57 protein-coding genes and 1 pseudogene (1 of these 58 cut by a window edge) are annotated in these 55,140 nt (G+C 62.0%); 27 read left to right on the plus strand and 31 right to left on the minus strand.

The features are described 5' to 3' along the window. Together HMPREF3009_RS10690 and HMPREF3009_RS10695 are read left to right on the plus strand one after the other, a co-directional pair. Positions 1–257: pseudogene (locus HMPREF3009_RS10690) on the plus strand (hypothetical protein); the annotation flags it as partial. Between the two features lie 6 nt (positions 258–263). Continuing rightward, positions 264–809, plus strand: a complete 546-nt coding sequence (locus tag HMPREF3009_RS10695; RefSeq protein ID WP_070681860.1) for a gamma carbonic anhydrase family protein — start codon at positions 264–266, stop codon at positions 807–809. Positions 810–918: 109 nt separating this feature from the next. Here HMPREF3009_RS10695 and HMPREF3009_RS10700 read toward each other — a convergent pair whose 3' ends face one another. Further along, positions 919–1,575: a sulfite exporter TauE/SafE family protein gene (locus tag HMPREF3009_RS10700; protein WP_046646929.1), complete on the minus strand. Its 657-nt coding sequence runs from the start codon at positions 1,573–1,575 to the stop codon at positions 919–921. Between the two features lie 180 nt (positions 1,576–1,755). Between HMPREF3009_RS10700 and HMPREF3009_RS10705 the strand changes: the two genes are divergently transcribed. From HMPREF3009_RS10705 to HMPREF3009_RS10725, 5 genes are all read left to right on the plus strand, one after another. Next, complete coding sequence (locus tag HMPREF3009_RS10705; RefSeq protein WP_070681863.1) at positions 1,756–4,152, plus strand: MMPL family transporter; 2,397 nt, start codon at positions 1,756–1,758, stop codon at positions 4,150–4,152. Next, positions 4,145–4,741, plus strand: a complete 597-nt coding sequence (locus tag HMPREF3009_RS10710) for a TetR/AcrR family transcriptional regulator (RefSeq protein ID WP_070681866.1) — start codon at positions 4,145–4,147, stop codon at positions 4,739–4,741. The genes HMPREF3009_RS10705 and HMPREF3009_RS10710 overlap by 8 nt, the downstream gene beginning before the upstream one ends. A 167-nt stretch (positions 4,742–4,908) precedes the next feature. After that, on the plus strand, positions 4,909–6,129 hold the full coding sequence (locus tag HMPREF3009_RS10715; protein ID WP_070681869.1) for an NAD-dependent epimerase/dehydratase family protein: 1,221 nt from the start codon (positions 4,909–4,911) through the stop codon (positions 6,127–6,129). Positions 6,130–6,135: 6 nt separating this feature from the next. After that, on the plus strand, positions 6,136–7,284 hold the full coding sequence (locus tag HMPREF3009_RS10720) for a glycosyltransferase family 4 protein (protein ID WP_070546183.1): 1,149 nt from the start codon (positions 6,136–6,138) through the stop codon (positions 7,282–7,284). Between the two features lie 12 nt (positions 7,285–7,296). Beyond that, the gene (locus HMPREF3009_RS10725; RefSeq protein ID WP_070681872.1) at positions 7,297–8,457 is read left to right on the plus strand and encodes a DUF6882 domain-containing protein; all 1,161 of its coding nucleotides are present in this window, start codon (positions 7,297–7,299) and stop codon (positions 8,455–8,457) included. Positions 8,458–8,496: 39 nt separating this feature from the next. On the opposite strand, the gene HMPREF3009_RS10730 is transcribed toward HMPREF3009_RS10725, so the two are convergent. Further along, positions 8,497–9,531 (minus strand): enoyl-CoA hydratase/isomerase family protein, encoded by a 1,035-nt coding sequence (locus HMPREF3009_RS10730; protein WP_070510383.1) that lies wholly within the window; start codon positions 9,529–9,531, stop codon positions 8,497–8,499. A 97-nt stretch (positions 9,532–9,628) separates the two neighbouring features. On the opposite strand from HMPREF3009_RS10730, the gene HMPREF3009_RS10735 reads away from it, so the two are divergent. Together HMPREF3009_RS10735 and HMPREF3009_RS10740 are read left to right on the plus strand one after the other, a co-directional pair. Then, positions 9,629–10,426 carry an HAD-IIB family hydrolase gene (locus tag HMPREF3009_RS10735; protein ID WP_232761096.1) on the plus strand — a complete coding sequence of 266 codons (798 nt, stop codon included), beginning with the start codon at positions 9,629–9,631 and terminating at the stop codon, positions 10,424–10,426. 194 nt (positions 10,427–10,620) lie between these two features. Beyond that, positions 10,621–12,876, plus strand: coding sequence for an acyltransferase family protein (locus HMPREF3009_RS10740; RefSeq protein WP_232761098.1), 2,256 nt, complete (start codon positions 10,621–10,623; stop codon positions 12,874–12,876). Positions 12,877–13,136: 260 nt separating this feature from the next. Here the strand turns inward: HMPREF3009_RS10740 and HMPREF3009_RS10745 are convergent, their stop codons facing one another. Next, complete coding sequence (locus tag HMPREF3009_RS10745; protein ID WP_070510385.1) at positions 13,137–13,457, minus strand: putative quinol monooxygenase; 321 nt, start codon at positions 13,455–13,457, stop codon at positions 13,137–13,139. A 107-nt stretch (positions 13,458–13,564) separates the two neighbouring features. Then, positions 13,565–14,155, minus strand: coding sequence for a hypothetical protein (locus tag HMPREF3009_RS10750; protein WP_070510387.1), 591 nt, complete (start codon positions 14,153–14,155; stop codon positions 13,565–13,567). A gap of 170 nt (positions 14,156–14,325) precedes the next feature. On the opposite strand from HMPREF3009_RS10750, the gene HMPREF3009_RS10755 reads away from it, so the two are divergent. Beyond that, positions 14,326–15,240 carry an AEC family transporter gene (locus HMPREF3009_RS10755; protein WP_046646938.1) on the plus strand — a complete coding sequence of 305 codons (915 nt, stop codon included), beginning with the start codon at positions 14,326–14,328 and terminating at the stop codon, positions 15,238–15,240. An 8-nt stretch (positions 15,241–15,248) separates the two neighbouring features. Here HMPREF3009_RS10755 and HMPREF3009_RS10760 read toward each other — a convergent pair whose 3' ends face one another. Further along, a complete protein-coding gene (locus HMPREF3009_RS10760; protein WP_070510389.1) occupies positions 15,249–17,084 on the minus strand; it encodes an ABC-F family ATP-binding cassette domain-containing protein in 1,836 nt (611 codons plus the stop codon). Positions 17,085–17,175: 91 nt separating this feature from the next. On the opposite strand from HMPREF3009_RS10760, the gene HMPREF3009_RS10765 reads away from it, so the two are divergent. Further along, positions 17,176–18,486, plus strand: coding sequence for an NHL repeat-containing protein (locus HMPREF3009_RS10765; protein ID WP_070510391.1), 1,311 nt, complete (start codon positions 17,176–17,178; stop codon positions 18,484–18,486). A 24-nt stretch (positions 18,487–18,510) separates the two neighbouring features. Here the strand turns inward: HMPREF3009_RS10765 and HMPREF3009_RS10770 are convergent, their stop codons facing one another. The 4 genes from HMPREF3009_RS10770 to HMPREF3009_RS10785 all read right to left on the minus strand — a co-directional run bounded on the left by HMPREF3009_RS10770 (position 18,511) and on the right by HMPREF3009_RS10785 (position 22,540). After that, positions 18,511–19,449 carry a 4-(cytidine 5'-diphospho)-2-C-methyl-D-erythritol kinase gene (locus HMPREF3009_RS10770; RefSeq protein WP_046646939.1) on the minus strand — a complete coding sequence of 313 codons (939 nt, stop codon included), beginning with the start codon at positions 19,447–19,449 and terminating at the stop codon, positions 18,511–18,513. Further along, entirely contained in the window at positions 19,446–20,288 is an 843-nt protein-coding gene (gene rsmA / locus HMPREF3009_RS10775) for a 16S rRNA (adenine(1518)-N(6)/adenine(1519)-N(6))-dimethyltransferase RsmA (protein ID WP_070681875.1), read from the minus strand. The genes HMPREF3009_RS10770 and rsmA overlap by 4 nt, the downstream gene beginning before the upstream one ends. Positions 20,289–20,321: 33 nt before the next feature. Then, positions 20,322–21,470 carry a resuscitation-promoting factor gene (locus tag HMPREF3009_RS10780; RefSeq protein WP_070681877.1) on the minus strand — a complete coding sequence of 383 codons (1,149 nt, stop codon included), beginning with the start codon at positions 21,468–21,470 and terminating at the stop codon, positions 20,322–20,324. Positions 21,471–21,715: 245 nt separating this feature from the next. Continuing rightward, a complete protein-coding gene (locus HMPREF3009_RS10785) occupies positions 21,716–22,540 on the minus strand; it encodes a TatD family hydrolase (RefSeq protein ID WP_070681880.1) in 825 nt (274 codons plus the stop codon). Positions 22,541–22,564: 24 nt separating this feature from the next. Here HMPREF3009_RS10785 and HMPREF3009_RS10790 point away from each other — a divergent pair, with 24 nt between their 5' ends. Further along, the gene (locus HMPREF3009_RS10790) at positions 22,565–23,059 is read left to right on the plus strand and encodes a GNAT family N-acetyltransferase (RefSeq protein WP_083312742.1); all 495 of its coding nucleotides are present in this window, start codon (positions 22,565–22,567) and stop codon (positions 23,057–23,059) included. Between the two features lie 8 nt (positions 23,060–23,067). Continuing rightward, on the plus strand, positions 23,068–23,571 hold the full coding sequence (locus HMPREF3009_RS10795) for a GNAT family N-acetyltransferase (protein ID WP_046646944.1): 504 nt from the start codon (positions 23,068–23,070) through the stop codon (positions 23,569–23,571). A 182-nt stretch (positions 23,572–23,753) separates the two neighbouring features. Here the strand turns inward: HMPREF3009_RS10795 and HMPREF3009_RS10800 are convergent, their stop codons facing one another. The 5 genes from HMPREF3009_RS10800 to rsmI all read right to left on the minus strand — a co-directional run bounded on the left by HMPREF3009_RS10800 (position 23,754) and on the right by rsmI (position 30,224). After that, on the minus strand, positions 23,754–24,062 hold the full coding sequence (locus tag HMPREF3009_RS10800) for a HigA family addiction module antitoxin (RefSeq protein ID WP_080975045.1): 309 nt from the start codon (positions 24,060–24,062) through the stop codon (positions 23,754–23,756). 60 nt (positions 24,063–24,122) lie between these two features. Next, entirely contained in the window at positions 24,123–25,316 is a 1,194-nt protein-coding gene (locus tag HMPREF3009_RS10805) for an MFS transporter (RefSeq protein ID WP_049154223.1), read from the minus strand. Between the two features lie 4 nt (positions 25,317–25,320). Further along, the gene (gene metG / locus HMPREF3009_RS10810) at positions 25,321–27,153 is read right to left on the minus strand and encodes a methionine--tRNA ligase (protein WP_049154222.1); all 1,833 of its coding nucleotides are present in this window, start codon (positions 27,151–27,153) and stop codon (positions 25,321–25,323) included. 75 nt (positions 27,154–27,228) lie between these two features. Next, positions 27,229–29,070, minus strand: coding sequence for a BCCT family transporter (locus tag HMPREF3009_RS10815; protein WP_070681886.1), 1,842 nt, complete (start codon positions 29,068–29,070; stop codon positions 27,229–27,231). Between the two features lie 305 nt (positions 29,071–29,375). Further along, positions 29,376–30,224, minus strand: coding sequence for a 16S rRNA (cytidine(1402)-2'-O)-methyltransferase (gene rsmI / locus HMPREF3009_RS10820; protein WP_049154218.1), 849 nt, complete (start codon positions 30,222–30,224; stop codon positions 29,376–29,378). Between the two features lie 106 nt (positions 30,225–30,330). On the opposite strand from rsmI, the gene HMPREF3009_RS10825 reads away from it, so the two are divergent. Then, complete coding sequence (locus HMPREF3009_RS10825; protein ID WP_232761113.1) at positions 30,331–31,875, plus strand: dolichyl-phosphate-mannose--protein mannosyltransferase; 1,545 nt, start codon at positions 30,331–30,333, stop codon at positions 31,873–31,875. Between the two features lie 79 nt (positions 31,876–31,954). Here the strand turns inward: HMPREF3009_RS10825 and HMPREF3009_RS10830 are convergent, their stop codons facing one another. Continuing rightward, positions 31,955–32,644 carry a zf-HC2 domain-containing protein gene (locus HMPREF3009_RS10830; RefSeq protein WP_046646951.1) on the minus strand — a complete coding sequence of 230 codons (690 nt, stop codon included), beginning with the start codon at positions 32,642–32,644 and terminating at the stop codon, positions 31,955–31,957. Continuing rightward, the gene (locus HMPREF3009_RS10835) at positions 32,631–33,044 is read right to left on the minus strand and encodes a DoxX family protein (protein ID WP_046646952.1); all 414 of its coding nucleotides are present in this window, start codon (positions 33,042–33,044) and stop codon (positions 32,631–32,633) included. The genes HMPREF3009_RS10830 and HMPREF3009_RS10835 overlap by 14 nt, the downstream gene beginning before the upstream one ends. Positions 33,045–33,063: 19 nt before the next feature. Between HMPREF3009_RS10835 and HMPREF3009_RS10840 the strand changes: the two genes are divergently transcribed. Further along, positions 33,064–33,642, plus strand: a complete 579-nt coding sequence (locus HMPREF3009_RS10840; protein WP_343205878.1) for a methylated-DNA--[protein]-cysteine S-methyltransferase — start codon at positions 33,064–33,066, stop codon at positions 33,640–33,642. A 44-nt stretch (positions 33,643–33,686) separates the two neighbouring features. After that, a complete protein-coding gene (locus HMPREF3009_RS10845) occupies positions 33,687–34,304 on the plus strand; it encodes a DNA-3-methyladenine glycosylase I (protein WP_080975044.1) in 618 nt (205 codons plus the stop codon). 12 nt (positions 34,305–34,316) lie between these two features. Here the strand turns inward: HMPREF3009_RS10845 and glpR are convergent, their stop codons facing one another. The 4 genes from glpR to HMPREF3009_RS10865 form a co-directional block, all read right to left on the minus strand. Beyond that, entirely contained in the window at positions 34,317–35,567 is a 1,251-nt protein-coding gene (gene glpR, locus HMPREF3009_RS10850; protein WP_070681889.1) for a divisome protein SepX/GlpR, read from the minus strand. 193 nt (positions 35,568–35,760) lie between these two features. Beyond that, positions 35,761–36,477: a GNAT family N-acetyltransferase gene (locus HMPREF3009_RS10855; protein ID WP_083295504.1), complete on the minus strand. Its 717-nt coding sequence runs from the start codon at positions 36,475–36,477 to the stop codon at positions 35,761–35,763. A gap of 17 nt (positions 36,478–36,494) precedes the next feature. Further along, positions 36,495–37,787 (minus strand): molybdotransferase-like divisome protein Glp, encoded by a 1,293-nt coding sequence (gene glp, locus HMPREF3009_RS10860; protein WP_070510397.1) that lies wholly within the window; start codon positions 37,785–37,787, stop codon positions 36,495–36,497. A gap of 88 nt (positions 37,788–37,875) precedes the next feature. Beyond that, positions 37,876–38,805, minus strand: coding sequence for a UTP--glucose-1-phosphate uridylyltransferase (locus HMPREF3009_RS10865; protein ID WP_046646956.1), 930 nt, complete (start codon positions 38,803–38,805; stop codon positions 37,876–37,878). Between the two features lie 70 nt (positions 38,806–38,875). On the opposite strand from HMPREF3009_RS10865, the gene HMPREF3009_RS10870 reads away from it, so the two are divergent. From HMPREF3009_RS10870 to mscL, 3 genes are all read left to right on the plus strand, one after another. Continuing rightward, complete coding sequence (locus HMPREF3009_RS10870) at positions 38,876–39,442, plus strand: 5-formyltetrahydrofolate cyclo-ligase (RefSeq protein WP_070545579.1); 567 nt, start codon at positions 38,876–38,878, stop codon at positions 39,440–39,442. A gap of 68 nt (positions 39,443–39,510) precedes the next feature. Further along, positions 39,511–40,155, plus strand: a complete 645-nt coding sequence (locus tag HMPREF3009_RS10875; protein ID WP_070510403.1) for an SAF domain-containing protein — start codon at positions 39,511–39,513, stop codon at positions 40,153–40,155. Between the two features lie 372 nt (positions 40,156–40,527). Then, positions 40,528–40,956 (plus strand): large conductance mechanosensitive channel protein MscL, encoded by a 429-nt coding sequence (gene mscL / locus HMPREF3009_RS10880; RefSeq protein ID WP_070681892.1) that lies wholly within the window; start codon positions 40,528–40,530, stop codon positions 40,954–40,956. Between the two features lie 91 nt (positions 40,957–41,047). On the opposite strand, the gene HMPREF3009_RS10885 is transcribed toward mscL, so the two are convergent. The 7 genes from HMPREF3009_RS10885 to HMPREF3009_RS10915 all read right to left on the minus strand — a co-directional run bounded on the left by HMPREF3009_RS10885 (position 41,048) and on the right by HMPREF3009_RS10915 (position 46,698). After that, the gene (locus HMPREF3009_RS10885) at positions 41,048–41,314 is read right to left on the minus strand and encodes a hypothetical protein (protein ID WP_070681895.1); all 267 of its coding nucleotides are present in this window, start codon (positions 41,312–41,314) and stop codon (positions 41,048–41,050) included. Then, on the minus strand, positions 41,314–41,907 hold the full coding sequence (locus HMPREF3009_RS10890; protein WP_046646961.1) for a MogA/MoaB family molybdenum cofactor biosynthesis protein: 594 nt from the start codon (positions 41,905–41,907) through the stop codon (positions 41,314–41,316). The genes HMPREF3009_RS10885 and HMPREF3009_RS10890 overlap by 1 nt, the downstream gene beginning before the upstream one ends. Positions 41,908–42,017: 110 nt before the next feature. Next, positions 42,018–43,556 carry a S1C family serine protease gene (locus HMPREF3009_RS10895; protein WP_369816121.1) on the minus strand — a complete coding sequence of 513 codons (1,539 nt, stop codon included), beginning with the start codon at positions 43,554–43,556 and terminating at the stop codon, positions 42,018–42,020. Between the two features lie 111 nt (positions 43,557–43,667). After that, complete coding sequence (locus tag HMPREF3009_RS10900; RefSeq protein WP_070510410.1) at positions 43,668–45,278, minus strand: HAMP domain-containing sensor histidine kinase; 1,611 nt, start codon at positions 45,276–45,278, stop codon at positions 43,668–43,670. Continuing rightward, entirely contained in the window at positions 45,275–45,973 is a 699-nt protein-coding gene (locus tag HMPREF3009_RS10905; RefSeq protein ID WP_070681898.1) for a response regulator transcription factor, read from the minus strand. The genes HMPREF3009_RS10900 and HMPREF3009_RS10905 overlap by 4 nt, the downstream gene beginning before the upstream one ends. 266 nt (positions 45,974–46,239) lie before the next feature. Then, positions 46,240–46,413 (minus strand): 50S ribosomal protein L32, encoded by a 174-nt coding sequence (gene rpmF, locus HMPREF3009_RS10910; RefSeq protein WP_010187615.1) that lies wholly within the window; start codon positions 46,411–46,413, stop codon positions 46,240–46,242. Positions 46,414–46,428: 15 nt separating this feature from the next. Beyond that, positions 46,429–46,698, minus strand: coding sequence for a type B 50S ribosomal protein L31 (locus tag HMPREF3009_RS10915; protein WP_005530151.1), 270 nt, complete (start codon positions 46,696–46,698; stop codon positions 46,429–46,431). Between the two features lie 499 nt (positions 46,699–47,197). Between HMPREF3009_RS10915 and rpmB the strand changes: the two genes are divergently transcribed. From rpmB to HMPREF3009_RS10945, 6 genes are all read left to right on the plus strand, one after another. Beyond that, positions 47,198–47,434 (plus strand): 50S ribosomal protein L28, encoded by a 237-nt coding sequence (gene rpmB, locus HMPREF3009_RS10920; protein WP_010187623.1) that lies wholly within the window; start codon positions 47,198–47,200, stop codon positions 47,432–47,434. Positions 47,435–47,436: 2 nt separating this feature from the next. Beyond that, positions 47,437–47,601: a 50S ribosomal protein L33 gene (gene rpmG, locus HMPREF3009_RS10925; protein ID WP_010187624.1), complete on the plus strand. Its 165-nt coding sequence runs from the start codon at positions 47,437–47,439 to the stop codon at positions 47,599–47,601. A 3-nt stretch (positions 47,602–47,604) separates the two neighbouring features. After that, positions 47,605–47,910, plus strand: coding sequence for a 30S ribosomal protein S14 (rpsN, locus tag HMPREF3009_RS10930; RefSeq protein ID WP_070681901.1), 306 nt, complete (start codon positions 47,605–47,607; stop codon positions 47,908–47,910). 15 nt (positions 47,911–47,925) lie between these two features. Then, positions 47,926–48,180: a 30S ribosomal protein S18 gene (gene rpsR / locus HMPREF3009_RS10935; protein ID WP_010187626.1), complete on the plus strand. Its 255-nt coding sequence runs from the start codon at positions 47,926–47,928 to the stop codon at positions 48,178–48,180. A gap of 218 nt (positions 48,181–48,398) precedes the next feature. Further along, positions 48,399–49,181 (plus strand): hypothetical protein, encoded by a 783-nt coding sequence (locus HMPREF3009_RS10940; RefSeq protein WP_070510412.1) that lies wholly within the window; start codon positions 48,399–48,401, stop codon positions 49,179–49,181. A 100-nt stretch (positions 49,182–49,281) separates the two neighbouring features. Then, positions 49,282–49,998 (plus strand): TetR/AcrR family transcriptional regulator, encoded by a 717-nt coding sequence (locus HMPREF3009_RS10945; RefSeq protein ID WP_070510413.1) that lies wholly within the window; start codon positions 49,282–49,284, stop codon positions 49,996–49,998. On the opposite strand, the gene HMPREF3009_RS10950 is transcribed toward HMPREF3009_RS10945, so the two are convergent. Both HMPREF3009_RS10950 and HMPREF3009_RS10955 read right to left on the minus strand, forming a co-directional pair. After that, entirely contained in the window at positions 49,995–50,675 is a 681-nt protein-coding gene (locus HMPREF3009_RS10950; protein ID WP_046646970.1) for a hypothetical protein, read from the minus strand. The genes HMPREF3009_RS10945 and HMPREF3009_RS10950 overlap by 4 nt on opposite strands. Before the next feature lie 137 nt (positions 50,676–50,812). Then, positions 50,813–52,060 (minus strand): serine/threonine protein kinase, encoded by a 1,248-nt coding sequence (locus tag HMPREF3009_RS10955; protein WP_070681904.1) that lies wholly within the window; start codon positions 52,058–52,060, stop codon positions 50,813–50,815. A 144-nt stretch (positions 52,061–52,204) separates the two neighbouring features. Between HMPREF3009_RS10955 and HMPREF3009_RS10960 the strand changes: the two genes are divergently transcribed. Continuing rightward, positions 52,205–52,852, plus strand: a complete 648-nt coding sequence (locus HMPREF3009_RS10960) for a hypothetical protein (RefSeq protein WP_049154189.1) — start codon at positions 52,205–52,207, stop codon at positions 52,850–52,852. A gap of 6 nt (positions 52,853–52,858) precedes the next feature. Here HMPREF3009_RS10960 and HMPREF3009_RS10965 read toward each other — a convergent pair whose 3' ends face one another. Together HMPREF3009_RS10965 and HMPREF3009_RS10970 are read right to left on the minus strand one after the other, a co-directional pair. Continuing rightward, on the minus strand, positions 52,859–53,725 hold the full coding sequence (locus HMPREF3009_RS10965) for a hypothetical protein (protein ID WP_070681906.1): 867 nt from the start codon (positions 53,723–53,725) through the stop codon (positions 52,859–52,861). Positions 53,726–53,739: 14 nt separating this feature from the next. Further along, entirely contained in the window at positions 53,740–54,621 is an 882-nt protein-coding gene (locus HMPREF3009_RS10970) for a hypothetical protein (protein ID WP_046646974.1), read from the minus strand. A 225-nt stretch (positions 54,622–54,846) separates the two neighbouring features. On the opposite strand from HMPREF3009_RS10970, the gene HMPREF3009_RS10975 reads away from it, so the two are divergent. Beyond that, positions 54,847–55,140, plus strand: partial view of a hypothetical protein gene (locus HMPREF3009_RS10975; protein WP_070681909.1) — the 5' portion only. It continues 525 nt past the right edge of the window; 294 of the gene's 819 nt are visible here — the first part of the coding sequence; it begins with the start codon at positions 54,847–54,849; its stop codon lies beyond the right edge, outside the window.

Raw genomic sequence — 55,140 nt, forward strand, 5'->3', positions numbered from 1 at the left:
CCCCAGCCGGTGCGCAGGTGCTCAGCGAGGTGGCACGCTCCGGCGAGCCCGCGCAATTACGCGGCTCTCAGACCACGGTGCATCTCTCCCCCACGACTAAGGAGCAGCGTCCCGTCCACGACCCCAAGAAGGGATGGGCCATCCCGTTGTCGCCCGCAGAAAGAGAAACGCTGTCCCAACTCAACGCCGAGCCCGGCGATTATGAAATATCCGAGTCACTCGCTGTGTCCGTCGAACCCACCCCTGAAGAAAGCTAGTCCGCCATGCTCATCCTCCCCTTCCAAGGGCACACGCCCCGCATCCACCGCAGCGCCTGGATAGCACCGAATGCCACCATCATCGGTGACGTCACCATCGGGCCAGATTCTTCCGTGTTCTATGGCAGCGTGCTGCGCGGGGATGTTGGTGCCATTCGCCTTGGCGCCCGCGTCAATATCCAAGACAACTGCGTCATCCACGTCGAAGCCACTGCGCCGTGTGTACTGGAGGATGACGTCACCGTGGGCCACATGGCCATGCTCCACGGCACGCGGGTGGGCGCGGGCACGCTGGTTGGAATGAAGTCTTCTTTGCTTTCCGGCTCCACCGTGGGCACAGGCTCTCTCATCGCCGCCGGCGCGGTGGTGCTCGAGGGCCAAAACATTCCCGCCGGTGCCTTGGCCGCCGGGGTGCCCGCCAAGGTGCGCCGTGCGTTGAGCCCTGAGGAATCCGCCGCCTTCATCCCGCACGCCGCGCGCTACGTCGACATTGCTAAGAATCAGGCGCCGCATGGCGACGCCCTCCCCCTCGACGAAGTCCTCTACGACTAGCACCGCAACTGCCGTTGTTGACAAAACTCCCGAGTCCGCCGCAAAAACTGACCAGAACTTTGGCAACTAGGGCAGTTCACTTTTGAACTCTTGCCCACCAGCCGGCTCGTTATAGAAGAGCAACGAGACCCATCACCACCAGGAAGGCGGCCACTCCGTAGCCGCTCCATAGTGCCACTGCTGCAGAGTTTTCCCGCGCCCACGCGAAGGCGCGACCAGCCCAGGAGTCTGGCTTCGCCCGCACAAGCGCGATGAAAAGCCCGCACACCGTGGGCAGCGAGAGCGCGAAGGTGGCATAGAAGAAAAGGCCTCCGTATTTAACGGTGTTGCTGAAATCCCCGGCAGCAAGGTGCATCAGCCCATAGAAAAAGGGTACGGAGGTCAAGGACTGGATAACACCCATGGCATAGCCCACCGCGACAGTCTTGGCCGAGGGCGTGCGCAGTGGGCCGAGGAGTTTCTGCACCATGTCATTGGGTTCGCCCTTGGAGCGCCAGGCCAGAAGGCCCAGCCCCAGGCCGATGACCACCAGACCCCAACCAAGCAGCGGTGATTCCAGCGCGGCGGCCACCTTGTCCTGGATACCGACGAAGACGAACATCACCACAGCAGCGGCGGTGAGCACGCCGAACCAGTCACCGACGATGACGAGGGCCGCGATCTTGCGGTAGCTGCCCCGCGGAAGCATGATGCCGATGGCCACCAAGATTCCGATCAATAAGGCGTTGACGGAATCGGCAAAGGCATTGAGCACGGCTTCAAGCATGCGCGCCAGTGTACAGGGCGCCCTTCCAGAACTTATCCAAAGCACCGCGTGGACACGCGCCTAGCACGGCCTCATCGAGGGCCACCCATGCCGTTTGCACACATAGCGCAACTTTGCATACACTGTGCAATGTTTCATTGCAGTTGAAATTTTCACTACCACTTAAACCAAGGAACACGTATGTCTAAATTCCTTTACCGCTTAGGCAGTTGGTCCTACCGCACGGTATGGCCTTTCCTCGCCTTCTGGCTGGTACTCCTCATCGCCTTCGGCGGACTCGTTGCAGGCTTTGCCAAGTCCCCTAACCCGAACTTCGCCATGCCCGACATGGACTCCACCGTCACTCAAGAAGAGATGATGGAGCGCTTCGGCACCGAAACCGACGCTATGAGTGAGCCCGTCGGCGACGTCATCATCCAGGCCCCCGAAGGCAAGACCTTGGAAGACCCAGAGGTCGCGGGGGACGTCGACAAGCTGCTGGCTGAGCTTAAAGGCACCGATGTCCTCAAGGACACTGACTCGCTCGTCAGCCCAGTCATGGCAGCTGCCGGAATGCAGCAGCAGATGAGCGAGAAGATGGCCGCCCAAGGCATGCCGCAGGAACAGATCGATAAGAACCTGCAGCAGCTTTCCCCGCTGAGCGAAGACAAGCGCACCGGCACCGTGTCCATCACGTTTGATTCCGACAACGTCATGGACATCCCTGCCGAGGACCTCACCAAGGTCACCGACGTGCTCAATGACTATGACGGCGACGCCAGCGATCTCACCGTCAAGTATTCCGGCAATGCCTTCAACGGCGCGGCCGAGGGCATGAATGGCTCTGCGGAGCTCATCGGCATCATCGTTGCCGCAGTAGTCTTGCTCATCACCTTCGGTTCTTTCGTTGCCGCCGGTATGCCGCTGATTTCTGCGGTCATTGGCGTGGGCATCGGCATCCTCGGTGTTCAGTTGTGCACCCTGTTCACTGACACCATCTCCGACATGACCCCCACCCTGGCGTCCATGATCGGCTTGGCCGTTGGTATTGACTACGCCCTGTTCATTGTGAACCGCTTCCGCAACGAGCTCATCACATCCTCCGGCCTCAATGATTTGAGCCCCAAGGAGCTGGCACAGGAGCTCAAGAAGATGGACAGGGCTACCCGTGCACACGCCATGGGCATGGCTTTGGGCACTGCCGGTTCCTCCGTGGTGTTCGCCGGAGTTACCGTGGTCATTGCTCTGGCTGCGCTCACCATCATCGGTATCCCGTTCCTCTCCACCATGGCGCTGGCCGCAGCCGCCACCGTCATCATCGCAGTATGTGTGGCACTGACCTTCATCCCGGGCCTACTGGGATTGCTCGGTACCAAGGTCTTCGCCTGGCGCGTTCCGGGCCCCAAGGTTCCGGACCCGGAAGATGAAAAGCCCACCATGGGCCTGCTGTGGGTCCGCCGCATCCGCGCGCACCCGTGGCTGCACCTCATTGCCGGCGTTGTTCTCTTGGGCATCCTGGCCGTCCCAGCCGCGAACCTGCGCCTGGCCATGCCAACCGACGGCACCGCCAAGCTGGGCACCCCACAGCGCGATGCCTACGAGATGACCGAAGAAGCCTTCGGCCCGGGCCGCAACGCCCCGATGATCGCTTTCGTCGACGTCGCCAACGTGGCCGAGCAGGACCGCATGCCGGCCTTCCAGGAGCTGCTGACCAAGATTCAGAGCACTGACGGCGTGGAAAACGCACAGATTGTGCAGACCACGGAGAACGGCGATGCCGCTCAAGTCATGATCACCCCGACCACCGGTGCGACCGATCCGGAGACAACCGAGACGCTGAATCACCTTCGGGACTATCAGAAGGAGTTTGAGGATTCCACCGGCGGCAGCTACGGCATCACGGGCATTACGCCGATCTTCGATGACATTTCACAGAAGCTCAGCGATGTCCTGGTCCCCTACATCGCCATCGTCTTGGGCCTCGCCTTCCTCGTTCTCATGCTGGTCTTCCGCTCCCTGTGGGTCCCGCTCATCGCAGCCGCCGGTTTCGCCCTGTCCATGGGCGCAGCCTTCGGTGTGACGGTAGCGATTTTCCAGGAGGGCATGTTCGGCATCATCGACGACCCGCAGCCGCTCCTGTCCTTCCTGCCCATCATGCTCATCGGCCTCACCTTCGGCCTCGCTATGGACTACCAGGTCTTCCTCGTGACCCGAATGCGCGAGGGCTATGCGCACGGCAAGACGGCGGGCAATGCTACATCGAACGGCTTCAAGCACGGCGCCCGCGTGGTGACCGCCGCGGCCCTCATCATGATCTCGGTGTTCGCCGCATTCATCCTCATGGATGAACCTTTCATTAAGACGATGGGCTTTGCCCTCGCCGTGGGTGTGCTCTTCGATGCCTTCGTCGTCCGCATGCTCATCATCCCGGCCACCATGTTCATCCTGGATTCCCGCGCGTGGTATTACCCGAAGTGGTTGGATAAGATCACCCCGAACCTCGATATCGAGGGCGAGGCATTGTCTTCGAACCGCGAGGCGCTCGTGGCTTATCAACAGGACAAGGTGAAGGGCAAGGAGAAGGTACAGAATGGCTAGCCTGCGGGAGACTAAGAAGGAAGCGACGCGTCGCGCGCTTGCCGACGCCTCCGCAAGCCTCGCCCTGGCACAGGGCAGTGATGCGGTAACGGTGAGTGCCATCGCCGACGCCGCTGGGGTCTCCGCCCGCACCTTCCATAACTATTTCAGCTCAACAGCGGACGCCCTGCTCTACTTCACAGCAGAGGTGCTCGAGGAGTTCACCACCCAGGTCCCCTCTCTTCACCCAGATGCGAAGGATATTACAGAGCTCTTCGAAAAGGTCGTCCTCGATTCTCTGGTCAACGACCACACAGAGCTGCATTCGCTGCCTCCCCTCTTCCGCATAGGTGAAACCCTAGAAAACCTCAGCACCTCAACCGAAGAAAAGGAGAAGTATGTGAACGTGGCGCGCGGTGTCCTCATGGCGTTTCACGAGCGCTTCCCGCAACGGGATACTTTCCACACGGCGGTTCTCCTGCAAGCCAGCGCCGGTGCAGCATTGGTGGCGCTGAAGGAGTGCTCGCGGCCATTTCTCACCCAGGGCGAATACGCTCCCGAGGAATTGGTCCACCGGGCCTTCAGCGCTTTGCGCCATGCCTCGGCTTAACGGTGCAGCCTGAGGAAACATTCACTCACTGTTTACCGTTAAGGGCCCTCATGTGAAGGCCGTAAACGGTAAGGTATTGAAAAGTGCTTGCCGCCGCGACGGGTTTCTCCCCCATCGCGGCGGCGCCATAGCTCATGCCCCCGACAGTGAAAATGGAGAGATAAGTAATGAAGGTAGCGATTCTCGGCGGAGACGGCTTCTGCGGTTGGCCCGCTTCCCTTTATCTCTCCGACCAAGGCCACGAGGTCATCATCGTGGATAACCTCTCCCGGCGCGCCATCGATGAGGAGTTGGGCGCGGAATCCTTAACACCCATCGCCTCCATTGAGGATCGCCTGGCCGCGTGGACCGAGGTTTCCGGCAAGACCATCGGCTTCCGTAACCTCGACGTGGCCCAGGACTACGACGGCTTGCTGGAGTTCCTGAATACCGAACACCCGGATGCGGTGGTGCACTTCGCTGAGCAGCGCGCCGCCCCCTATTCCATGAAGAATTCGCGCACCAAACGCTACACGGTGGATAACAACATCAACGCCACCCACAACTTGCTCGCCGCCATCGTGGAATCTGAGCAAGATATCCACGTCGCCCACTTGGGCACCATGGGTGTCTACGGCTACGGCACCGCCGGTATGAAGATTCCGGAGGGCTACCTGGATGTGCAGGTGGATGCGGGCGAGAATGGCGTCGTCAAGCAGCAAATCCTCTACCCCTCCAACCCGGGCTCGGTCTACCACATGACGAAGGTCCTGGACCAGCACCTGTTTGCCTACTACACCAAGAATGATGAGCTGCGCATCACCGACCTACACCAGGGCATCATCTGGGGCACGCACACTGAGCAGACCCAGAAGGACGAGCGCCTCATTAACCGCTTTGATTATGACGGTGACTACGGAACGGTGCTCAACCGCTTCCTCATTCAGGCCGGCATTGGTTATCCGCTGACCGTCCACGGCACCGGCGGACAGACCCGCGCCTTTATTCACATTCGTGACATGGTGCGCTGCATCGAGCTAGCCCTGCAGAATCCGCCGGCACGCGGGGAGCGCGTCAAGATCATCAACCAGATGACCGAAACCCACCGCGTGCGTGACCTGGCAGAACTACTGGCGAAGATCTCTGGTGCGGAAGTGGCTTATGTGCCGAACCCGCGCAAGGAATCCGCAGAGAATGAACTCCACGTCACCAACGACACGTTCCTCGAGCTCGGCCTGGAGCCGACCACTTTGTCGGAGGGGTTGCTCCACGAGGTGGAGGAAGTCGCGCGTAAGTACGCCGACCGTGTTGACCGCTCCAAGATTCCAGCCCAGTCGCTGTGGACGCGCCAGCAGCACGCTGGTGTTCCCGAAGCCTTGGCCAACGGCGCGGACGCTGCGGAGGCTTAAACCTTCGTGCGCATCGCTATCGTTACCGAGGTCTTCCTGCCCAAGATCGACGGCGTGGTCACCCGCCTGACGCGCACGCTGGACCAGCTGGCCGCGATGGGCCATGAGGTGCGGATTTTTGCCACAGGCAAGGCCCCTGACACCTATGCCGGCTTCGAGGTCACCCGCATCCCCAGTTTGTCGCTGTGGGTCTACCCGGAGATTAAATTCGGTTTGCCCTCGTGGAAATTCTTCAAGGAAATCCGGGATTTCGATCCCGATGTCATCCACGCGGTCAATCCCATTTGGACCGCGGCCCTCGGCGTCTTTGCCGCGCAGCGCGATGCCGTACCGCTGGTAGCCAGCTTCCACACCAATGTCCCCGAGTACGTTGAAGCGCTGGGGATTGGGTGGACTAGGCCGCTGACCGAAGCCGCGCTGAAGTATCTGCACAACCAGGCTGCGGTGAACCTGTGCACCTCCGGCCCCATGGTGGATAAGGCTCGGATGATGGGGATCCGCAACGTGCAGCTGTGGCCCAAGGCTGTTGATACGCAGACCTATCACCCCAGTCGCGCCACGGAACAGATGCGCGAGCGCCTGACCGACGGTAACCCGGATTCCCCGTTGGTGACCTATATCGGCCGCGTCTCCAAGGAGAAGGACTTGGAACGCCTCGATCACGTGATGGAACTGGTGAGGGCACAGCTTAGCGACGCCCGCCTGGCCATCGTCGGCGATGGCCCCGCCTTGGAGGAGCTCAAGTCCAACTTCGATCCTGCGCACACCGTATTCACGGGCTACCTCTCCGGCGAGGAGCTCGCCGCCGCCTTCGCCGTGGGGGATGTCTTCCTCTTCCCCTCCGCCACAGAGACCTTGGGACTCGTGGCTCTCGAGTCCTTCGCCTCTGGGGTTCCGGTCATCGGCACGAATGCCGGCGGCATCCCCTTCGTTATCGAAGAAGGCGTCACAGGACATCTCATCGAGCCCGACGCTGACGACACCGCGTGGGCCAGCGCCGCTCTCGGCCTCCTGCGTGATTCCTCCCGCCGGGCGCAGATGGGACAGGCCGCCCGCCGCGAAGCTGAAAAACATTCCTGGGTAGAATCCACCCAAGCCCTCCTTCAGGCCTACGAGGAGGCCATCGAGCACCCCTTCCGCAGGAATACAAACTAGTCAAGGAGACCCATGGATTCAGCCCAGAACCTGTACTCCGCTGGCGCCTTTATCCAAGCCGGCATCGACGCCACGTTTGCCTCACGCCTAGGCGTCGTTCGCGACGTCGAGGTGAATTTCATTCCCACCGATTCCGTATCAGCAGCCTCGGAGGAAGGGCAGCCAGACCTGGATCAGCGCGCCGTCGTGCGTTTTAGCACTGATTCCGGGGTCTATGATTTCGATGGACTGCGTCTTGCCACCATCCACAACGGGGAGCTTCGCTGGGCCACCGGCATGGCAGAGCACGCACCGCAGCCGGAATTCCACGGGCCACAACCTGACTCTGCCCTGCTGCGCGGCTTGGCACGACGGCTGGTGGGCGACCGGCCTGTTGTCCGCGTCCCACAGGGCGATGGCGAAGCATTGGTCGCCGTCGATTTCGCGGAGATTAACCCGGATCCTCGGGTGAGCATCCTGGCCGGAATTGAGCACTCAGGGGACGTCGCCGGTGGGGTCGACGAGCGCCTAGCCACCGCCGAGTTGTCCTCCTACCTGGGCATTCTGCAGAGCCACGCGGAAAATCTCGCGCTTTTCCACGGCTCCCGGATCGTAGGTCTCCCCCAGGCCCCGGGCCGCGTTGGGCTCAGCGCGCGCGAGGTGTTGGCCGACGCCCACTTCCTCGCCACCGAGCACAACTTCTTCTTGGAGGCCCGCTTCCCCAACCTGTGGGCGGACCTTGATCCTGTTACGTCGCGGACCGTGGTGAACTCCGATTACGGCTCGCTCACGGTGCCCGCGCACCTCATCGCGACGATCGACGCCTCCACGAACGCCTTCACCTGGGCCTGGGCAGATGAGCTGTCCAGCTCCATGTCCGCCCAAGCAGCGGCGAACCTGCGCCGCTTCGGATATGACCAGGCTATCCCCGAGTTGATTCGGGCCCGCGTGTCCATCACTGAGGCACGCTCTGCACGCTTGCCACAGCTGGCCATGCCAGTTCTGGGCCTGTGGACCTTGCTGCCAGTGCAGCTTCCCGACGGCCGCCAAGGCCTCGCGCTGTCCGATGCCCCCGCGTTCCACCTCCCCGCACCGACTCCGGCGGCCACGCAAGCCACCCTCAACGTTGCGGTGCCGGCAGGCGTGGACGAGCAGCGGGCGCGCGCTGCCTACCACCGGGCGCGCCCCCTATAAGTGCTCGGACAGCGCTGAGTGCGTGAGCGGCTGGGAGCGTTAGGAGTTCAGCACGGCGCGGAACTCCTCGACGTCAACCTCCTCTGTGGTGGCCGGGTTAAACGCTGCGTCCTGGGTCTTGTCCACTAGTACCGCGCGCACGCCCTCAGAAAAGTCGGGACGGCGGTACATGTGCATGCCCAGCTTGAGTTCCAAAAGGAGGGCCTCGCGAATGTCGTCGACACCGGCCTCTGCCTCATAAAGCTCGTTAGCCGCGATAATGGCAGCTGGGCACGCCCCTGCCATAAGGCGGCGGACCTCACCGGCAATGAGCGGGCGCTTGTCCAGCTCCGCGGAGATTTCCTCCCACGTTGGCAGGGCAAACGTCTCCTCCAGGTCCTTGGCCACCTGCTCCAGCGGGGCGGGCTCTTCGGGTGCGGGCAGGGCGAGGTCCTCCAGCGCGGCATCAATACCGCGCTCAATGGCGGCCTCAATCAGCTCGTGTGCATCCTTGACAACGTGGGTTGCCACGCCAGTCCACAACATGTCTGCGGCATACATGCGGTATCCACTAAGACCCCAGAACTTGGCCAAGCCCGGTGAGGCGATACCGCGGGTGCCCACCATGCGCTGGGCCGCATAGGCCACACCGACGTCGGTGACATAGCCGATGTTCATCTCCGGCATCGAGGCGAAGGCCTTTTCCGTCACCACGCGGTGCGAGCCGTGCAGGGAAATGCCCAATCCACCGCCCATGACAACACCGTCGATGACGGCGATATAGGGCTTCGGGAACTCTGCGATATCACCGTTAGTGAGGTACTCGCTGGCGAAGAAGGCATCGACCTCCTCCAGCTTGCCTTCCGCGATTCCCTCCCGCGCGTGACGCACATCGCCGCCCGCGCAAAATGCCTTAGGGCTATTGGAGTAAATCAGGACCTGCTCAATCTCATCGTCCTGCGCCCACGTTTCGAGGGAGCGGCGGATGATATCGATCATGTCCGGGGTCAACGAGTTCAGGGCCTTCGGCCGATTGAGTTCGAGGACTCCGGTATGGTTGCGGACGGAAACGAGTACTGGATCAGTCGTAGTCATGCGCACCAGTGTTCCATATCACACATGTTTCAGCCACCTGTTTTTGAGGCTGGTTTTAACATCGACCCCTGCTTCTAAACCCAACCTTCAGATTGGTGTGAATTTCTTGCTCCCACAGCTTGTTGCTCTTGACATGGACGGCACCCTCCTCGATGCCCACGGTCAGCTGCCCGCAGACTTTTCAGAGCTTGAGGAGCTCGCCACTGCCCGCGGCTGCGAGCTGGTTCCGGCCTCGGGACGCCAGCTGGCCACCCTACAAGACATGTTCCCAAAGGGTGGCACATTCATTGCCGAGAACGGCTCGGTGATTTTGCGCGGCAGCGAGATCATCGCCACCTTCCCGCTGCAGGAAGAAACCGTGCGCGCGGCGCGCGAGGCCGCAGCCTCCATCAGCGAGGCACACACCGTCGTTCTCTGTTCTCCGGAGACCGCCTACGTGGCGCGGGATGTCACGCAGGCAGCACGCGCGGAGATTTCCAAGTATTACAAGGCGGTCACGTGGGTCGACGACTTGGACGACGTCCCCAATAGCGACATCATCAAGATCGCCATCTTCTGCGAATCCGGTTCCGAGGCTCACCTCTACGAGCCGATTCGTCGCGCCGTACCGGAGGACAACGTGGCGGTATCGGGCAAGGTCTGGCTCGATGTCATGGCCCGCGGCGTGGATAAAGGCGCAGCCTTGCTCAAGCTCGCTGAACTTGCCAACGTTCCAATCACCGCCACCGTGGCCTTCGGTGACTACCTCAATGACCTCGAAATGCTGCGTGCCGCTGGGACGGCTATCGCCATGGACAACGCGCATCCGAAGCTGAAGGAAATAGCGGATATTATCGCGCCTGCCAATACCGACAATGGTGTGAGCACGGTGCTGCGCCAGCTTCTGCGCACCTAACACGCTCCCAGGAAACCTTCCCGATTCTCTGCCACCACCCGAGTAGGATTACCCCGGTTCCCTAGACCCCCGATCCCTTACGTGTGGAGTGTTCAGTGAAGAAGTTCCTGCGATCCCCTGGGCCCCGTGTCCCTCGTCGGGCCACGGACACCTCCCTTGAGCTGGACCCGGGGTCCCTCCCCAAGGCATCCGCTGTGCGCAAGGCCAAGCTGCACAAAGCCCGCGAGGCCGCCGAGGAAACCCCCTCGCCGCGCCGCCGCCCGCTCCCGCGCGCTACGCGGCCACAGCGTATTCAATCTACCCGGCCGCAGTGCGACGAACAGCCCCGTCCGGCTCAGCCTGTCGAGCGGATCGCCAAGGCCGCTTCGCAGCCCCCAGCTCAGCCCACACCCGCCGAGAGTTCCCCCGAACCACGGCCTGAGAATGAGATATCGCGCGCCTTGGCGCGGCGCTCGCAGCCCGTCGGCACACCGACGAGCAAGCAGCTCAAAACACCACGCCCCTCCCGGGAACAGCGCCAAGCCGCGCGACAGGACAACACGAAGGGCGCTGACACTCCAGCGGTGCCAAAGGAATCTGCCACCGTCACGCGCCAGCGTCGCGCGCGCCTGCGCCCGGTACCGGGCTTGGATGGGCTGCGCGGTCTCGCGGTCTTGGCGGTCGTGCTCTACCACTTCTTCGGGGATCTGCTCCCCGGCGGATACCTCGGCGTGGATATGTTCTTTGTCCTCTCCGGCTTCCTCATTACCTCGCTGCTCGTGCGCGAATTCGCCGTGAGCGGGCGCATCAGCCTCACCGACTTCTGGGTCCGGCGCTTCCGGCGCATCCTTCCCGCAGCGCTCGTGGTTTTATGCCTGTGCACGGCCCTCGTCGCGATGATTGGCGGGGACCTCGCCGTGGGGATCCGGGAACAATTCTTGGGTACCTTTTTCTTCGTCAACAACTGGACCCAAATCGCCACCAGCCAGACCTATTTTGCGCCCAATGAGGTGCAAGTCTTCGCCCACTACTGGTCCCTAGCCGTTGAGGAGCAGTTCTACCTCCTATGGCCCCTGCTCATGTTTGGCGCTTTTGCTCTGTCGCGGCGCCAGCCCAAGCGCCTGCCCATCGCGCTTTCTCTTGTCCTCGCCGCCGCCTCCGCTGCCGCGATGGCGCTGCTGTTCACTCCGGGCGAAGACCCCACCCGTGTCTACTACGGCACCGATACCCATGCCTTCGGCCTCCTCATCGGTGCGCTGTTATCCCTTCTACTCACCTCGACGTCTAAGGAGGCGGAGGCGGACTCGTGGGCGTCGACAAGCATGGGTGCTCTCGCCGGCACCGTCGGAGCCCTCGCCCTGGTTGGTTACCTGGCGCAGCTGGTGTGGATGGGCGCGGACCTTGAGTTCACCTACCGCGGCGGCCTGGTCCTCACCAGCCTCCTCGGCGCGGCAATGATCTGGGGCGTGGTGCGTGAGACCGGACCGCTCACATGGCTCTTCCGCACCCGGGTGATGCGGTGGCTGGGCCAGCGCTCCTTCTCGCTCTACCTGTGGCATTGGCCGGTAGTGATGATCCTCCGCGAGCTGTCTGATGCCCCGGCGTGGCTGCTGGGACTACTCGCGCTTCCCGTGTCCTTCCTGTTGGCTGAAGTGACGTATCAGTTCGTGGAAAACCCCTTCCGCCGCGCCGGATATGTCGCCACGTGGCGCACCTATTGGGCTTCGCGCCCCACGGTGGCCGAGATGAAAGACGGTTTCGGCAAGGCCATGTGGCCCGCCGTGCCCGCCATGGTGCTCCTCTCGGCGCTGGGCGTGGCCTATGGGCTGGTCACGTCACAGGACCAGACCGAGCTGGAACGAGAATTGGAGCGCATGTCCCATGCCAATGAGCAGGCAGCGGCATCGGCCCCGGCAACACCAACAGAGACCAAGAAGCCGAAGGAGAAGCGCGCACTGCCTGCGGGCACGGCGATCAACGCGGTGGGCGATTCGGTCATGCTTGCTGCTTCCGAAGCCCTCAACGAGCGCTTCCCCGGAATCCTCATCGATGCGGAGGTTTCCCGCCACTATGCCGAGGCGATTGCAGAAATCCGGCAGCTGAAGGACTCTGAACAGCTACGCTCCACCGTCTTTGTGGGGCTGGGCACGAACGGGCCGGCTGCGGACGGCGAGATGGATGAGCTCCTCACCATCCTCGGTTCCGATCGCACGGTTATCCTCGTCGTGCCCTACGGCGAGCGCGACTGGATGGGTCAGGCGCGCGCAGAGATTATCGAGGCCGCAAAGGAGCACGACAACGTCTACGTGGCCGACTGGTGCGGCATGGCCCAAGAGAACCCGGCGTTGCTCTACGACGACGGCGTGCACCCACAGGCCGAGGGCGCAGCGCTGTATGTGCAGGCGCTTTCCGACGCCCTCGAGCAGTACGCCAACGGGGACAAGTCCAGCACCACGGCCTGCTCGCTCTAGCCTTCGGCCGCTCTCGAGTCAGCTGCTCTCCAATCAGGGCAGTGCGCTAGCAGCATTGTCCCAGCAGCACTGCCAAAGTTGACAAAGTTCTGGCCAGATCCTGCGGCGGGAGCACATGTTTTGGCAACTCGGGCAGTTGACGTGATTCGCCTCTAGGTCTGAGCACATAGAAAACGGCCGGGGATGTGCCTCCCCGGCCGTTCTCGCTTCGCCGTTACTTGTGTGCTTCCTTCTTACTGGAAGCCAAGCTGCTCACTCTCCTATACGGAGAATTCAGCCATCTTATCCCAATTGGTCTTTCCATCGATGTGAGTGTTGATGATGTCCGGCGTCTCCACCAGGTACTTCGGGAGCTCCTCGCAGGAGCGCTTGAAGTGCTCGGTGTTGACGTGGTCAACGTCGGTGCCGTCCTTGTAGGACTCGAGGAGCAGGAAGCGCTGCTTGTCTTCCGGATCGCGGAACCACTTGAAATCGATACAGCCGGGCTCAGCCTGGCAGGCCTTGGTGTACCAGTCGATCTCGTCGAGGAAGGTCTCGGCATACTCGGGCTTGACGTGGAACTGTACGTTGATCAAAATCATGGGCCCCACTGTAACCTTCTCCACGAAAACGTGCAGAAGGCCCCGCCAATGGCTGAACTGAGCTAGCCCAATTCCAGCAGGGCCTTAAAAAGAGCCTCTCGGGAGGATTATTTGTTGAAGAAGTACTCCGCCACATAGACGTAGGTTCCGTCAAAAGCTTGGGCGACGCCGAAGCCGGTGCCATCCGTCTTGGTCACGGGCACGTCGCGGTTGAGCCAGTCCACGCGCTCCTTGGCCTCAGATTCGGTGAGCTTGTAAATGTTGCCGCTGCCCTCCTCCAGGTGGGTCAGCCCATCGCCTGCATTGTCGTGGAAGGTGACCTTGCCAGCTGCTGCCTGGTTTGCCCACTCCTGCGCGATGTTCTTGGCGTTGGCATCCTCGTGGTGGCCCTGCTTGAGCAGGTGGGCGTGGGTAGCACCAACGAGTTCGCCGGCGACGGCCGGGGTCGGCTTCTTAATGAAGCCCGGCAACTGGACGTTAAACTGCTTCGCCAGGTCATAGGCCTGCGCAGGCAGCTCGATCTCTAAAGAGTTGACCTGCTCAACGGCCTGGGAAGACAGCTGGTTTACGTCCTGCAGCTGTGCGGAAGAGGAGTTAACCGGGGCGGCCTGGGCAGCGGACACCGACAGAGCAGTGGTGAGGGTAGCTGCCACGGCGGCGGTGGCGGACATGCGGGAAACACGACGGAAAGAATTCATGCCTTCCACCGTGCCACAAAAATGCTTCGGCGGAAAAAGACTTCCCGCTCATGTGGGATTTTCGATACCACTTTGTTATCACTTGCCGGTGGCTGCATGCCGGCATGGAAGAATAGCCAAGGCTGGCTTTAGTATGGATTTTTTAACGAGTATCCGAAAGGTGATCACTGTTGCTGGACGTCTTAACCGGTTTCGCCATCATTTTTGTGGTTATCGGCGTGGGCTTCATCATGGCTCGGCGCGGCGTTATCGGCGAAGGTGAGGCGCGCCTGCAGTTCAATCGCACGGCGTTCTGGGCGGCGACCCCAGCGCTGATCTTTTCCAGCGTGGCCACCTCTGACACCTCGGCCTTTGCCTCGCCGGTTGTCGCCGTCATCGCGATAGCTTCGGTCGCCACGATGGCCTTGTATTGGGTGCTGAGCGCGTTATTCTTCCGGCGTAGCGGAGCGGAAACCATGGCCGGCGCGGCCGCGGCCAGTTACTACAACTCGGTCAACATCGGGCTGCCCATCGCCACCTATGTCATCGGTGATGCCACCTTTGTGGTGCCAGCGCTCGTGCTGCAAATGGCAGTCCTCTCGCCCTTCATCATTGCCGGCCTCAACGCCCAGGGAACAAGCCTGCGTTCGATTTTAAGTTCCGTGGTCTCAGGGTTGACAGCCCCAGTGGTCATCGCGGCGATCGCCGGCTTCATCGTGTCCGCCGCAGGCTGGCACGTCCCCGACGTCATTATGGCTCCGCTCGAGATCCTTGGTGGTGCCTCCATCCCGATGATCCTGATGAGCTTTGGCGCCTCACTCACCGGCGACGGGCTGTTAGCCGTTGACCGCCTGCCGACGATTACCGCCACGGTTCTCAAGCTCATTGCTATGCCGGCGATTGCGCTGGCGGCCGGCTTGGCGTTGGGGCTGAGCGGCAACGAGCTCTACACAGCGCTGATCTTGGCCGCGCTTCCGACCGCACAGAACGTCTACAACTATGCCGCGACCTACCAGTCGGGAGAAACGGTGGCGCGCGATACGGTCTTCCTCACCACCTTCCTCTCGCTGCCGGCGATGCTGGGCATCGCGGCTCTCTTCGGGTAGGGCTGGGCCTACCCCTCGAGCTTCTCCCCCAACTCCAGCCATTCCATTTCTAGCTCTTCGCGCTCAGAGGCAATGGCCTTGAGCTCGGAGTCGAGCTTCGCTAGCTCACCGCTGTCCCCCTCACCTGAGGACATCTTCTCTGCAGCCACCGCCATCTTTTCGTTCAGCTTCGCCGTCTTATCGTCGAGCTTGCCCATCTTGCGCTCCAGCGCATTCATCTTCTTGGTCAGCTCGCGCTCTTCCTGGGAGCTCAACCGCTTGGCCGGGGCGGCATCCGCGCTCTGCTCGTCAGAGTTCTTGGAGGCTTCTCCTAAATCAAGGACGCCGCGGGCGGTGGCGGCCTCCATCTCCTGACGGCGGCGCAGGTATTCCTCGATTCCGCCCGGCAGGTTGGTGAGCTTGCCATCCCCAAACAGCGCATAGGTGTTATCCGCGATGCGCTCGATGAGGTAGCGGTCGTGCGAGATGACCACCAAGGTGCCCGGCCACGAGTCCAGAAGAGACTCCAGCTCCTGGAGAGTATCGATGTCGAGGTCGTTCGTGGGCTCGTCGAGAAGCAGCACGTTTGGCTCCGCCATAAGCACGCGGGTCAGCTGCAGACGGCGGCGCTCACCGCCGGAGAGGTCGCCGACCGGCGTGCGCTGGCGCTTGGCGGAAAAACCCAGGCGCTCCGCGAGCTGGGACGCGGACAGTTCCTTCTTGCCTAGGTGAACGTAGGTGGCGACGTCTTCGACGGCGTCGAGAAGCCGGCGCTCCGGATCCAGATCATCGAGCTCCTGGCGCAGCCAGCCCAGGCGCACCGTCTTGCCCTCGATGCGCTTGCCAGCGGCAAGCTCGACTTCACCAGCAAGGGCGCGCAGCAGCGTGGTCTTGCCCGAACCGTTAACACCAACGAGGCCGATGCGCTCGCCCGGCGCCAAGCGCCAGGTGAGGTGATCCACGAGCGTGCGACCGTCCGGGGTTGTGACCTTTGCGTCCTCGAGCTCAATGACGACTCGTCCCTGGCGCTGCTTGGAAAAGGCCATGAGCTCGACCTTGTCGCGCGGTGCGGGGACGTCGGCGATGAGTGCCTCGGCTGCCTCGATGCGATAGCGCGGCTTCGAGGTACGCGCCGGCGCTCCGCGACGCAGCCACGCCAGCTCCTTGCGGGCCAAGTTCTGCCGGCGCTGCTCAATAGCATCGGCTTGGCGGGCGCGCTCGGCGCGGGCAAAGGTCCAGTCGTTATAGCCACCCTCGTAGGCATCGACGACACCGTCGTGCACCTCCCAGGTAGTGGTGGCCACGGTGTCGAGGAACCAGCGGTCGTGCGTGACGACGACGACCGCTAGCTTGCGCGAAAGCAGGTGGCTGGCCAGCCATTGCACACCTTCGACGTCGAGGTGGTTGGTCGGCTCATCGAGCACCACGATGTCGAGGTCTTGAACGAGTGCGGCAGCCAGGTTGACGCGGCGGCGCTCACCACCGGAGAGCGAGCCCACAGGGGTGTCTAGCCCTAGGTCAACAATGCCGAGGCCGCCGAGGACATCGCGCACCTTCGCGTTGGATGCCCACTCGAAAGTCTCCAAGCCCAACGGCTCAATGATGGCTTGGGCGATGGTGAGCGATTCTTCTAATTCAAAGCGCTGGGTCACCACCGCCATGCGCAATTCCGAGTTGTGGGACACGCGGCCCGAGTCTGGGGATTCGATACCGGTGAGAACTTCCAGCAGCGTCGTTTTGCCGCCGCCGTTGACGCCGACGATGCCGATGCGATCACCGGTTTGCACGCCGAGGGAGACCCCGTCCAGCAGGGTCTTAAGCCCAAAGGACTTGGTTACGTTTTCAAGGTTAATGAGGTTCGCCATATCGAGTGTTCATCTTAGTGCCTCGGCGCGGTTACCCCCGCACCATTACCTTTATTGCTATTGATTTTCACTTCCAATACTCTGGCACACTATGAAAAAAGAACGTCTCGCCCTGTGCGCCGCACTTTCCGCCACGATCCTCACCATGTCCGCTTGCTCCTCCCCTGACAGCGAGGAATCCACGTCGCCCTCCAGCGCTGAAGCCTCCCACGCGCATGCCGAGCACGACGATGACCATGATGGGGAGCACAGCCATGACGGCTTCGAAGCCGCGGAAGGTGAGACTGAGGTAGCTGAGCTGCCAAACCGTATCCTTCTTTCCCACAAAAACGGCCTCACCACGCTCGACGGCGAAACCGGTGAGGTCATCGAAAGCGAAGATCTGAAAGCATTCCTCCGTCTAAGCGATGCCGGCGATAACCGCCACATCATGGTGACCAAGGGCGATAGCTTCCTCACCTTCGACACGGGGCGCATCACCAAGCCCCACGGCGACCACAAGCACTACTACGCGGCGCAGCCGCAGCTTCTCAGCGCAGCCATCGACGCACCGCACGCCGGTCACGTGGTTCACCACGACGGCTTTACCGCGCTCTTCTCCGACGGCGATGGTGTGGCACGGATTTACAAGACCGAGGACATCGGCAAGGAAGACGCCAAGCCCGTCAACACCGTCGAGACAGGCGCTGCGCACCACGGTGTGGCCGTCCCGCTGAAAGACGGCTCCGTGGTCACCACGAAGGGCACGGAAGACGAGCGCCACACCATCCAGCACCTCGACAAGTCCGGCAAGGTCCTTGCGGAAACCACTGAGTGTCCTGGCGTCCACGGCGAAGCTGCCGCCGGCAACGGTTCCCTTTTCTTCGGCTGCGAGGATGGGCCCGTCGTCTTCGACGGCACCGAATTCCACAAGATCGACGTCTCCGCTTACGCGGGCAAGGACGGATACCAGCGCTCCGGCAATTCTGCGGGTTCGGAGGAATCCAACATCATCTTGGCAGACAACAAGACCGACAAGGATGTCGACTTCGAGCGTCCCACCTCAGTGACCCTCATCAATACGGAGGACTACTCTGCCAAGAAGGTTGAACTGGGCGAATCCTATTGGTTCCGCTCGTTGGCCCGCGGTCCCCTGGGCGAGGCCTTAGTCCTCACGACCGACGGCAAGCTCAACGTCATCGACCCGGATTCCGGCGAGGTAACAAAGAAGATTGACGCTATCTCCCCGTGGAAGGAAAACGAGGAGTGGCAGCAGCCGGGTCCGATCCTCAAGGCGGCAAACGGCTATGCCTACGTAACGGATGCGAACAAGCAAGAACTGGTGGTCCTTGACCTCCTCGGTGACCAGGAGCCGCAGCGCTACAAGCTCGACTTCAAGCCCGTGGAGATGGCCGTCCTCTAAGGACCGCTACCTACAGCGCTGGCGCTAGACCAGCGTTGCTCCGGTTGCGGGGCCTGCGGTCACCAGGCCACGGGTTCCGCGGTTATCGGCGCAGACCTGGGCCACCACTTCCTGTGCGGTCTCCTCGTCCTCGCAGAGGAAGGCACAGGTAGGCCCAGACCCGGAAACGATGCCCTTGAGGGCGCCGGCGGCCTCACCGGTGTCGAGAATCTTGCGTAAGTCCGGACGCAAAGAGAGTGCTGCCGGCTGGAGGTCATTGTGCATCACCGCGGCAAGCTCGTGGGGGTTGCCGCCGACGAGGGCTTGGCCCACGGCTTCCGTGTCCAAGTGCGGTGTGCTTCCACGGCCGGCAGCGCGCAGCTCATCCAGCTTGCGGAAGACAGTGGGTGTGGACAAACCCTCCGCATTGGTGATGATTGCCCAGATATAGCGCCCGCGCGAGAGCATCGGGGTCAAGAGTTCGCCGCGCCCGCGCCCCAAGGCGGTGCCGCCCATGAGGGTAAAAGGCACGTCGGAGCCCAGTTCCGCGGCGAGTTCGTAGAGCTTCTCCATGCTGAGGGCTTCACGGCCGAATTCGGTGCTCAAAGCTTGGTTGGCCAAAAGCAAGGCGGCCGCGGCATCAGCGGAGCCACCGGCCATGCCCCCGGCGGCGGGGATGTTCTTTTCCATCGTGAGCGTGCCGGCAGCTGGCAACATGAGGTTGTGAGCCACCAGCTCTACCGCGCGCCACGCCAGATTCTCGGTTGACGCCGGCACACCCTTCGCGTGGTTGCCGGTGACCACCACGCTGCTTTCCTCGCCCCAGCGGTAGCTAATGCGGTCATGCACGTCGAGGGACTGGAAGACCGTAGCCAGCTCATGGAAACCATCCGCGCGTGCCTCCCCCACCCCCAGGTGCAGGTTGACCTTGGCGTGGGCGCGCGCCTGCCAGATCTGCGGGGAGTCGTCTCCTGTCCTACTCATGAGGCTTCCGCCAATCGGACGAAGTCCTCCACGCCCAGCTTCTCACCGCGCAGGCGCGGATCGATATCCGCCGCGCGCAGCGCTTCCTCGGCTGCTGCGGCGGAACCATAGAAACCTGCCAGGGCGGCGCGAAGTGTCTTGCGGCGTTGGGCAAAGGCGGCGTCGATCAGCGCGAACAGACGCGGGCGCAGTGACTCGTCGAAGGGGCGGGCGCAGTCGATGCGCACCAACCCTGACTCAATCTTAGGTGCCGGCCAAAACACGTTCTTGCCAATCGTGCCGGCCTGGCGAACCGGTCCATAGAAGGATGCTTTCACGCTGGGGATGCCATAGACCTTGCTGCCCGGCGCGGCGGCGAGGCGCTCAGCTACTTCCAGCTGCACCATGACCAGGACGCGGCGAATGGATGGGTAGACCTCCAGCAGGTGGAGCAGCACCGGCACCGCCACGTTGTAGGGCAAGTTGGCTACCAAGGCGGTCGGCCCCCCCAACTCACCAGCCTCAACGGTGAGTGCGTCCTTCTCCACCACGGTGAGGCGATCCGCAAAGTTGGCTGCCCGCGCCGCCACGGTATCTGGGAGCTTGCCTGCCAGCCGCGGGTCAATCTCCACGGCCGTCACGTGCTCGACTTCGCCCAGTAGTCCCAAGGTCAGCGAACCCAAACCAGGTCCAACTTCCACCACGCGGTCCTCCGGTTGCAGGTCCGCGGCAGCCACGATGCGCCGGATGGTGTTGGGATCATGCAGAAAGTTCTGGCCCAGCTTCTTTGTCGGCGTCACGTCGAGCTCAGCGGCGAGCTCGCGGATCTCCACCGGGCCCAGCAGGTGGGGTTGTGTCATGTCATCCAGACTAATACGCAGGGCGCTGAAGCTTTAGCGCAGGCCGAGCTTCGAGGTGCAGGCGGGCCATGCGCCCCAGCCCTGTGCGGCCTGAACCTTCTGGGCCACCGCAATCTGCTGCTCGCGGGAGGCCTGCCAGGCCTGCGGGGCGTACTCGGTGCCGCCAAAGGCAGCCCAGGTCGACGGGGTGAACTGCAGGCCGCCGGAGAAACCGTTACCGGTGTTGATGGACCAGTTACCGGTGGCCTCACACTGTGCCAAGGCATCCCATACGGAGCCCTCAGCAACGGCCGGTGCGGTGGACTTCGGCTTGGTACCGCGCGCGATGACTGCGGCGACGGCCTCGGTGCGCACGTCTTCCTTGATGATGTCGTTGGACTCTTCTGCACCGTTGACCTTCACAATCTTGCGGGTCACGGTGCGCGAACCTGGGGTGCCCTCCTCGCGGACTTCCTCAGTGCCTTCTTCCAGCTCCGGGTCATCAACGTAGGTAGCTGGTGCGTCGAAGTCCTCCGTCTTCTCCTCTTCGGAGATGTCCACGCGGTCCACGGTGATGGCCGTGCCGGCCTTGACGGGAGTGTCGAGGTCCGGCGACACACGGTCATCCTTGCCCACGGTGATACCGCGGGCTTCCAGTACGTCCTCCACGGTCTTAGCCGCAACGCTGGCGTAGGACACAGAGCCACCGTCAGAGAGCTTAATGATCTTCGGGGATACCACCTCAAGGTTCATTCCCTCAGTCAGAACCTCATCATCCTCGACGGTCTTGGAACCGGAGGTGATAGCAGCGCCCGGGACGATGCCGTCGAGTCCGCCCAGCAGGTCAGACACAGTGAGGTCAGTGGAGGACATCTTCGTCTCCACGCCATCGATGGTCACCGCAACCGGCTTGGCGGTGCGAACGGTAATCGAGTCACCATCGGAGACCTGCTCAGACAGCGCCGGGTAGACAACGTCCTCCCCGCCAACGCTCACACCTGCAGCCTCGAGAGCCGCGTTAACATCGCCGGCGAAGGTAGCCAGCTGGGTGGTCTCACCGTTGATGTCGAGCGTGATGTCCTTCTGAGAACCGACGGCAACGACACCACCCACAGCCAACGTGCCGAGCACACCGCCGGTGGCCATGCGCAGCGGCAGGGAGCGGGAGTTGTTGATTCGCTTGATCTGCTTCTTCGGGGACATAAACCTTTACTCGTCTCTGCGTTGCTTCGTGCCCAGAGAGGCCTTTGCACTCTCCTCAGCACCTGACGTGGCGTGCAAGTGCACGCCAGCCGGCAACATCAAGGCCGGACTAACTTTGGATAACGATACGGTAACAGAGCGTAACGATCGAGACGTTCTCCCACGCCGCCACCACTGGCAACACACTCGTCACACCAAACACGCGCGCCACCGTTGAGCAGCACCTTTGCTTTGAGTGAAGATCATCACACTCCGAAGACCTTGGCGAAGGTTTCGGCCACCTCTGCGGCCAAGTCCTCCACTTCTTGGCCGCGCGCCTGCGCCACGCAGCGGTACGTATGACCAATCAACGAAGGTTCATTACGCGCACCACGGAAGGGCTCCGGGGTCATGTACGGCGCGTCCGTTTCAATGAGCAGCTGCCCGGCTGGCGCGAGCGCTGCGGCTTGACGCATCTCCTCGTTGCGCTTGAACGTCACGTTGCCAGCGAAGGACAAAACGTAGCCACGCTCCAGAGCCTCCTTGGCCACATCAAGTGGCGAGGAGAAACAGTGCAGCATGACTTTCGGCGCCTCAGCGCACTCCCCCAGCACGCGCATAAGCTCCTCATCGGCCTCGCGGTTGTGGATCATCAGCGTCTTACCCACCTTCGCCGCCAACTCGGCGTGCCAGCGCAGCGCTTCCTCCTGAACCTCAAGGGGTGCGGTGCGCTCCGGCTCGTGGTGAATCCAGTAGGTATCCAGTCCTGTTTCCCCGATGGCCACGCAGCTCGGGTCCGCAGCCATCTCGCTCAAGCGCGCACGGGCGGCCTCGTCGAGTTCATGCGCCTTGGTGGGATGAATAGCGCAGGCCGCGTACACGTTGTCGAATTCCTGCGCCGCGGCCAAAGCCTTCTCCGCCTCCGCTAGGCCATCGCCCACGGTGACGATGCGCTCAACACCTGCGGCACGGGCACGCTCAACGAGGTCGGCGTCAGCGTCGCGGCAAGAGGCGAGGTGCGTGTGGGCGTCGATAAGCTGGCTCAAACCTTCGGCGGGAACGGGCATGGGGCGTGGCTTCTTCTTAGACATGGCTGCGAGTGTAGTCTTGCGCGCATGATAATCCGTGAAGCGACGGACGCCGACGTCCCCGCAATGACCGCCACCTTGAACTGGGCCATCCGGGAGACCCACTTCATCTTTCGCAGCGAACCCGCCACAGTGGAAGAGCGCACCGAGTATCTCCACCAGCTGCGCCGCGAAGACTGTCCTTGTTTCGTGGCTTTCGATGACGATGGCGCGTACTTAGGCTGGGCACTCTACCGCCCCTACCACGATCCTAAGGTGTGGCTGGGCTGCTACGAGACGACGATCTACGTTGATCCCACCGCCCACGGCCGCGGGGTAGGCACGCGCTTGCTCGATGCAGTCGTTCAGCATGCCCGCGAGGCGGAGCAGGTCCATACGCTGCTGGCACTCATCGTGGCGGACAACGTCGCATCCATCAAGTTGCATGAGAAGTTCGGCTTTGCCACTGTAGGAACGTTAAAAGAAGTCAGCCGCAAAGCTGGGCGCTGGATAGACCTCACCCACTTGCAACTCATGGTTTAAGGAACATCATGCACGTACGTCCCGCAGAGCTTGCCGACGCCCCCGCAATCGCCGCCATCTATAATGCCGCCTCCGCCGCGAAGCCGGCCACCAACCTAGTCACGTGGCAGGAGTCCGTCGAGGACCGCGAAAAGTGGCTCGCACAGATGGAGGAGGAAGGTTTTCCCGTCTATGTGGCGGTGGACGATGACGAAATCATTGGCTGGGCCGCCTACTTCCAGTTTGTCACCCCAGCTATCTACTACGGCACGGCGGAGGATTCCATCTATATTGCGGAGTCCGCACGGGGCAAGGGCGTGGGCAGCGAGCTCATGGACACGCTCATGGACCACGCGAAGGAAAATGACTACGTGGAGACGATGATTACCTACATCGTGGACACCAACGAGTCCTCCATTGCCCTGCACAAGAAGTTCGGGTTCGTGGAAACCGGCCGCATGCCCAATATCCACACCAAGGACGGCGTGCGCCTCGGGCTGGTGCACCTGCAGCGCGACTTCGACCGCTCCTAAAGCGGTTTGATGGCCACTAACTCAGGGAGGCGCGTGCCAGCCGCCCCACCACCAGTGACGGCACTGCCATTGTTGCCAAAGATCTGGCCAGATCCCGCGGCGAGGCGAGAAACTTTGGCAACAACGGCGACTTCGGCTTGAGCAACTCACCCTGCGCTACGCGGTCACAGACGGCAAACGCGTTAAGCCGGCGCTGCCTGAAGCGGCACAATATCGTCCAGCTCGGCAAGAATTTTGTCCTCTGCGACATCCAAGTCGTAATGGGTCTGCAACCCCAGCCAGAACTGTGGGGACATTCCAAAAAACTTGGCAAGGCGAAGAGCCGTATCGGCGGTAATAGCCCGCTTTCCGTGGACGATTTCGTTAATACGTCGAGGCGGGACCCCTATCGAAACAGCGAGCTTGTGCTGGGTAATCCCCATTTCCTTAAGAAAATCTTCCATCAGGATTTCACCTGGGTGCACTGGGGGGAGCTTTTTAGTGGTAGTCAACGATCTCAACCTCCTCTGGCCCTAAAGTGGTCTACCCAGAAGTATACCGTTGGGGACCTGCTAGGCAGCGAGCTCGTCATCAATGTAGACCCGCCTGGTCGCGCGCAAACCCGCCATCAGCATGCAAAGGCTGAGCACCATCAGCGCAATCAGGACGGCCGTCCAGTTACCGGTAGCGCCGCGCACAACGCCCACGAAAAGCGGCAACAGCCCCGCCAAGATGTAGCCGCCCGGCTGCACAAAACCGGAGAGTCGTGCGGTCGTCAGCGCACTCCGAGTGCGGGCGGTGAGCAATGCCAGAGCCAGTGGGAAGCACATACCGCCGATCCCCATCATGCAGGCCCAGGCGAGCGGGGCGACGTCGGCAGCCACAAGGACCCCACCCCACCCAGCACAGGTGCACAGCGCCAGCACAATCGGTACGGGTGTTAGGCGGTCCAGGCGAGAAATTAGCCAGGGCATGATCACGCCGCCGGCGATGTTAAAGACACCGATGACAGCAAGTGCCACACTGGCGGTATCCTCACTCACGCCCTTCTCTACCAGCATGCGCGGCAGCCAACCCATTTGGACATAGGCCATGGAGGACTGCAGCCCGAAGAAAAAGAGCATGGCCACCGCCGTGGGCGAAGTGTACATGGGCTTTGGCGCGCCGGCACCGTCGATCGCCCCGTGGGCGACGTCCTTGCCAGCCTGCGGCAGAACCACTATCCACGCCACCAGCTGCGCGATGGCGGGCAGGCACCAGATCCACAGCGCACCTTGCCACGTGCTTTGCATCACCGCGGACAGCGGGCCAAGGGCGCTGGATACGCCCAGCATCGTGGTGTAGGTGGTCATCAACGCCACCAGCGTGCGGCCCGAACCATGTTGCTTGATCCACGCGGGAAGCAGAACGTTGGCTAGAGCGATGCCGCCGACAACGCCCAGGGTCAACGCAATAAACAGCGGGAAGCTGCTCACCCACGGACGCAGCGCCAGGCCCACCACTAGGGCCAGCGTGCCGCCGGCCAAGGTACGGCTGAGCCCGCCCCGCCGAGCAATGGGCACGGCGGCCAAACCCATGGCCGCGAAGCACAGCCCCGGAAGTGCGGTAAGCAAACCCGCCTGGCCGGAGCTGATTTCAAAGAAATCTTGGATTTGCCCCAGCACCGGCGCCACCGACGCGATGCCCGTCCGTAGGTTCAGCGCGGTCAGGCAGACAACAACAAAGAGTAGGACGGGCGCCAGGGAGCGCCGAAACGCCGAGCCCACGCCTTTACTTCTGAACCGGGGCCCACTCCGGGCCGGTCTCACCAAGCTCCGGGTCGAGCTTAGCCACCAGCGGCTTCGGCTTCTGCAGCGTTGTACCCGGCGTAATGTCGACACGCTTCCACGCAGCCTGCTGCGCCGCGTAGTCACCGGTGATGATCGGGTACGGGTGATTCTCCGGCGGGAGGTCTACGCCAACGAGTTCGACCGGCATATCATCCACCACGTCTTCAATGCGCGGCTGTGCGGCCCAGACGCCCTCACGTCCCAGGGTCTCGTGCACCTTCTGTGCGGTGAAGGGCAAGAACGGGGTCAACATTACGTTGCAGTCGGAGACCACCTGCAGTGCGGTCCACAGCACGGTGGCCAGACGCTCGCGCTGGGTTTCATCCTTGGCCAGCTTCCACGGCTCCATCGCCGCGACATAGGCATTGGCCTCGCCGACGACGTGCATGATGGCGGTCATGGCCTGCTTGAACTTGGACTGCTCGAGGAAATTCGCGGCGGTGGTGAAGGTCTCCTCCGCCAGTGCCAGGATGTCCTTGTCTGCCTGCTCCAGCGCGGCCGGGGCCGGGACCTCGCCGAAGTTCTTGTGGGCCATCGACACGGTGCGGTTGACCAGGTTGCCCCAGCCGTTGGCAAGCTCGTTGTTGATACGGCGCACGAACTCATCCCAGGTGAAGTCAGTGTCATTGTTTTCTGGGCCGGCAACGGCGATGAAGTAGCGCAGTGCGTCTGGGCCGAACTCCTCGAGGAAGTCCTTGACGTAGATAACGACGCCCTTGGAGGAGGAGAACTTGGAGCCGGACATGGTCAGGTATTCCGAAGACACAATCTCCGTGGGCAGGTTGAGCTCACCGTAGGTGTGCAGCTCACCGCCCTTGGAGCCCTTGCCCGCGTAGCCCAAGAGCTCTGCTGGCCAGATCTGGGAGTGAAAGGTGATGTTGTCCTTGCCTTGGAAGTAGTAGTGGCGTGCCTGCGGGTTCTGCCAGTAGTCCTTCCAAGCCTCCGGGTTGCCGGTGCGGTGGGCCCACTCGATGGAGGAAGACAGGTAACCAATCACCGCGTCGAACCACACGTAGAGCTTCTTCGCGCCGTTATCCTCCCAGCCTTCGACCGGAATGGGAATGCCCCAGTCGATGTCACGGGTCATGGTGCGCGGGCGCATATCCTCCAGCAGGTTGAGGGAGAACTTGAGAACGTTGGGACGCCAGTCCTCGCGCGTCTTCAGCCACTCTTCGAGGACGTCCTTGACCGCAGGAAGATCCAGCAGGAAGTGCTCGGTATCGATGAACTTCGGGGTTTCGCCGTTGATCTTGGACACCGGGTTGATGAGATCTACCGGATCGAGTTGGTTGCCGCAGTTATCGCACTGGTCACCGCGCGCGCCATCGGCACCACACAGCGGACAGGTTCCCTCGATATAGCGGTCAGGCAAGGTACGGCCCGTGGACGGCGAAATGGCGCCCTGGGTGGTCTCCTTAATCATGTAGCCGTTCTCGTACAGCCCCTTGAACAGCTCCTGCACCACCGCGTAGTGGTTGCGAGTGGTGGTGCGGGTAAAGAGGTCATAAGACAGGCCGAGCCCAGCCAGGTCGGTGACAATCTGGCGGTTGTAGCGATCCGCCAATTCACGAACCGTCACGCCTTCCTTATCCGCCTGCACGAGCAACGGGGTGCCATGCTCGTCAGTACCGGAAACCATGAGGACGTCGTTGCCACGCATTCGCTGGAAACGGGCGAACACGTCGGAAGGAACACCGAAACCCGCCACGTGTCCGATGTGGCGGGGTCCGTTGGCATAGGGCCAAGCAACATTAACGACAACTGTCTCAGTCATGGCCCCTACTCTATCGAACACCCCCTCACCGGCAATGCAGTGAGGGGGTGTATGAGAGAAATGCTCGCGCCAGAACTAGTTCTTCTGGCTGTGCTGGCGGCGGCGGGCCTTGTAGGCCTGTTCGCGCTGGAACTCGCGGTGCAGGCGACGCTCACGCGCCATCTTGCGCTGGAAGGCCTGGGACTCGCGGTACTCGCGGTAAATCACGTCGTTGCTCAAGTCCTTGTAAATAGCGAACATGAGGCCGACAAGGATGAAAAGGAATGGCAGCGCCGCCACGATGGTGACGTTCTGCAGGTTCGACAGGGAGTCCTCGCTGGACAGCAACAGGGTCAGGCCAACGGCTGCGGTGAGCACACCCCAGGCGGCGGATAGCCACGGCTTAGCGGTGGTAGCGCCAGACTGGGACATCGAGCCCATGACTGTCGACGCCGAGTCGGCCGACGTAATGAAGAACGTGGCCAGGAGCAGGGCGGCGACGATGCCCGCGATGAAACCACCGGGGAGGTTCTGCAGCAGGTTGAACAGCTCCTGCTCGGCAGACTCACCGGAGATGGAGTTGCCGTTCTGCTCCATGTGGATGGCGGTACCGCCGAAGATGGCAAACCACACGGTGGAGACACCAGCCGGGACGAGAAGCACACCGATGCAGAACTCGCGGACGGAACGGCCGCGCGAAATGCGGGCGAGGAACATGCCCACGAACGGCGACCAGGAAACCCACCAAGCCCAGTAGAAAATGGTCCAGGTAGATAGCCACTCACCGGCAGTTCCATTATCGGACTCAGCGGTACGAGCGATCATCTCGGTGAAGTTCGCCAGGTAGTTACCAATGGAGCCTGGGATCTGGTTCAAAATCGACACGGTTGGGCCGAAGACGAACACGAAGATGGCCAGCAGAGCCGCCAAGACCATATTGGTGTTAGAGAGGTACTGAATACCCTTGCCCACACCAGACATGGCGGACAAGATAAAGGCCAGAGTCAGCACGAGAACGATGCCAATGACGACGTTCTGAGTCGGATTCTCCACGAGTCCGGAGGCTTCCAGGCCTGCCTGAATCTGCATCGCGCCTAGGCCCAGCGAACAAGCGGTGCCAAAGACGGTGGCGAAGATGGCCAAGATATCAATGATCTTGCCTGCGAATCCGTCGGCGGCGCGCTGGCCAATGAGCGGCACGAAGGCCTGGCTCAGCAGCTGCTTACGGCCGATGCGGAAGGTGGAATAAGCGATGGCAAGCCCCACGATGGCGTACACGGCCCATGGGTGCAGGGTCCAGTGGAACATGGCCGTGGCCATTGAGGTTCCTACCTCATTCTCACCATGGCCCGGAACGCCGTTCTTAAAGTAGTTGAGCGGCTCGGAAGCACCATAGAACATCAAGCCGATGCCCATGCCGGCAGCGAACATCATCGCAATCCAAGAGACCGTGGAGAATTCCGGTTCCTCGTTAATCTTGCCCAAACGAATGGTGCCGAACTTCGAGGCCGCAACGCAGATAACGAAAACCACAAAAATGGTCCCGAAGAGCACATAGGCCCAGCCAAAGTTATTCACCACGAAGCTCAGAGCATTGCTGGAGAAGGAGGCAAAGCTCTCTGGAGCGGCCAAGCCCCATGCCACAAAGGCGGCAACGAGCAGGCCGGCGATTCCCACAATGGTCCAGTCGATCGGTGAATCAATGCCGCCTGGGCCAAATTTCTCGTCCTCTTCCTCCTCCACTGGCGCGGGAGCCGCCTCAGGATTGAACGCCTTGTTGGTGAGCATATCCTGAAGCTGGCTCGTGGCCGAGGAAGCCTCGAGGCGCTCGTCGACGGTGCGGTATTCCTCTACCGCGGCCGGCGAGCTCTCGCCTTGGGGCACAGCCGAAGACACCCCCGTATCCTTTACATTGTCTGCATTCGTCGAGTCTGTCATACCTCCCGACCTTGGTGCTGTCTCATCAACTAGTCAAACTAAAACGGAAACAAAAAGACTATTCACCACATGCATTTCGGGCATATAGCGTTCCTAAAGCGTCTCTCACGAGCTTCTTTGAACGACCGCTATTCCACCGCAGCTGCCGAATCTGTACCGCAACTGTGCAGCTTGCCAGCTTGTTCGGAGGCATTTCCGAGGTATGGCATCCCTACCGCGCATGCCGCGGCCACGCCGGGTCACATAACGATGCCATAACGATTGGCCCAAAAGAGACGGGCATCACCAGAATTTATTGTTAAAGCTCAGCCGCGCGCGGCGAGGTATGCATCATAGAGTTCGCGGTTGGACCACTCGGTTCCCGCTGCTGCCTGCTTGCAGGCATCCTTGGCCCGCACGCCCCGCTCAACCTCCGCACGGACCTGCTCCACGAGGGTCTCCAACGACACGGGTGCGGCATCCCCGCCCTCGATGACGACGGTGATTTCACCCCGCGCATACTCCTGCGCCCACTCGGCAAGCTCGCCCAAGGTGCCACGCTTGATTTCCTCATAGGTCTTCGTTAGCTCGCGACAGACCGCAGCGCGGCGCTCCGCGCCGAGGATCGCTGAGGCGTCGCCAAGCGTCTGCGCTAGACGGTGCGGGGATTCAAAGAAAGCAATGGCACGACGCTCCCCCACGAGGGACTCCAGCCAGGCTTTACGCGGTCCGGGCTTGCGCGGCGGGAAGGCATCGAAGAGGAAATGCCCCACCCCCAGTCCGGAAAGTGCAAGCGCAGTCGGCACCGCCGAGGGCCCCGGAAAACAGGTCACAGGCACATCCGCTTCCACCGCAGCGGTGACGATGGAGTGCCCAGGATCGGAGACCAGCGGCATGCCAGCATCCGACACCACGAGAACCGTGCCCGTCCGGGCAGCGTTGACGAGCGCGCGCGAGCGCTCCTCTTCGTTGTGGTCGAAATTGGAAACCACCTTGCCGCGGATCTCTACCCCCAGCGCCTGGGCCAGGTTACGAACGCGGCGGGTGTCCTCCGCAGCGATCACATCCGCGTGGCCCAACGCCTGCATCAATCGGGCAGAAGCATCACCGGGATTTCCCAGCGGCGTGGCGGCCAGGATGACTCCACGCGGCAGGGGTTCAAGCTGAAGACTCATACCCCCAGCATGGCACACGCACGCTAGACTCTTCCGCGTGAGTATCGCTATCCCTACTGATCGATCTGGCCACACCAGCCGCGCGCGCGTCCCCGCCGCCCGCGGCATCCATACCCGGCCAGCTCCCCCTGCTCCCCGGCACTACACCTGGACCAAGGCCGACACGATCAGCACCGCTATCATCGCTGTGCTGGCATTCATCACGCGGTTTGCAGGTCTCACCGCACCGGTCTCCGAGGGAACTCCCGTCTTCGACGAGAAGCATTACGTGCCGCAGGCATGGGACATGGTCACCAGCTGGCACAACCTCTTCCTCGGCGGCATCGAGTCCAACCCGGGCTACGGCCTGGTTGTGCACCCACCGCTGGCCAAGCAGATTGTCGCGATATCGGAGGCCATCTTCGGCTACACCCCACTGGGCTGGCGGGCCATGGCCGCGCTCTTTGGCGTGGGCACCGTGCTACTCACCATGGCGCTGGCACGCCGCTTGTCCGGTTCCTGGCAGGTGGGCTTCCTCGCCGGCCTGCTCGCCGTGTGCGACGGCGTGCTGCTCGTGGCCTCCAAGTTCGGAATGCTTGACATCTTCCAGGTCTTCTTCATCGTCGCCGCTGCCTGGGCCTTGGCGCGGGATCACCAGCAGATGCGCGAGCGCCTGCACGCCGCCTTCCTGTCAGGCACGATGGGGGACTCCGACTTCGGCCCCAGATTTGGTTTCCGGTGGTGGCGTTTTACTGCCGGCGTTTTCCTGGGGCTAACGCTGGCCGTGAAGTGGTCAGGCCTGTACTACATCATGTTCTTCGGTCTCATGAGCGTTTTCTCGGATCTCGCTCTGCGCCGCTTGTATGGCGTACGCCGCTACATCGTGGGCACGCTGGTACGCGATACCCCAGCAGCCCTGGCCTCACTCGTTGCGGTCCCCGTAGCCCTGTATGCGTGGTCTTGGCGCGCTTGGTTTGCCGATGAGACCGCCGTCTACCGCCACGCGAAGGTTGACGGCACGATCGAGGATGGCTCTTGGTTGCTCCACCTCCCCGAGCCTCTTGCCGGTTGGTTCTACTACCACTCCTCTGTGCTGGAGTTCCACGCCTCCTTGACCTCCTCAGGTGGCCACAGCCACCCCTGGGACTCCAAGCCATGGGCTTGGCTGGTGGCCGCACGCCCCATCCTCTACTACTCCTCCACGGACATCTCTTGCGGGGACGGCGGATCCTGCCGCAGGATGCTGTACCTCTTTGGTACCCCGGTCATTTGGTGGCTGGTCATCCCGGCGGTGCTGTGGGGACTGTGGTCCTTGCTCGTGCGACGCAACCGCGCCTTCCTCATCCCGCTTGTGGGTGCCGCGGCGGGTTTCCTGCCCTGGCTCATGGTCTTTGACCGACAGATGTACTTCTTCTACGCCACGGCGTTCATCCCTTTCGTCATCGTGTTGATCTCCCTGGCCTTGGGGCAAATGATTGGACGTGGACGGGTTCTGCAATGGCGCTGGCTCACGGAGCTTTTTGGGGCCGCGATGCCGCTGGGCACCTTCCTTACCGTGTGCTACGCCGCGCTCGTCGTGGCAATGTTTGCCTACTTCTCCCCGATTCTCTACGGCTACCTCATCCCGGATTCTTGGTATCACTCCATGATGTGGCTACCGTCCTGGACCTAAACCCCTGGCCCTACCCCCTGGCCCAAGCCGCTTAGGCTTGGGCCCTTAGGCTCGGCCTCTTAGACGTGGCCTTTAAGGCTTAGCGCGGGTTAGCGGACAACGTCCTATACACGTCCCGTAGCAAGAAGCCCCGGTCGGCCGCCCACGCCCACCCCAGGCTGGCCGTTGCGAGACCGGTGCCGATGAGGATATAAACCTGCTCCGCGACAACGCTGCCCAAGGCAAAGTCGCGCATGGTAAAGCCGCACAAGAACGCGAATATAGTGCAGACCACCGGCAGCAATCCAGGCGCTGAGGCTGGGCGCCAGGCGGCAAAAACTAAACCGCTCGCCAGGCCGAAGCGCAGCGCCGCAGCCTCCATCAGAAGGTGTGCGCGCTCCGGGTCGGCCCCTTCCGCGAGGGTTCCTTCACTGCCCAGGGTGGTCAAGCCGGAAGCACTGACGACGACCACGATCGCCCAGATCAGAAACGCCACGGCCAACACTCCGAGAGCTACCCGAGCCAGCGTGAGCGATGCCTGCCGCGCGCTGGAGGCCCGCTGCCACTCCGGCTCCACGCCGGCCAGGATGACTTCCGACAAGTCCTGCGGCGGCAGGCCCTCAGGTTCCACGAGGCTCAGTGAGCGAGACAAGGCCGCCGCCTTCTCCCGAAAGGCGGCGCACTCCGGGCAGCCGGAGACATGCGCGTCAATGACATCAGGCGCCAGCTGCGGGGCTTCCCCATCGAGCTGCGCGGAGATCGCCGCTTGCACCTGCTCATGCGTCAGCACGGCTCAACACCCCATCCACACTCGCCCGGCCGGAGCCGAAGACAACGATCATGAGCAGCGACACGATGAGCACCAGCGGGTACTCGATGCCACCATCGGCGGCGAAGAGGCCATTGCCCATATGTACGAAGTACAACGCACAGGCCATAAGCAGCGCCAATGCCCCTGCCACAAAGGTGGTGAGCAGGCCGACTACGAGGGCCGCCCCGCCCAGCATTTCTGCGAAGGCAGCCAAGTACGCCGAGGTCTGCGGTTGCGGAACTCCCCATGCGGAGAATTGACCGGTTACCTCGTCCATGCCGCTAAAGAACATCTTGTCCACACCGTGCGCGACGAAGATAACTCCCAGCACCGCGCGGAAGATGAGCAGCGCGGCATCGCGTACGGCGGGTCTATTCATGGTTCATAGACTACCCTGGATGGCCACCTCCCTCCGAAAGGACTCCCCTCCTACCATGCACATGTGGACCTCGCTGGACACTCCGCTCGGCCGTCTTCTCCTAGTCGCCTCTTTGCGGGGTTTGTCAAGGGTGTATTTCCCCGGTGAATCCCCGGATTTCAGCGGTCTGCAACGCTTTCCCGATGGCCCTACCAGCGCCCGACACCCCAGTACTGCGGGCGCTGGTGTTGCGGGGGCCGACGCCCTCGTCGCCGCTGCCCAGCAGATCACCGAATACTTTGCGGGCACGCGCAGGGACTTTGAGCTGCTTCTCGACGTCCCCGCATCCCCGCACACCTTCCGCGACCGCGCGCAACGTGCGCTGCGCGCTATCCCGTTCGGCGAGCGCTGGACCTATTCGCGCCTCGCTGCTGCCGCCGGTAGTGCGCAGGCCGCCCGCGCTGCTGGAAGCGCCTGTGCTACGAACCCGCTTCCCATCGTGGTGCCGTGCCACCGCGTCGTTCCTGCAAGCGGCAGCCTCGGTTCCTATCGTGGGGGCGCAGCCGCGAAGCAGATGCTGTTGGAGCACGAGGCCACGCTCTGCGGCACGAGCCCGTGAGAGCCGTGGGGAACCAATGAACCGATTCTGCAGTCTAAAAAGGCATGACTAGTACACAGATGGCAAACGATACGAGACTTGTTTATGACTCCGCGGGGCTTGGCCGCCCCGCCTGGGCAATGACCTCCCCGCTTCTCCAAGAGTATTACGACACCGAATGGGGCATGCCCGTCCATGAGGAATCCGCCCTGCTGGAACGCCTCTGCCTGGAAGGTTTCCAGGCCGGGTTGAGCTGGGAACTAGTGCTGCGCAAGCGCGAAGCCTTCCGCGCTGCCTTTGTGGGTTTTGATGCAGACCTTCTGGCCAGCTTCGGGGAGGAAGAAGTCGAGCGCCTCATGAACAATGCGGGGATCATCCGCAACCGCTTGAAAATCAACGCGGTGCTTAACAACGCGAAGGCCACGGTGGCCTTGCGGGAGACAGGCGGGCTCGATGAATTCATCTGGAGCTTCCTGCCAGCTGACACGATTGCGCCGGAAAGCGAAGAGGATATTCCAAAATACACGCAAGAAGCCTTGGACATGTCCAAGGCTTTGAAGAAGGCCGGCTTCAAGTTCGTCGGCCCAGTGACGTGTTTCTCCCTGATGACGGCCATCGGGATGGTTGACGCCCACCTAGTAGGCTCCCATCGCCGCGGCACATCCGGCATCTGGCCGGCCTAGGGGCCGGGTGGATTAACCAACTCGGCGGGCTGCTAGGTCATCGCGGCGCTGGCGCGAAGAGGGATGGGGACCGTCGAAGCCATCGTCGCTATCGCCCTCCGAGTAGACGGGCAGGTAGTCAAAGTCCGGGCTTTCATCATCGATTTCCAGGATGAGTGCGCCCGGGCGGCGCAAGTTGGGTGGCAGCGACTCGGCAGGGTTCTCCGCATTACGCACACCCAAACGAGCGCGGCGCAGGTGGTAGACGCGTCGGCGCAGCAGCTCCCGCTCGCGGCGCACCTGGGCGCGCAGTGCCACCAGGTAGACCATGGTCATAACGCCGGCAATACCCGCCAGCCACCACGTCCAGCTCCCGACAACAATACCCAGGCAAACCGTGGCCACCACTGCTACCGCCAAGCCGATGAGCGTGCGCTGGCGGCGCTGATAACGCGTGGCGGAGGCTTCCTTTTCCTTCACCGGATCCCAGCCACCGCGGCCCAGGCGGCGCTGGGCGAAGGCCAGTTCCTCGGCGGACAGCTCGGTATCGCTTCCGCTCACATCCTCGTCCTCAGTCTCAGCAGCAACAAGGTCCCCGCCCTGCGGGACTGCGTCCGAGCCTTCCTCTGTGTCTTCGGCATCAGCGCTCTCCGCTTCAACCGCTGCTTCGTCGGAGTTGCTCACATCAGACGCAGCCGGTGCTTCCTCCACCGCGTCGATGGCACCCGGATACATCAGATCAACCGGCGAGGTATAGGTCTCATCGAAGTCATAGGCATCCTCGGCCACGCCGGCGTTGGCAGGAGCCGTGAATACCTCGGCAGCATCCGCCTCAACGTTCTCAGCCTCCTGCTCCGACCCATGATCATCCTCGGCAGCGTCGTCGGAATCGTCCTCGAGCTCGAAGTCCGTCTCGGCGTCCTCAGCTTCTACGACTTCGCCATCAATCGTGTCCGCCACTACGGATTCGGCAGCGCTCTTTCCTTCGCCATCGCCCTGGAGCGACTCCGCGGTATCAGCAACCCCCTCGGCCTCAACCAGCTCATACTCGGCTTCCTCATCGCTGGCCTCCGCTGCTGCCGGGGCGTGCGGGCGGATGTCCTCCTTGCCCAGGCGCGGTTTACGGCGGCCCGGCACGGAGCCGGAATCTCCTTCGAAGAGCACGCGGGTCTCTTCAAAGGCCTCACCTGTGTGGCTCATCGGACGCTGCGAGCGCAAAAGCAACGGAGCGAGGATGAAGAGCCACAGCACGATTACGAGAATGATCGGCACGGCAGTCATCATGTGGCTGAGTCCCACTTTCAGGGGTCGACGAAAAAAGGGAATATAACTAGGCCCCTACTCTAGCTGCCCAACCCCGCCCCGTGGGCACCAACGAACCCCTAAATTACAAGGTTGTTACTCAAGTGAAAGCAGAGGTAGTTGACCTAAACAATCTCCCAACCCATCACCGGCTTAGCAACAGCTAAGCCACCTGCTACGCCCCCGCGATTCGTCCCGCCGCACGGAGGCGCTCCACCGCCCCAGAGGCAAAATCCTCGCGATTAAGAGCCAAAAAGTGATGGTCCCGCCACGCGCCGTCGATATGCAGGTTGCGGCGCAGGAACCCTTCATCGCGGAACCCGTTGCTGTGCAGCACCTTGCCTGAAGCGGGGTTCTCCGGCAGATAGGTCGCCGTCACACGATGCAGCCCCACACGATAAAAGGCATGGTCCACGCCAAGAGCACAGGCAGCAGTAGCCACGCCCGCACCGTGCACCGCGGAATGCACCCAATAGCCAATCCAGCATTCGCTGACCCCTCCATGCTGGATATTTCCTAAGGTCAATTGCCCACAGAAGTGGCCATCAACCTCAATGACCAGCGGCACCACTGTCCCGGCCCGGGCCGAGTCACGCAGAAACATCAGGTGATTCCACCAAGCCGACTGGGAGTGCGCCGCATCCCACTCCGTCGGCAGCGTCGGCTCCACCGGTTTGAGGAAATCCCTATCCTCGATGCGCTGCCGTCGCCACGCCGCACCGTCCCTCCGCAACAGCGGGCGCAAACGTAGCGTCGCCCCGCGCGGGAAGACACGAGACTCCCGCAGCCGTACCGCGGGTGTAGCTTCTGGCCAGCCCGGATGATCGGGGTTGACCCCACCGGTGGCGGGAGTAGAAAAGCGCCCCGCGGCGGTACCAAAAGGATCAAGCATGACGTGTGTGCCGGCGGCTAGCTGCGCTGGGTCAGGAACAGGACGTCCACCACGTCCCCGGGACGGATCTCTGTCACTTCCTCCGGAATGCGGATCATCGCGTTCGCTTCCGAGAGCCCTGCGAGCAGGTGCGCCGGCGCACCCGCCGCACCGCCCAGTCCTTCCACCAGATAGTCGGAGGTTTCGGCATCCCGCATGAGCCGGGCGCGGATGTAGCCGCGGCGTCCCGGGCGGGATTCCATGTGGTTGAGCACACGTGCGCGCACCACGCGACGTTGGCCGCTGCGCTTGCCTAGCGAGAGACGGATCAGCGGGCGCACAAAGACCTCGAAGATAACCAGCGCGGACACCGGGTTCGAGGGCAGCAGGAAGGTCGGGATGCGCTCCTCCCCCAACAGGCCGAAGCCCTGGACCGATCCCGGGTGCATGGCTACGCGTGAGGTATCCACATCTCCCAACTCATCAAGGACCTCGCGGATTTCTTCCGAACCCGCGCCACCCACGGCGCCGGAGATCACCAGCACCTCGCTGCGCGCCAGGTAGGTTTCCAAAGCCTCGCGCACGCGACGCGGCTCGCCGGCGGCGATGCCGACGCGGTGCACGTCCGCGCCCGCCTCCTTCGCGGCCGCTGCAAGCGAATAAGAGTTCACGTCGAAGACTTGACCTAGGCCGGGCTCGCGGTCGACGTCGACAAGCTCCTTGCCAAAGGACACGATGGTCACGCGCGGGCGGGGGTACGCCAGCACCTTCGAGCGCCCCACCGCCGCGAGCAGGCCAATTTGTGCTGGACCCAAGATGGTACCGGAGGACACGGCAACATCCCCGGGCTGAATATCATCGCCCACGCGGCGCACGAAGTCCCCCGAGCGCACCGGACGGTGCGAGGTCACGCGCTTGCGGCCGCGATCGGTCCATTCGAGGGGAAGGACGGCGTCGGCGAGCGTCGGCAACGGCGCGCCCGTGTACACGCGCACCGCTTGCTTGGGCTGCAAACGCAAAGGCTGGCGCGACCCTGCAGGAACCTCCCCCACTACAGGCAGGGAACGCTCAATCTCCGTCTCCGTGGCGGGTGCATCCGCATCCTCAACGTCGTGGCGGGAGCGTGCCTTGAGGGCCTTTTCTCCCCCAACGTCCACGGCGCGCACGGCATAGCCATCAATGGCTGCTTGCGGAAACCCCGGGAGCGGCTGGTTTGCCTGCACCTCCTCCGCGCACTTGAGACCTAGGGCATTCGCGATGGCGATGCGTACCGGCTCGGGAGTCATCGCTGCATCAAGAATGAACGCCATCTGGTCATCGACCGAACGCATGTACCGCCTGCCTTTACTCTGGGGTATGTGGGGCCTAAAGGGATGGAAGTTACTGGAGTAGAGCTTAGCGCGCTAGGCGTGCGAAGGCTTAGCCCTTCAGCCCCTTTTCTTCTTCGTAGTCCTCCACAATCTTCTTGATCGCCTTGTAGAGTGCAGGACCGTACTTCTCATCACGCAGACCAAAGTCAACGTTGGCCGGGATGTACCCACCCGGGTTGCCCAGGTCATGGCGCTTACCCTGGTGGACTACGACGTGAACGGGGTGGCCTTCCTTGATAAGGAGCTCGATGGCATCGGTCAGCTGCAGCTCCCCGCCCTTTCCTGGCTTGATGCGGCGAAGGGCATCAAAAATCTTCCTGTCGAGCAAGTAGCGCCCAGTGGCCACGAGGTTCGAAGGCGCATCGTCCGGATCCGGCTTCTCCACCATGCCCACGACCTTCTTCACGCCCGGCGCGTTGGTGTCCTCAACGTCGAAGACGCCGTAGTTATAGGTCTCCTCGCGCGATACCTCGAAGGCGCACAGCACGCTGCCGCCCAGGGCGGCGCGAACCCGGGCCATCTCGCCCATGACGGTGGCCGGCAGGACAATGTCATCCGGCAGCATGACGGCGAAGAATTCTTCGTCATCCTCCAACACGGATTCCGCCAAGCCCACCGCGTGGCCCAGGCCCAGCGGTTTTTCCTGCTCCACGGAAATCGGGTGGATCAACTGAGCAGCACGCTTGACCTTGGCCACTTGCTCGTCTTTGCCGCGGGCGTCGAGGGTCTCGACGAGATCGGGGAACTCATCAAAGTGCCGCATCACTTCCTGCTTGTTCGGCGCGGTAATCACCGCAAGGCGCTGGGCGCCCACGGACGCGGCCTCTTCCGCAATGAGTTCAATACCCGGCGTATCAACGACGGGGAGCAGCTCCTTCGGTACGGTCTTGGTGGCGGGCAAGAAGCGGGTGCCCATGCCAGCAGCGGGAACAACGACCGTAGCGATCCCGGTGTGGGAATCCTCGTGTGCAATAGCCATAAGTTCCACTTTACAATGCGCCCTTCCCGCTCCCGTGCTGCGCTACGCCGTCCCGCTATGATTGACAACCATGACGACCTCCCCCAAGGACGCCTTAAGATCCTCACTCCTTAACGCGCGGCACGAGCGCAGCGCCGAGCAGCGCGCTGATGACAACGCCGCGTGGTGCGCCGGTGTGGGTGAATTACTCACTCCTGCGATGCGTGTTGCCGCCTACCATCCCCTGGGCACAGAGCCGGGTGGCCCCGACTTCGTGGAGACCGTGTCCACACTCTGCAAGGAGGTCTACCTTCCCATTTCAGGCAAAAACGGTGAGCTCTTGTGGACGCTGTATGGCGGGCCGGAGGCCATGCGCCCGGGGGTATTAGGGATTGCAGAGCCCGACGGGCAGCGCCATAGCAGCGAAATCCTGGCGCACCTCGACCTCATCTTGGCGCCCGCGATGGCGGTGAGCGAGTCAGGCATGCGCCTCGGGAAAGGCGCCGGCTACTACGACCGCGCACTCACCCCGCTTCCCACTGGGAACCCGCCCGTCGTCGCTCTCGTCCACTCCAGCGAGGTCCGGGACGTCCCCTTCGAGGGACACGACCGTCCCGTCGATGGCATCCTCACCGAGCGCGGGATGCGCTGGCTTTAATCGGCCCCTTCTCAGATTCCATGCCGCCGCCTGGGAACCGTGCGGGTCGGAGCACAGTCTAAGAAGGTATGGACTTTCTTCACGTTCTGCGCACCCCCGGGCATCGCCGCAGCGTTCTCCTGCGCCGCGTAACGGCCGCAGTCTTGCTCGTGGCCGCGGCGGCAAGCGCGCTCGCTTCTACCCGCGAGCAGCCGCGCGTGGTGGTCATGGCCCGGGACGTCGCCGCCGGGGAGACGCTGGCGCTTGGCGATGTCTCCGTGGCCCGCGTCCCCTCCTCCGCTCTCCCCGCCACGGCGTTGGGGAGCAACCCGGAAGATGCGGTGGGGCGGGTTCTAGTGGCGGCGGCCAGCGCCGGCGAAATACTCACTACCACCCGGCTGCTCAGTTCGGATCTCATCGCGGACTTCGGGATGGAAGACGGCCACCTTATCCCGCTCACGCTCGCCGAGCCAGACGTTGCCCGCAACCTCCATCACGGCGATACGGTCAATATTGTCGGTGCCCTCGACGGTGGTGACGACGCTTCCCTCCCCGCCCGCGGCTCAACGATTGCCCGTGGCGCACGCGTCGTGTCGGTGGGTGCCGGCGGAGAGGATGCCCGCACGCACACACTCCTCGTTGCGCTACCAGCCGAAGCAGCCGAAGCTGTGGCAGCCGCGTCACTGGCACAACCGCTCACGGTTGTCATTGTGGGCGACCGCGCCCACAGTTAGTCAGCTCTGTGAGAATCGCCGCGTTTACCCCAAAAGGTCGTCATGGAATGTTGCCACGACACGCAAATGCTGCCTACTATATGTCCATCCACCCAGGCGCTATAGCTTGTGCGTCAATCCTGCCCCATAACTTGGTGGCAACACATGCCTTGAGCGCTCGACAGTGGTCTTCTCTACTCCAGTAATTCCCCCGCTTCTTGTTTAGTAAGCGCTCCTACTTTTCAAGCCAAGATGACCTCTCTACCCAGCCCCTGCTGGCACAACTCCTACTGGGCATCATCCATTTGAACACCACGAGGGCGCTCACCACGCGGCCTGCAGTGCAGGCGCGAGAACGAAAAGCACATACATTGCAGAAAAGGACACATTTCCATGCTCAAGGGCTTTAAAGATTTCATCCTGCGCGGCAACGTCATCGAGTTGGCCGTAGCAGTCATCATCGGTGCCGCCTTCACCGCGATCGTTACCTCCATCACCGATCACATCATCCAGCCGCTGATTAACTCCCTCGGCTCCCCAGACTTTGGCGGCTTGGGCTTCGCAATTACCGATAGCCCGGAGACCTTCCTGGACTTCGGTGCAGTCATCACCGCCCTTATCAACTTCCTCATCGTTGCCGCTGTCATCTACTTCGTCATCGTTGCTCCGATCAACGCCGTCACCGAGCGCGCAAAGCGCCGCCAGGGCGTTGACCCGGAGGAACCGGCTCCGACCACCGAGCAGCTGCTCGGCGAGATCCGCGACCTGCTCGCTGCTGAAAACGGTGGCACCACCACCAACAAGCCTGGCTCCAACATCTAAGCCAGAAGCCCCAAGCCTAAAAATCCCGCAGAACCGGCATTTCGCCGGAGTTCTGCGGGATTTTCTTTTGCCTTCACACGCTGCTCACGCACTACTGCGTGGTGCCAAAATGCGGCGGCATGTTCTCGCGGTAGAAGGCCTCCCCCGTGGCCTCGTCCTCGCTGTCACCACCGGGGCCGCCTGCGTCCGCATCAAAGCTCACGGTGCGCAGCTCATCGGCCCCTGCGACGGAAGAAGAGCCAGCGGCCCCAGACATTGGCCCGTGAGGAACATCAAAACTGCGATCGTAATTCTCGGCCGTCGACGGACGCTTCACGCGACGGCGCGCACGCGGGGTACGCGGTGTGGAATCAGCCATTAGACGCTGGACTTCTGCAGCTGATCAACGAGGTGGTGCACCAAGGGGGTCAGCGTAGCCATGCCATCACGTACCGCCGCGCGGGAAGACGCGACGTTGACAATCACCGTTGAACCAGACACTCCCGAAATGCCGCGGGATGTGCACGCATCCACCGCACCGCATGCTTGGCCGGACGAGCGCAGGGCCTGCGCCACGCCAGGCACCATTTGGTCCAGCACCGCGCGAGTCGCCTCTGGGGTCTTATCGCGCGGGCCAACGCCCGTGCCACCAATCGTGAGAACCAAGTCAACGCCCCCAACCACGCCGGTTTCAATCGCCTGCCGGATCTTGGACTTCTTGGAACGAACGATTACTGCGCCGTCGACGGTGAAATCAGCTTCAGCCAACAGTTCGCCCGCCAAGCGCGACGTGTCCTGCGCTGCATCATCTGGGTGGTCGGTAACGATGACGACGAGCGCGCGGCGCGGTGCTTGAACGCTTTGTTCTTGTTCGCTCGCGATAAGGAAGGCATCATCTGGTTCGGTGACATCATCGAGTTCGCGTGAGGCATCGCGCCCCAGCAACTCAGTTGCGTCGGTGTTTTCTGCCACGGAGGTTCTCCTTAAAGGTAGGGACGGAATCTTCCGGTAGTGGTTTCTTCACAAGGTCTCAGGGTGCGGTATTCGTGCGGCGCTCACGCACCGCCCAAGTATTTGTTAACTTACTCGCTTGCCAGCGTTACCTCTACCTTTCTCACATCTTCGCTGTCTCGACTCCGTACCTCCAAGGTCACGGTCGCGCCGAACTCCTGGGAACGGGTTGCCGCGATGAGGGCATCAGAGCTTTCAATAAGCCGATCGTTGACGCGGGTGACCACGTCACCAGACTTGAGCCCTGCCTTATCGGCTGGGCTATCACGTTCTACATCGACGATCTCCGCACCAAGGGTGTCGCTTTGCGCGCGGACCTTAACACCCAAGGTTGGGTGTTTGACCTTGCCATTGTTGATGAGCTCATCGACCATCCGCTTGGCAAAGTTCGAGGGAATAGCGAATCCCAGACCGATGGAACCGCCCTCGGAATTCGAACCACCCGACAGCGAGGCAATCATCGAGTTCATGCCAATGATGTTGCCTTCCATGTCCACCAAGGGGCCACCGGAGTTGCCTGGGTTGACGGCGGCGTCGGTCTGGATGGCGTCGATCAGCGAGGACTCCCCACCTTCCTGCGAAGCACGGACGGGACGGTTCTTCGCCGAGACAATTCCGGAAGTCACCGTAGCGTTGAGTCCCAACGGGGAACCTACGGCAACGACCTCTTGCCCCACCGCGGCTGCGTCCGAATCACCGAACTGTAGGAAGGGAAGATCGTTAACGTCATCGATCTTGATGACAGCAACGTCCGTGGTCGCATCCGAGGCCACAAACGTGGCGCTGTGGCGCGAACCATCATTCATGGTCACTTCCAAGCGCCCGCCTTGATCCGCGCCGGCGACGACGTGGTGATTGGTCAACACGTAGCCGTCCGGGGAAATAATCGAGCCCGAGCCCTCGGCACCGCCGGAGCGGGTAATGGAGTAAATGGATACCACTGCTGGAAGTACCTTCGATGCCACGTCCTCGACGGAGCCGTCGGCGGGCTCTTTACCGGTGCTGTTGGCCACCGGCTGGCGCTCCAGAACCTCATTGACCGTCGAGGTGGAGGACTTGTCTTTGCCCACCGTTCCGACCACCGCGCCGGTAACACCGACGGCAGCGATGGCGGCTACGAGCATCATGGACACCAGGCCGACCTTGCGCTTGGTCTTAGGCTCATCGCTCGGTTCCACGACCCGTACGCCTGATCCCTCTTGGCCCCCGAAGAACTGGTTCTGATCACCAGCATGCGCCGCAGTGTAGCGCTGACCGGCATAAGGCTGTATTCCCTCCTGCGAGTGCTGCCCTGCCGATGGCTGCTGTGCTGCCAAACGCTGCTGATTTTGTTGACCGAATCCATAATTCGAACCGCCATACGGCGCCTGCGCCCCGTAAGGTGCCTGGGAAGGCTGGTTGCCAAAAGACGAAGGCTGGGCTCCCTGCCCCGCCTGGCTTCCGTAGGGCGACTGTCCGCCTTGCCTCGGTGTATCCGACCGCGGCTGGTTCCAGCCATTCGATCCGCTTCCCGCAGAAGGTACCTCGCGTCGCTGCTGTGGCTGTCCCCGTCCGTCAGAGTTCTGCGGGCTGTCCATGGGATTATCCATGCTCGAATTCCTCATATTCATGTCAGGTAGTGTGCACCACCGCGCTGGCGCGCATCTGTTACTAGTCTGCCAGTGTGCTACGAGAAGCTGGGCGTTTCCTGTGCGCCTTGAGCTGGGGTGATCCCCGACACACTAGCCCTGATTGAACCACCGCTCCGCAAAGATATGGCCGCGGTCGTTGTGCTCCTTCGGTTGGCCCACCACGGGGTCTTGTAACTGCCCCGCTGACTGCTGCTCAGCGGAGAGTTCGGACTGGAAATCGGAGGGCAAGTCTTCCAGCCCGTCCACCAATGCATCACCTTCGGTGGGGTGCCCTGGCAGGATAACCTCCATGCGTGTTCCGCTGTCGGCGGAATCCTTGATGGTGATCTCTCCGTTGTGCCTCTCCACCACAGATCTCACGATTGCTAGGCCCAATCCGGATCCCGGCATGGCACGGGCTTCAGCAGAACGGTAGAAGCGCTCAAATACCTTATCCCGTTCCTCCGGAGCGATGCCGGGGCCGGAATCGTCAACGCGCAGGCGCACCTTGTCAGGAGCGATTTGCCGCATGGACACGCGCACGGTCCCCGTCGGCGGGGACCACTTCGCAGCATTGTCCATGAGGTTGAGGGTGGCGCGGCCCAGGGCAAAAGGATCGCCGTCGATCATCCACGGGATAAACCGCACGCGGAAGTCCACGTCAGGACGGCGGCGCTTGGCGCGGTTGAGCGAATGCTCCAACACTTCGTGCAGTTCAACGGGCTCCGGTTCCTTCTCAGTAGCGTCTTCACGCGCTAGGTCCACGAGGTCACCGATCAGCGTGGCCAATTCAGACATTTGCGCCATCACGTCATCTTCGAGGTCACGCCGGTCTTCCTCACTGATGCCGAACCCACCACCGGACTTGTTGAGCATCATGAGAAGCTCAATGTTCGTCCGCATGGACGTCAGTGGGGTTTTAAGTTCGTGGCCGGCATCAGCCACGAACTGCGATTGTTGCACGCGCGCGTGCTGCAGGGCGGAAAGCATTCGGTTAAAGGACACAGTAAGTTGTGCCATTTCATCGTTGCCCTCCACGGCAATCGGCCGCAGGTCATTGGTCTGCGTCACGTAATCGGCAGCCCGCTTGAGGCGAGCGATCGGCTCCATGCCGGTCTTGGACACCACCATTCCTGCGAAGACGGAAAGCAGCACGCCAAAGGCCACGATGATCAGCAGCGCGGAGCCCACCGCGGACACGATCTCCTCAGTGGAACCAAGGTCTTTGGCCAGGACTACCGTGGCACCACCTTCCTGATATTTGGCCAGCACGCGCTCACCACCCAGGGTGCGAATGGAGCTTTCCATGGTGTCCCCGTCCGGTTTAAAGTCCCCACCCACCGGCAAGGCATCACCATAGGAAAAGGTGGCTGCTGGCGGAGAGATAGAGACCTTCGTCGAAGGGTTGTAGAGCTTAAAAGAGGCGATCTCCTGATCGATATTCTCCACGAATCGAGGATCCTGCGCCTGCTCCATCAGCACATCCGCTTGCTGCATGATTTGCTTATCGACGCTCGCCGTCATCGACGCCGCAACCAACCAGTAGGTCACCAACGTCATCACTGCCACCGAGACAGCGACAACGACACCGGTAACCAAAGAAAGGCGCCACCGAAGCGGCGCCCGCGAAGCCCAGCCGCGACGACCTGACAGGCCCAACCACGCCGTGGAATCTAGGTCTTCAGAAGGCACCGCGTCGGGCGCGGGCCTCCGCAAAATCACGCGATAGCCTCCCTCATGACATAGCCGACGCCACGCACAGTGTGGATAAGACGCGGCTCGCCATCTTCTTCGGTCTTCTTACGCAGGTAGCCGATGTACACCTCGAGAGCGTTTCCGGAGGTGGGGAAATCATAGCCCCATACTTCTTCCAAGATGGTGTTGCGGGAGAGCACCTTGCGAGGGTTCTCCATGAGCAGGCGCAACAAGGCGAATTCGGTGCGAGTCAGTGAAATCTGACGGTCACCACGGGTGACTTCGCGCGTATCGGCATCGAGCTTGAGGTCCTCAAAACTCAGCTGGGTTTCAACGGGCTGCTGCTTGCTGATCGACTCCGCAGCAGCACGACGGACCAGGGAACGAACACGAGCCAAAAGCTCTTCAAGAGCGAAAGGCTTGGGCAGGTAATCGTCGGCACCCGCATCGAGCCCTGCAACGCGGTCAGACACGCCATCACGAGCCGTGAGCACGAGGATTGGACGGTCCCAACCCTCACTGCCCAAGGTTCGGCAGACTTCCAAGCCGTCCATGTTCGGCATCATCACATCGAGGATGAGCAGTCCTGGGTTCTCCCTGTGGACCATCTCGACAGCCTCTACGCCATCGGCGGCCAACATTACGTCGTAGCCATTAAACTTCAAGGAGCGGCGAAGCGATTCGCGTACGGCCTGCTCGTCATCCACGACAAGAATCTTCATGTTTCCAATTATGTCCTATCTAAGGCGCATTCACGAAGTGGGCCTAGTTCTTTCGCCCCCTTAAATCACCCCTTAAGATTTTATTCACCCCACTACCCGTGGCATCAGCGAACGCCCAGACAAGAAAGGCACCGCAGCCAAGCACTGCAGCCTCGAGAATGAGTCACTGCAGCGGGCAACTAGGCCAACACAAATGCCCCGAGGGATTCACTCAGAAAGGGTGAATCCCTCGGGGCAGAATTCGCAGCCTTGAGGCTTAGAAAGCCTTAGAACTGCTCCACGTCGACCAGGCCGAGCTTGGCGGCCTTCACCAGACGGCGCGGGATGCGCACGGTCTGGCCGTCGATGGTGACTTCCTGGAGGGCGACGTTGTCAGCCTTCCACTGGGAACGGCGAGAGTGGGTGTTCGCGCGGGACTTCTTAAACTTAGGAGTTGCCATCTTTTCCTATCCTCCTTACGCGTTCTTCTTCTTGCGGCGAGCCATTGCACCGAAGCGCTGGTTGAACTTCTCAACGCGGCCAGCGGTATCCATAACGCGCTGGGCACCGGTCCAGAACGGGTGGGACTCAGCGGTGACGTCAACGACGATGAGCGGGTACTCGTTGCCGTCTTCCCACTCAACGGTGCGATCGGAGGTAGCGGTGGACTTGGTCAGGAAGGAGTGGCCGGTACCGGCATCCTTGAAGACCACCGGGTGGTAATCCGGGTGGATATCTTTCTTCATATGTCGATTCCCTCAGGGTTGAACTACGGGTCGGTTCCTTCCGCAACACATCTCCGGCGTGGAAGGAAGTGTGAAAGGATCGTGCCCGAGTTGGGTCTCTATACTTACAAACTGTGCGGCTCGTGCCGACAACTTGACATATCCTACAGGCCACCAGCATTAAAACCGAAATCGCTCCGGCCGCCACCGCCGCGCTCCGACGGACAAAATCCACAACCACGCCCCTCACCTGCCCCTTCGGCAGGAACGCGCCATAGATCAGGTATAGATCAGAGGTATCCACGCCGGCCCGCATGCCGGCGGTGATTAGGTTCTGCAGGCTGTGGCATGTAAGATTTCCCCTTGCTGTTGTCAAAGTAATCGTTTTACGCCCCCATCAACTGGTGTTCAACGGATTAAGCCTCCTGCTCAACCTCACTTTTTCGAGCGCCGCGCCTCACCGCGGAAATAGGCCTCCGTTAGTCGCTTTCGATGTGGGCGGCTAGGAGAAAGAAGACCCATGTCGGCTATTTGCCAGGTAACGGGCCGCAAGCCGGAATTCGGCAAGCAGGTCTCGCACTCGCACCGCCGCACCTCGCGCCGTTGGAACCCCAACGTGCAGCGTCGTCGGTACTACCTGCCCTCTGAGGGCCGTACCATCACCCTGACCGTTTCCACCAAGGGCATGAAGATCATCGACCGCGATGGCATCGAGTCCGTCGTGGCTAAGATTCGCGCACGTGGGGAGAAGATCTAAAGATGGCACGTAATGACATCCGTCCAATCATCAAACTGAAGTCCACTGCGGGCACCGGTTACACCTACGTGACCCGTAAGAACAAGCGCAACAACCCGGATCGCATCACCTTGAAGAAGTTCGATCCGATCGTCCGCAAGCACGTCGAATTCCGCGAGGAGCGATAATTTATGGCTAAGAAGTCAAAGATCGCCAAGAACGAGCAGCGCAAGGAAATCGTCGCCCGCTACGCGGAGCGTCGCGCTGAGCTCAAGGCAATCATTAAGAACCCGAACCCCCCGGACGAAGAGCGCCTCGAGGCGCAGTTCGAGCTGAACCGTCAGCCGCGCGACGCCGCCCGCGTCCGCGTCCGTAACCGCGACTCCGCTGATGGACGTCCGCGCGGTTACCTCCGCAAGTTCGGTCTGTCCCGTGTCCGTATGCGCGGCATGGCTCACCGTGGTGAGCTGCCGGGCGTTCGCAAGTCCAGCTGGTAAAGGGGTACCCATACAATGGCTGTCAAGCGTAATAACCACAAGAAGTTCCGTATGGAGCAGACCCGCCGCCCGAAGAAGAACCCGCTCAAGGCCGAGGGCATTGAGAAGGTTGACTACAAGGAGATCAAGACCCTGCGTCTGTTCATCTCCGACCGCGGCAAGATCCGCTCCCGTCGCGTCACCGGTCTGACCCCGCAGCAGCAGCGTCAGGTTGCTACTGCCGTCAAGAACGCACGCGAAATGGCTCTCCTGCCGTTCACGTCCCGCTAAACACTAGCTGGTTTCAACAGCGCACTTTTGCCGCTGTACTCGTGACTCACTAGGACAGGACAAAAGAGCTTTCAGGCCGCCGCCTCCTTCCCCACCTCGGGGCAGGTAGGCGGCGGTCGTCGTTTTCGCGGTTAGGGCAGTTGCTCTGCCGCCCCGCAAATTCCCAGTGCTACATTGAAGAGCTAGAAAGCCCCTGACGGAAAGGCAACTAACACCTGATGCCGCTGCACGAATCCCTTACCGATCTCAGCGAACTAGCCGCCCACTGCCACTCCCCCGCCCATGCGCGTGGACTATTGGAAGAAGCCCAGGACCTTCTGCGCAATGCCACCGCCCACCGGGCTGACGGGGTCGAGCTTGCGGCGTGGTTTTCCCGCGTGGTCACCGATATTGTTCGCTCCCCAGGCCTTGCTAGCCCTGTGCGGCTGACAGGCGCTGCCGCCCGCGGGGATCTTCTCCCCTCACTTCCCATCACCTGGCTGGGCGCCGACGAGCAGCTGGAGCAAGTCATCATCGAGGCCGGATTGCCCTGCGGCGCAGTCGCGGAATGCGCCTCAACTCGCGCTGACGCCGGCCTGCCGCTGGGCACCGGCGGCGAGGAGGAACTCTATGCCGAGGCTGTATCGCAGCGGCCAGCGCCCCTCAAGCTCGTGGACGGGCTGCCGGACCGCTCCGCCGAGGTGTCCATTCGCCGTTCCCTACTCGCCCCCGTTTCGGCCATAGCCCGCTGGGCAGCGCCGGCTCCTCGACCCACCCCTGACCGCCTTGCCATTGGCGTGGAACGCGAATTGCTCACCGCGGCCGAGGCAGAAGGCCTGAGCCTGGCGTGGGGCACGGGCATCGCGCTGGAATTGGGGCGGTGGTACGAGGGCGTCGATAAGCACAGCATTATTCTCGAAGACCTTCCGCCATTGGACCGCACCGCCTACGGCTCGGCGTGCCGCACAGTCTCCGCTGCCGTCGAATCCATCATGATCCGGCACGGTAATGTGGTTAGCTGAAGTCAAAGCTACGCTTTGACGAACGCCGTTCGCGGCGGGGTGTACGATTACTGACTTGCCGTCAGTTATTACGTGAATTTTATCGAAGGGAGTCCGCCTCATGGCAGGTAGCGTTGGCAGGCCAAGGAAGAATAGCCCACGCCGCCGGGGAAACACCGCGCGCGAGGAAATCCTGGATGCCTCATCCGAGCTCTTCACCACCCAGGGCTTTGCGACAACCTCGACGCACCAGATCGCCGATGCCGTCGGTATCCGGCAGGCATCGCTGTACTATCACTTCCCTTCCAAGACGGATATCTTCCTCACGCTGCTGAATTCCACCATCGAGCCCTCACTCGAGCTGGCGGAGGAGCTCGCGGCCTCGGATGCAGCGCCGGCGCAGCGCCTGTGGTCCCTGGTGGCCGCGGAGTCCCGCCTGCTCTTGACTTCGGCGTGGAACGTGGGCCGCCTGTACCAGCTTCCGGTGGCTAACTCCCCGGAGTTCGGCGAGTACCACGAGCAGCGTGATCGCCTCAAGGATCACTTCCGCACGGCCGCCGCTGGCATTGTTGGTGATGATGACCCGCGCGTGGAGCTTCCTTTCCACATCGCGCTTTCCGTCATTGAGATGCGCCCCAACGATGGCACCGCGCCTTTCGACGCCTCGCAGCGCGTGCCGGAGCAATCCGCCATGCTTGCCGACGCCGCCCTAGCAGTCCTCGGCACCACCCCTCCCGACAACGCCGAAGCCACTACCTTGGAACTGCTGAAGAACCGCAACGACTCCATCTCGGCAGCCGCCGCTGCCGCAGCCGACCGCAAGAAGACGGCGCGCTAACGACCGTGCCGGATGGCGTAATGCGCCAAGAAGGTCTTATACGGTTTATAGGCCTTTTCGCCGTCCGCCCGAAGACTGTCCACGAGGCGATCCATCTTGTGGTTGGTTTTCTTTTCGGTCCAGTCCAGAGCCTCAGCAATCTCGCGCACCGAGGGAATATCGGCATCAGTTGAGCCCGGCTTCTTGAGGTAGCTGGCTAGCTGGCAAAGCAGCTCCTCCTGCTCATCGTTGGGCACATGGCGGGTGCGGGTGCGCTCCTCATCGAGGTCCTGCTCGCGCTTAGTCCGACGCGAGTAGTTGCTGTTTTCGACATCGATGTAAAGCTCGTAGGGGCATTCCGGGGTTTCAAACGTAATTCGTGACGGGCCCGGCGGCACGGCCGCCACCGAGCGCGGGCCGAGATCGATGCGGGAGAAACCCTTAACCCCGCGCAGCTCGATGCGCAGCGGAATGTGGCTGCCTACGTTGCAGATCATCCAGCCTTGACCGCCGTACCACAGTTGGAAAAGCTGACGGTGCAGGGTGAGATCCCCCTCGCCGATCCGGAAGTCACCAGCGCGGCCGACGACTACTTCCTCGCCTGGTGCCATGACCAGTACGCCGCCGATCAGGTCATCGATGCGCAGCCTGGGCCCCCGGGGCGCGTCGTGCGATGGGAGTGGCTGTTGCTGGCTCATGGACACCTCCGTAGGCGGCTGGACAATTCGCGCACATCGCCGTTCGGCTCGGCGATATGCCTCAACAATGCCCTACAGTGTAGCGACTCTCACCACAGTACTGCGGGGACAAGCCGCTTGCCCCAGCTTGTTGGGGACTAGGACACGATGGCCCATGTCACCACGAAAATGAGGATGATGACAACAACGGTGACTGTGATGATCAGAGCGTTCTGATTATCCTTTGTGGCTGGTTTGGCAGCTCTAGGCTCTGCCGCGGCACGCTTGTGAACGGTAGCCCCCGGTACCGCAGGAGTCACCGGCGTGGAGGGAGATACCGTCCCGGGTGAGGCGACAGGGTTAGCGGGAGCTACAAAACCGGTCGGCATAGCCTGCTCGACAGACCCAAAGGAACCGGCAGGTCGCGGCCAGTATTGCGTCGGCTGCCCAGGGGTTTTTGCCTGCCGTGGCTGCGCGGGTTCCGTCGCCTGGTTGGTGGTGGGCTGGGAACGGGAGACGTCGTCAAGCGCGGCAATGAAATCCCGGGCGCGCGCATAGCGTTGCATGGGCACGCTATCCAGCGCCTTGTTCAGGACAGTCTGCACCTGAGTCACCACCCGTGCGGTGTCCTTCGCCAGGAACGTCGTGAAAGCATCACTAGACAAGTCCGGGATGCGCCGCTGCCCTTCCCACTCACTGCGCGGCATCGTGTCCTTGAGGTGATGCAGCGTGAGCATCTCGAATGCAATAAGCGCTAGCGAGTAGTCATCCGCGCGCGCCGACATATCGTCATCGCCGTAGGCATGACCATTATTTTCCGGGGCCAGGTACTTTTCAGTGCCCACGATGTGGCCAACCTTCGTCAGACGGGATTGCCCCTCTTCGATGCTGATCCCGAAATCGCTGAGCACGGCAGGCGGCAGGCTGCCCGGGTTCTTGCGCAACAGGATATTTGCGGGCTTGATATCGCGGTGTACCCACCCGGGGTGTAGCTCGTGGTGCATGTAGTCCAGCGCCGAGGCAATCGGCGTGAGGTAGTAGACCACCTCGGCCACGCTAAACCCCCGGCCTTCCTGCGCGCGTTCCCGGATGGCGTGCGCCAGGGTTCCGCCGTCGATGAACGCCATCATCATGACGTCGTCACCGCGCGGCGTGGACTCCTTGGAATAGAACTGGACCACTCCCGGGTGACTGCCAATCTTGGTCAACGCCTTCATTTCGTTGTTGAAGCGGGCGCGGGAGGCTTCATCGCGGACATCATCCAGCAGCACCTTGACGGCAAGCTCACGAGAAAGATCCGGATCGGTGGCATGGAAGACCTGCCCCATGCCGCCTTCACCCAGCAGGTACACGTTGGTGTACCGCTTCTGCTGGGTCAGCCATTGCACGAAGTAGGAATTAGTCACCGCCCCATTGCACCATATGCACAACCAAGCATGAGGGTGCCATGTCCCATCGCCCCCAAATGGAGGGGACTTCACCGTGGTTCAGTCAGGCATGCGGGAGCCAGTTATGCTACCTGTTGTTCTCTATAGTTTTCCAAGGACCCTATGACCACCCCAGGATTTGGCACTAACCCCTACGAGCACACGAGCCCTGTGCACGGCGGGCCTCAGCAGACCCAGCCCGACCAGCGCAACCTCGTTCCGATCATCTGCGCGATCGCCATCCTTATCGCACTCCTGATTTCCGGTGCCGTGATCTGGAATCACGTCCGCTCCACCGGCCAGGAAACCCCCAGTACCGCCGAATCCTCGGAGCAAGCGCAATCCTCCGCGGAAGAAACCGCACCAGAAGACGACGAAGAAGAGGACACGGAAGGCGCGCCGAGCGAGGAAGCACCAGAGACCTCAGCCAGCCCTGGAGCTGCTGACGTCCCAGAGGGCCTAACCGCGGCCGGCTGGTCCGACTACCCGGAGGCGCGTTGCCAGCAGGGCGAGGACATGGTCTTCGCCGCCGCAGGTTCCGATCCGGTTTCGCACATCGTTATCTGCGAAAAGCAGGACTCGCTCTTCTACCGCGGCGTGTGGTCTAACGGTGCCGCTTTCGGACCGGCCCGGGGTGAGGGCAGCTCCTATACCGCCTCCATCCTCGACCCCACCAGCGGCGAGGACACCGGTTCCGTACTCACCATCCGCGGCACGGACTATGACATCGATGGCGAGGCCGGGACCTTCGAGGATTACTGGCCGCGCTAGGGGTCCTTAGACCGCGCCTTGCTGACAACCTGCATCGGGCCATTCCACCTCGGCGGCGGCGAGTTGCTTGACTAGGCGCGTGAGCATCTGTTGGGCTTCTCCGTAGTCCCCGGATTCGGCCTTGGCATAGATGGCCACCGCCACCGTGTGCCCGCCCAGTGAGACAAGCCCCATCTGGCGGGCTTCATAGGCCCCGTCCTCGGCTGGACCCCAGCCGCCCTTCATGACTGATCCTTCGAGGGTGCCCAGCCCATACTGCTGTGCGGGATCGGGCTGTCCCATGGCTGCCAGAACGGGGTCAGTGCCCTGCTGACATCCCAGGGCGGCGACAAACTCTGCTTGCTCGGCTACCGGCCACTGCGTTTGGCCAAATGCACTAAAGCCGGGGCGCGGTGGCGTGGCGGGGACAGTAGCCGTGCCGATGATCTCCTGGGTTGCCTGCGCGGCGTGCTCTCCCCCGCCGAGTGCCTCCCAGAGGGAATCGGCCGCGGCATTATCGGAAAAGGTAATCGCCCGCGACACGGTCTCCGGATCGGCCACGCCGGCGCGCTCGGCGGCAATGGCCAGCGGCACCTTCGCTGTGGACCATGCGGACTGCGGGTCTGTGATGCCTGCTGCGGCGACGGTATCTGCGCCGGCCACCGCGATTCCGGTCCCCGGGTTGTCGGCAGCGATGGCTTCGAGGGCTTCGTGGATGTCGGAGGCCTCAATCACGGGTGGCTCCTTTTCGGGGGTGGACTCAGGCAGGGTGGGCTGGGGGCTGCTCGCTGCCGTGGGTTGCTCCGGCGCGGAGACATCGCCGATGGTGCAGGCGCTTAGCGACGCCACCGCAATCCCCGCGATCACCACTCGTGCTGCTGCATGTTTCATCATTGACCGCCTGCGTATTAGAGGATGTACACAACCGCATTGTTGCCACCTTTGCAGGTGACAAATTCACCGTTATCGGAGCAATCCATTGTGTAGTTCTGCTTGGTGGTTGGGCTGTAGGCCTCAATCGTGGCGTCATACTCATGGGTATCCACCCAGTGCTTGACGTACTCGTCGCGCACTGCGTTGGCGAATGGCTCCGATGTCACCTCAGTGCCGCGGTAGACGCTGTTGAAGTTGCCGCCGGGCTCATTTTTCCGCGCGGCGTCGTTCGCCGGTATCGCCCCCGCAGGCAAATCGGGGTGCTCCGGGCGTTTCTGTGAGGCGGAGCTCGTCGTAGTCTCCTCCGTGGTCTTTTCCGCCTCATCCGCCGCGGAGGCCGTCTCCTGGGTGTCGTCGTTGTCCTCAGTGAGCTGCGCCGCGGTGGTCAGGGGCGCATCAGCCTGAGTTCCCGTGCCGCTATTTTTAAAGAAGATAAGGTAGGCCAGCGCGGCAATGACGAGCAGCACCGCCAAGATCAGCACGGCAATGAGCACATACTTTCCGCCGTTGCCGGAACCACGGTGTGCCGGCGCGCTCTCCGAATAAGCAGTGGAATAAGCAAACGGCTGTTGTTCGTACTGGCCGCCGCCCTGCGGTGCTGACTGGGGCGGGAATTGCTGGGTGGGAAACTGCTGCTGGGCGTAGTTGCCTTGCGCTCCGGAGTGGGCGAAGGGGTTGGAGTAGTTGCGCTCACCTTCCTGCGGGAAGGCCCGAGGGTGCACGGGGCGTTCCTGGGTGGGCGGGGCCTCAAAATCCACAGTGTCCGGGTGAGTTTCCTTGCGGGAAGGCTGTGGCTGGCCACCATTTCCTTGCGGGTGCTGGGAGCCGAATCCATGGTTGCGATCTGAATCAGTCACCGAGGCCTCCGTAGATCTAGACATGTCAAGTGCGCCCTGTGGGCACGTTTCTATCTTTACTATCTTTACACAGCCGCACTGGTGACGGTGGCGTTCGTACGCGGTGGGGAGTACTCCCACGGGAGTGTCCCTCACACCACACAGACGGTGTCACAGAGTTTAAATTATTAGAGGTACCTCTTTGCTCCACCTTCCTGCGCACGGAAAGGCTGTTATTCTCCCGCCATGACTTTTCCTACCGGCCCTTCGGGCACGCCGCCGCATAACTCCGGCCCTTCCGGCTTCGGTTCCCCCGGGTTTGGCCGCCCCGGCGGTTCTCCCGTTCCACCCGGCCAGCCACAGGCTCGCCCGAGTGGCTTTGGCAACACACCGCCGTTTGGTGGGCAGCCCACTGGCACCCCGGCGCAGCCTTCCTTCGGTGGTGGCGCGCCCACGCCACCGCCCCAACCCCAGCCGTCCCAGTACTCCGCGCCTGCTCCTCCACAAGGCAAGGGACGATTCAGCGGCGCTATTGCGGCG

It is taken from the genome of Corynebacterium sp. HMSC034H07, assembly GCF_001815175.1.
Taxonomy (GTDB): Bacteria; Actinomycetota; Actinomycetes; order Mycobacteriales; family Mycobacteriaceae; genus Corynebacterium; species Corynebacterium hiratae.

Excerpts from the sequence above, each read along its gene's own strand:
- HMPREF3009_RS10695 (WP_070681860.1), top strand. The coding sequence starts at position 264 with ATGCTCATCCTCCCCTTCCAAGGGCACACGCCCCGCATCCACCGCAGC.
- HMPREF3009_RS10700 (WP_046646929.1), bottom strand. The coding sequence starts at position 1,575 with ATGCTTGAAGCCGTGCTCAATGCCTTTGCCGATTCCGTCAACGCCTTA.
- HMPREF3009_RS10705 (WP_070681863.1), top strand. The coding sequence starts at position 1,756 with ATGTCTAAATTCCTTTACCGCTTAGGCAGTTGGTCCTACCGCACGGTA.
- HMPREF3009_RS10710 (WP_070681866.1), top strand. The coding sequence starts at position 4,145 with ATGGCTAGCCTGCGGGAGACTAAGAAGGAAGCGACGCGTCGCGCGCTT.
- HMPREF3009_RS10715 (WP_070681869.1), top strand. The coding sequence starts at position 4,909 with ATGAAGGTAGCGATTCTCGGCGGAGACGGCTTCTGCGGTTGGCCCGCT.
- HMPREF3009_RS10725 (WP_070681872.1), top strand. The coding sequence starts at position 7,297 with ATGGATTCAGCCCAGAACCTGTACTCCGCTGGCGCCTTTATCCAAGCC.
- HMPREF3009_RS10730 (WP_070510383.1), bottom strand. The coding sequence starts at position 9,531 with ATGACTACGACTGATCCAGTACTCGTTTCCGTCCGCAACCATACCGGA.
- HMPREF3009_RS10745 (WP_070510385.1), bottom strand. The coding sequence starts at position 13,457 with ATGATTTTGATCAACGTACAGTTCCACGTCAAGCCCGAGTATGCCGAG.
- HMPREF3009_RS10750 (WP_070510387.1), bottom strand. The coding sequence starts at position 14,155 with ATGAATTCTTTCCGTCGTGTTTCCCGCATGTCCGCCACCGCCGCCGTG.
- HMPREF3009_RS10760 (WP_070510389.1), bottom strand. The coding sequence starts at position 17,084 with ATGGCGAACCTCATTAACCTTGAAAACGTAACCAAGTCCTTTGGGCTT.
- HMPREF3009_RS10765 (WP_070510391.1), top strand. The coding sequence starts at position 17,176 with ATGAAAAAAGAACGTCTCGCCCTGTGCGCCGCACTTTCCGCCACGATC.
- HMPREF3009_RS10770 (WP_046646939.1), bottom strand. The coding sequence starts at position 19,449 with ATGAGTAGGACAGGAGACGACTCCCCGCAGATCTGGCAGGCGCGCGCC.
- rsmA (WP_070681875.1), bottom strand. The coding sequence starts at position 20,288 with ATGACACAACCCCACCTGCTGGGCCCGGTGGAGATCCGCGAGCTCGCC.
- HMPREF3009_RS10780 (WP_070681877.1), bottom strand. The coding sequence starts at position 21,470 with ATGTCCCCGAAGAAGCAGATCAAGCGAATCAACAACTCCCGCTCCCTG.
- HMPREF3009_RS10785 (WP_070681880.1), bottom strand. The coding sequence starts at position 22,540 with ATGTCTAAGAAGAAGCCACGCCCCATGCCCGTTCCCGCCGAAGGTTTG.
- HMPREF3009_RS10790 (WP_083312742.1), top strand. The coding sequence starts at position 22,565 with ATGATAATCCGTGAAGCGACGGACGCCGACGTCCCCGCAATGACCGCC.
- HMPREF3009_RS10795 (WP_046646944.1), top strand. The coding sequence starts at position 23,068 with ATGCACGTACGTCCCGCAGAGCTTGCCGACGCCCCCGCAATCGCCGCC.
- metG (WP_049154222.1), bottom strand. The coding sequence starts at position 27,153 with ATGACTGAGACAGTTGTCGTTAATGTTGCTTGGCCCTATGCCAACGGA.
- HMPREF3009_RS10815 (WP_070681886.1), bottom strand. The coding sequence starts at position 29,070 with ATGACAGACTCGACGAATGCAGACAATGTAAAGGATACGGGGGTGTCT.
- rsmI (WP_049154218.1), bottom strand. The coding sequence starts at position 30,224 with ATGAGTCTTCAGCTTGAACCCCTGCCGCGTGGAGTCATCCTGGCCGCC.
- HMPREF3009_RS10835 (WP_046646952.1), bottom strand. The coding sequence starts at position 33,044 with ATGAATAGACCCGCCGTACGCGATGCCGCGCTGCTCATCTTCCGCGCG.
- HMPREF3009_RS10840 (WP_343205878.1), top strand. The coding sequence starts at position 33,064 with ATGGCCACCTCCCTCCGAAAGGACTCCCCTCCTACCATGCACATGTGG.
- HMPREF3009_RS10845 (WP_080975044.1), top strand. The coding sequence starts at position 33,687 with ATGACTAGTACACAGATGGCAAACGATACGAGACTTGTTTATGACTCC.
- glpR (WP_070681889.1), bottom strand. The coding sequence starts at position 35,567 with ATGATGACTGCCGTGCCGATCATTCTCGTAATCGTGCTGTGGCTCTTC.
- HMPREF3009_RS10855 (WP_083295504.1), bottom strand. The coding sequence starts at position 36,477 with ATGCTTGATCCTTTTGGTACCGCCGCGGGGCGCTTTTCTACTCCCGCC.
- glp (WP_070510397.1), bottom strand. The coding sequence starts at position 37,787 with ATGCGTTCGGTCGATGACCAGATGGCGTTCATTCTTGATGCAGCGATG.
- HMPREF3009_RS10865 (WP_046646956.1), bottom strand. The coding sequence starts at position 38,805 with ATGGCTATTGCACACGAGGATTCCCACACCGGGATCGCTACGGTCGTT.
- HMPREF3009_RS10870 (WP_070545579.1), top strand. The coding sequence starts at position 38,876 with ATGACGACCTCCCCCAAGGACGCCTTAAGATCCTCACTCCTTAACGCG.
- HMPREF3009_RS10875 (WP_070510403.1), top strand. The coding sequence starts at position 39,511 with ATGGACTTTCTTCACGTTCTGCGCACCCCCGGGCATCGCCGCAGCGTT.
- mscL (WP_070681892.1), top strand. The coding sequence starts at position 40,528 with ATGCTCAAGGGCTTTAAAGATTTCATCCTGCGCGGCAACGTCATCGAG.
- HMPREF3009_RS10885 (WP_070681895.1), bottom strand. The coding sequence starts at position 41,314 with ATGGCTGATTCCACACCGCGTACCCCGCGTGCGCGCCGTCGCGTGAAG.
- HMPREF3009_RS10895 (WP_369816121.1), bottom strand. The coding sequence starts at position 43,556 with ATGAATATGAGGAATTCGAGCATGGATAATCCCATGGACAGCCCGCAG.
- HMPREF3009_RS10905 (WP_070681898.1), bottom strand. The coding sequence starts at position 45,973 with ATGAAGATTCTTGTCGTGGATGACGAGCAGGCCGTACGCGAATCGCTT.
- rpmF (WP_010187615.1), bottom strand. The coding sequence starts at position 46,413 with ATGGCAACTCCTAAGTTTAAGAAGTCCCGCGCGAACACCCACTCTCGC.
- HMPREF3009_RS10915 (WP_005530151.1), bottom strand. The coding sequence starts at position 46,698 with ATGAAGAAAGATATCCACCCGGATTACCACCCGGTGGTCTTCAAGGAT.
- rpmB (WP_010187623.1), top strand. The coding sequence starts at position 47,198 with ATGTCGGCTATTTGCCAGGTAACGGGCCGCAAGCCGGAATTCGGCAAG.
- rpmG (WP_010187624.1), top strand. The coding sequence starts at position 47,437 with ATGGCACGTAATGACATCCGTCCAATCATCAAACTGAAGTCCACTGCG.
- rpsN (WP_070681901.1), top strand. The coding sequence starts at position 47,605 with ATGGCTAAGAAGTCAAAGATCGCCAAGAACGAGCAGCGCAAGGAAATC.
- rpsR (WP_010187626.1), top strand. The coding sequence starts at position 47,926 with ATGGCTGTCAAGCGTAATAACCACAAGAAGTTCCGTATGGAGCAGACC.
- HMPREF3009_RS10940 (WP_070510412.1), top strand. The coding sequence starts at position 48,399 with ATGCCGCTGCACGAATCCCTTACCGATCTCAGCGAACTAGCCGCCCAC.
- HMPREF3009_RS10945 (WP_070510413.1), top strand. The coding sequence starts at position 49,282 with ATGGCAGGTAGCGTTGGCAGGCCAAGGAAGAATAGCCCACGCCGCCGG.
- HMPREF3009_RS10950 (WP_046646970.1), bottom strand. The coding sequence starts at position 50,675 with ATGAGCCAGCAACAGCCACTCCCATCGCACGACGCGCCCCGGGGGCCC.
- HMPREF3009_RS10960 (WP_049154189.1), top strand. The coding sequence starts at position 52,205 with ATGACCACCCCAGGATTTGGCACTAACCCCTACGAGCACACGAGCCCT.
- HMPREF3009_RS10965 (WP_070681906.1), bottom strand. The coding sequence starts at position 53,725 with ATGATGAAACATGCAGCAGCACGAGTGGTGATCGCGGGGATTGCGGTG.